54 protein-coding genes, 3 tRNA genes and 1 pseudogene (1 of these 58 cut by a window edge) are annotated in these 56,683 nt (G+C 59.5%); 28 read left to right on the forward strand and 30 right to left on the reverse strand.

Annotated features, from left to right (window positions below; translation table 11 throughout):
* Positions 1–231, forward strand: a pseudogene (locus tag O8B93_RS23230) (IS110 family transposase); the annotation flags it as partial.
* A gap of 33 nt (positions 232–264) precedes the next feature.
* On the opposite strand, the gene gndA reads toward O8B93_RS23230, so the two are convergent.
* The 5 genes from gndA to ccoG form a co-directional block, all read right to left on the reverse strand.
* The gene (gene gndA, locus O8B93_RS23235; protein ID WP_269712212.1) at positions 265–1,695 is read right to left on the reverse strand and encodes an NADP-dependent phosphogluconate dehydrogenase; all 1,431 of its coding nucleotides are present in this window, start codon (positions 1,693–1,695) and stop codon (positions 265–267) included.
* Positions 1,696–1,847: 152 nt separating this feature from the next.
* On the reverse strand, positions 1,848–2,009 hold the full coding sequence (gene ccoS / locus O8B93_RS23240) for a cbb3-type cytochrome oxidase assembly protein CcoS (RefSeq protein ID WP_269712213.1): 162 nt from the start codon (positions 2,007–2,009) through the stop codon (positions 1,848–1,850).
* The gene (locus O8B93_RS23245; protein ID WP_269712214.1) at positions 2,006–4,297 is read right to left on the reverse strand and encodes a cation-translocating P-type ATPase; all 2,292 of its coding nucleotides are present in this window, start codon (positions 4,295–4,297) and stop codon (positions 2,006–2,008) included. Before O8B93_RS23245 ends, ccoS begins: the two co-directional genes overlap by 4 nt.
* Positions 4,294–4,794 carry a FixH family protein gene (locus O8B93_RS23250; protein WP_269712215.1) on the reverse strand — a complete coding sequence of 167 codons (501 nt, stop codon included), beginning with the start codon at positions 4,792–4,794 and terminating at the stop codon, positions 4,294–4,296. The genes O8B93_RS23245 and O8B93_RS23250 overlap by 4 nt, the downstream gene beginning before the upstream one ends.
* Positions 4,791–6,374 (reverse strand): cytochrome c oxidase accessory protein CcoG, encoded by a 1,584-nt coding sequence (ccoG, locus tag O8B93_RS23255; RefSeq protein WP_269712216.1) that lies wholly within the window; start codon positions 6,372–6,374, stop codon positions 4,791–4,793. The genes O8B93_RS23250 and ccoG overlap by 4 nt, the downstream gene beginning before the upstream one ends.
* A 119-nt stretch (positions 6,375–6,493) precedes the next feature.
* Here ccoG and O8B93_RS23260 point away from each other — a divergent pair, with 119 nt between their 5' ends.
* Genes O8B93_RS23260 through O8B93_RS23270 form a run of 3 tightly spaced genes read left to right on the forward strand, consistent with a single transcriptional unit; the run spans position 6,494 to position 7,729 of the window.
* Entirely contained in the window at positions 6,494–6,898 is a 405-nt protein-coding gene (locus O8B93_RS23260) for an SRPBCC family protein (protein WP_269712217.1), read from the forward strand.
* Between the two features lie 11 nt (positions 6,899–6,909).
* Entirely contained in the window at positions 6,910–7,266 is a 357-nt protein-coding gene (locus O8B93_RS23265) for a VOC family protein (protein WP_269712218.1), read from the forward strand.
* Between the two features lie 16 nt (positions 7,267–7,282).
* Positions 7,283–7,729 carry a VOC family protein gene (locus tag O8B93_RS23270; protein WP_269712219.1) on the forward strand — a complete coding sequence of 149 codons (447 nt, stop codon included), beginning with the start codon at positions 7,283–7,285 and terminating at the stop codon, positions 7,727–7,729.
* A gap of 54 nt (positions 7,730–7,783) precedes the next feature.
* Here O8B93_RS23270 and ccoP read toward each other — a convergent pair whose 3' ends face one another.
* The 4 genes from ccoP to ccoN are packed head-to-tail and all read right to left on the reverse strand — an operon-like array spanning position 7,784 to position 11,180.
* Positions 7,784–8,647 carry a cytochrome-c oxidase, cbb3-type subunit III gene (gene ccoP, locus O8B93_RS23275; protein ID WP_269712220.1) on the reverse strand — a complete coding sequence of 288 codons (864 nt, stop codon included), beginning with the start codon at positions 8,645–8,647 and terminating at the stop codon, positions 7,784–7,786.
* A gap of 3 nt (positions 8,648–8,650) precedes the next feature.
* Entirely contained in the window at positions 8,651–8,803 is a 153-nt protein-coding gene (locus O8B93_RS23280; RefSeq protein WP_003525003.1) for a CcoQ/FixQ family Cbb3-type cytochrome c oxidase assembly chaperone, read from the reverse strand.
* 12 nt (positions 8,804–8,815) lie between these two features.
* Positions 8,816–9,547 carry a cytochrome-c oxidase, cbb3-type subunit II gene (gene ccoO / locus O8B93_RS23285; protein ID WP_137003548.1) on the reverse strand — a complete coding sequence of 244 codons (732 nt, stop codon included), beginning with the start codon at positions 9,545–9,547 and terminating at the stop codon, positions 8,816–8,818.
* A gap of 10 nt (positions 9,548–9,557) precedes the next feature.
* Positions 9,558–11,180, reverse strand: a complete 1,623-nt coding sequence (gene ccoN, locus O8B93_RS23290) for a cytochrome-c oxidase, cbb3-type subunit I (protein ID WP_269712221.1) — start codon at positions 11,178–11,180, stop codon at positions 9,558–9,560.
* 344 nt (positions 11,181–11,524) lie between these two features.
* Here ccoN and O8B93_RS23295 point away from each other — a divergent pair, with 344 nt between their 5' ends.
* Genes O8B93_RS23295 through O8B93_RS23305 form a run of 3 tightly spaced genes read left to right on the forward strand, consistent with a single transcriptional unit; the run spans position 11,525 to position 15,824 of the window.
* Positions 11,525–13,138 carry a SulP family inorganic anion transporter gene (locus O8B93_RS23295; protein ID WP_269712222.1) on the forward strand — a complete coding sequence of 538 codons (1,614 nt, stop codon included), beginning with the start codon at positions 11,525–11,527 and terminating at the stop codon, positions 13,136–13,138.
* Positions 13,135–13,752 (forward strand): ParB-like protein, encoded by a 618-nt coding sequence (locus tag O8B93_RS23300; RefSeq protein ID WP_269712223.1) that lies wholly within the window; start codon positions 13,135–13,137, stop codon positions 13,750–13,752. Before O8B93_RS23295 ends, O8B93_RS23300 begins: the two co-directional genes overlap by 4 nt.
* Positions 13,749–15,824, forward strand: a complete 2,076-nt coding sequence (locus O8B93_RS23305) for a mechanosensitive ion channel family protein (protein ID WP_269712224.1) — start codon at positions 13,749–13,751, stop codon at positions 15,822–15,824. Before O8B93_RS23300 ends, O8B93_RS23305 begins: the two co-directional genes overlap by 4 nt.
* A gap of 55 nt (positions 15,825–15,879) precedes the next feature.
* Here O8B93_RS23305 and cobU read toward each other — a convergent pair whose 3' ends face one another.
* Positions 15,880–16,401, reverse strand: coding sequence for a bifunctional adenosylcobinamide kinase/adenosylcobinamide-phosphate guanylyltransferase (gene cobU, locus O8B93_RS23310; protein WP_269712225.1), 522 nt, complete (start codon positions 16,399–16,401; stop codon positions 15,880–15,882).
* A gap of 502 nt (positions 16,402–16,903) precedes the next feature.
* Between cobU and O8B93_RS23315 the strand changes: the two genes are divergently transcribed.
* Both O8B93_RS23315 and O8B93_RS23320 read left to right on the forward strand, forming a co-directional pair.
* A complete protein-coding gene (locus O8B93_RS23315; protein ID WP_269712263.1) occupies positions 16,904–17,596 on the forward strand; it encodes a DUF599 domain-containing protein in 693 nt (230 codons plus the stop codon).
* Between the two features lie 91 nt (positions 17,597–17,687).
* On the forward strand, positions 17,688–18,653 hold the full coding sequence (locus O8B93_RS23320) for a heparan-alpha-glucosaminide N-acetyltransferase (RefSeq protein WP_269712226.1): 966 nt from the start codon (positions 17,688–17,690) through the stop codon (positions 18,651–18,653).
* 284 nt (positions 18,654–18,937) lie between these two features.
* On the opposite strand, the gene O8B93_RS23325 is transcribed toward O8B93_RS23320, so the two are convergent.
* Both O8B93_RS23325 and mgtE read right to left on the reverse strand, forming a co-directional pair.
* Entirely contained in the window at positions 18,938–19,324 is a 387-nt protein-coding gene (locus O8B93_RS23325; RefSeq protein ID WP_269712227.1) for a MerR family transcriptional regulator, read from the reverse strand.
* A 71-nt stretch (positions 19,325–19,395) separates the two neighbouring features.
* Complete coding sequence (mgtE, locus tag O8B93_RS23330; protein ID WP_080825069.1) at positions 19,396–20,823, reverse strand: magnesium transporter; 1,428 nt, start codon at positions 20,821–20,823, stop codon at positions 19,396–19,398.
* Between the two features lie 393 nt (positions 20,824–21,216).
* On the opposite strand from mgtE, the gene O8B93_RS23335 reads away from it, so the two are divergent.
* The 3 genes from O8B93_RS23335 to O8B93_RS23345 are packed head-to-tail and all read left to right on the forward strand — an operon-like array spanning position 21,217 to position 24,342.
* The gene (locus O8B93_RS23335; RefSeq protein WP_269712228.1) at positions 21,217–23,517 is read left to right on the forward strand and encodes an FdhF/YdeP family oxidoreductase; all 2,301 of its coding nucleotides are present in this window, start codon (positions 21,217–21,219) and stop codon (positions 23,515–23,517) included.
* A gap of 15 nt (positions 23,518–23,532) precedes the next feature.
* Positions 23,533–23,832, forward strand: coding sequence for a hypothetical protein (locus O8B93_RS23340; protein ID WP_269712229.1), 300 nt, complete (start codon positions 23,533–23,535; stop codon positions 23,830–23,832).
* Between the two features lie 15 nt (positions 23,833–23,847).
* Positions 23,848–24,342: a peptide deformylase gene (locus O8B93_RS23345; RefSeq protein WP_269712230.1), complete on the forward strand. Its 495-nt coding sequence runs from the start codon at positions 23,848–23,850 to the stop codon at positions 24,340–24,342.
* 3 nt (positions 24,343–24,345) lie between these two features.
* On the opposite strand, the gene O8B93_RS23350 is transcribed toward O8B93_RS23345, so the two are convergent.
* The gene (locus O8B93_RS23350) at positions 24,346–24,774 is read right to left on the reverse strand and encodes an OsmC family protein (protein WP_269712231.1); all 429 of its coding nucleotides are present in this window, start codon (positions 24,772–24,774) and stop codon (positions 24,346–24,348) included.
* Between the two features lie 121 nt (positions 24,775–24,895).
* Between O8B93_RS23350 and O8B93_RS23355 the strand changes: the two genes are divergently transcribed.
* Positions 24,896–25,063 (forward strand): Thivi_2564 family membrane protein, encoded by a 168-nt coding sequence (locus O8B93_RS23355; protein WP_003502827.1) that lies wholly within the window; start codon positions 24,896–24,898, stop codon positions 25,061–25,063.
* A gap of 71 nt (positions 25,064–25,134) precedes the next feature.
* On the opposite strand, the gene O8B93_RS23360 is transcribed toward O8B93_RS23355, so the two are convergent.
* On the reverse strand, positions 25,135–25,560 hold the full coding sequence (locus tag O8B93_RS23360) for a PAS domain-containing protein (RefSeq protein WP_269712232.1): 426 nt from the start codon (positions 25,558–25,560) through the stop codon (positions 25,135–25,137).
* 580 nt (positions 25,561–26,140) lie between these two features.
* A tRNA-Leu gene (locus tag O8B93_RS23365) sits at positions 26,141–26,225 on the reverse strand.
* 189 nt (positions 26,226–26,414) lie between these two features.
* Between O8B93_RS23365 and lipB the strand changes: the two genes are divergently transcribed.
* The 3 genes from lipB (at position 26,415) to O8B93_RS23380 (ending at position 29,289) form a co-directional block, all read left to right on the forward strand.
* The gene (gene lipB / locus O8B93_RS23370; RefSeq protein WP_269712233.1) at positions 26,415–27,146 is read left to right on the forward strand and encodes a lipoyl(octanoyl) transferase LipB; all 732 of its coding nucleotides are present in this window, start codon (positions 26,415–26,417) and stop codon (positions 27,144–27,146) included.
* Positions 27,147–27,212: 66 nt separating this feature from the next.
* Entirely contained in the window at positions 27,213–28,280 is a 1,068-nt protein-coding gene (locus O8B93_RS23375) for an NAD(P)-dependent alcohol dehydrogenase (RefSeq protein WP_174008456.1), read from the forward strand.
* Positions 28,281–28,353: 73 nt separating this feature from the next.
* Complete coding sequence (locus O8B93_RS23380; RefSeq protein ID WP_269712234.1) at positions 28,354–29,289, forward strand: DMT family transporter; 936 nt, start codon at positions 28,354–28,356, stop codon at positions 29,287–29,289.
* A gap of 12 nt (positions 29,290–29,301) precedes the next feature.
* Here the strand turns inward: O8B93_RS23380 and O8B93_RS23385 are convergent, their stop codons facing one another.
* The 5 genes from O8B93_RS23385 to yajC form a co-directional block, all read right to left on the reverse strand.
* Positions 29,302–29,760 carry a hypothetical protein gene (locus O8B93_RS23385; RefSeq protein ID WP_269712235.1) on the reverse strand — a complete coding sequence of 153 codons (459 nt, stop codon included), beginning with the start codon at positions 29,758–29,760 and terminating at the stop codon, positions 29,302–29,304.
* 123 nt (positions 29,761–29,883) lie between these two features.
* Positions 29,884–30,729: a phytoene/squalene synthase family protein gene (locus O8B93_RS23390; RefSeq protein ID WP_269712236.1), complete on the reverse strand. Its 846-nt coding sequence runs from the start codon at positions 30,727–30,729 to the stop codon at positions 29,884–29,886.
* 23 nt (positions 30,730–30,752) lie between these two features.
* Positions 30,753–31,145, reverse strand: coding sequence for an Mth938-like domain-containing protein (locus O8B93_RS23395; RefSeq protein ID WP_269712237.1), 393 nt, complete (start codon positions 31,143–31,145; stop codon positions 30,753–30,755).
* Positions 31,145–33,706, reverse strand: coding sequence for a protein translocase subunit SecDF (gene secDF, locus O8B93_RS23400; RefSeq protein ID WP_269712238.1), 2,562 nt, complete (start codon positions 33,704–33,706; stop codon positions 31,145–31,147). Before secDF ends, O8B93_RS23395 begins: the two co-directional genes overlap by 1 nt.
* Before the next feature lie 82 nt (positions 33,707–33,788).
* Positions 33,789–34,136, reverse strand: a complete 348-nt coding sequence (gene yajC, locus O8B93_RS23405) for a preprotein translocase subunit YajC (protein WP_003524964.1) — start codon at positions 34,134–34,136, stop codon at positions 33,789–33,791.
* Between the two features lie 207 nt (positions 34,137–34,343).
* Here yajC and O8B93_RS23410 point away from each other — a divergent pair, with 207 nt between their 5' ends.
* The gene (locus tag O8B93_RS23410) at positions 34,344–35,216 is read left to right on the forward strand and encodes an ATP-binding protein (RefSeq protein WP_269712239.1); all 873 of its coding nucleotides are present in this window, start codon (positions 34,344–34,346) and stop codon (positions 35,214–35,216) included.
* Positions 35,217–35,377: 161 nt separating this feature from the next.
* The gene (gene fdhA, locus O8B93_RS23415; protein WP_269712240.1) at positions 35,378–36,568 is read left to right on the forward strand and encodes a formaldehyde dehydrogenase, glutathione-independent; all 1,191 of its coding nucleotides are present in this window, start codon (positions 35,378–35,380) and stop codon (positions 36,566–36,568) included.
* Between the two features lie 89 nt (positions 36,569–36,657).
* Here the strand turns inward: fdhA and O8B93_RS23420 are convergent, their stop codons facing one another.
* A complete protein-coding gene (locus tag O8B93_RS23420) occupies positions 36,658–37,320 on the reverse strand; it encodes a TetR/AcrR family transcriptional regulator (RefSeq protein ID WP_269712241.1) in 663 nt (220 codons plus the stop codon).
* A gap of 115 nt (positions 37,321–37,435) precedes the next feature.
* On the opposite strand from O8B93_RS23420, the gene O8B93_RS23425 reads away from it, so the two are divergent.
* A complete protein-coding gene (locus O8B93_RS23425) occupies positions 37,436–38,830 on the forward strand; it encodes a cytochrome P450 (RefSeq protein ID WP_269712242.1) in 1,395 nt (464 codons plus the stop codon).
* Between the two features lie 59 nt (positions 38,831–38,889).
* On the opposite strand, the gene O8B93_RS23430 is transcribed toward O8B93_RS23425, so the two are convergent.
* From O8B93_RS23430 to O8B93_RS23440, 3 genes are all read right to left on the reverse strand, one after another.
* Positions 38,890–39,093 carry a DUF3126 family protein gene (locus tag O8B93_RS23430; RefSeq protein ID WP_080825055.1) on the reverse strand — a complete coding sequence of 68 codons (204 nt, stop codon included), beginning with the start codon at positions 39,091–39,093 and terminating at the stop codon, positions 38,890–38,892.
* A gap of 120 nt (positions 39,094–39,213) precedes the next feature.
* A complete protein-coding gene (gene cysE, locus O8B93_RS23435) occupies positions 39,214–40,038 on the reverse strand; it encodes a serine O-acetyltransferase (protein ID WP_269712243.1) in 825 nt (274 codons plus the stop codon).
* A gap of 201 nt (positions 40,039–40,239) precedes the next feature.
* Positions 40,240–41,016, reverse strand: a complete 777-nt coding sequence (locus tag O8B93_RS23440; RefSeq protein WP_269712244.1) for an alpha/beta fold hydrolase — start codon at positions 41,014–41,016, stop codon at positions 40,240–40,242.
* A gap of 170 nt (positions 41,017–41,186) precedes the next feature.
* Here O8B93_RS23440 and O8B93_RS23445 point away from each other — a divergent pair, with 170 nt between their 5' ends.
* Positions 41,187–41,432: a zinc-finger domain-containing protein gene (locus tag O8B93_RS23445; protein WP_035223329.1), complete on the forward strand. Its 246-nt coding sequence runs from the start codon at positions 41,187–41,189 to the stop codon at positions 41,430–41,432.
* Between the two features lie 28 nt (positions 41,433–41,460).
* Positions 41,461–42,642, forward strand: a complete 1,182-nt coding sequence (locus O8B93_RS23450; protein ID WP_269712245.1) for an FAD-dependent monooxygenase — start codon at positions 41,461–41,463, stop codon at positions 42,640–42,642.
* 9 nt (positions 42,643–42,651) lie between these two features.
* Here the strand turns inward: O8B93_RS23450 and O8B93_RS23455 are convergent, their stop codons facing one another.
* Complete coding sequence (locus tag O8B93_RS23455; RefSeq protein ID WP_269712246.1) at positions 42,652–43,839, reverse strand: cystathionine beta-lyase; 1,188 nt, start codon at positions 43,837–43,839, stop codon at positions 42,652–42,654.
* 376 nt (positions 43,840–44,215) lie between these two features.
* On the opposite strand from O8B93_RS23455, the gene O8B93_RS23460 reads away from it, so the two are divergent.
* From O8B93_RS23460 to O8B93_RS23485, 6 genes are all read left to right on the forward strand, one after another.
* The gene (locus O8B93_RS23460; protein ID WP_269712247.1) at positions 44,216–45,238 is read left to right on the forward strand and encodes an amino acid ABC transporter substrate-binding protein; all 1,023 of its coding nucleotides are present in this window, start codon (positions 44,216–44,218) and stop codon (positions 45,236–45,238) included.
* A gap of 109 nt (positions 45,239–45,347) precedes the next feature.
* The gene (locus O8B93_RS23465) at positions 45,348–46,544 is read left to right on the forward strand and encodes an amino acid ABC transporter permease (protein WP_269712248.1); all 1,197 of its coding nucleotides are present in this window, start codon (positions 45,348–45,350) and stop codon (positions 46,542–46,544) included.
* A gap of 3 nt (positions 46,545–46,547) precedes the next feature.
* Positions 46,548–47,705, forward strand: a complete 1,158-nt coding sequence (locus O8B93_RS23470) for an amino acid ABC transporter permease (RefSeq protein WP_269712249.1) — start codon at positions 46,548–46,550, stop codon at positions 47,703–47,705.
* A 12-nt stretch (positions 47,706–47,717) separates the two neighbouring features.
* The gene (locus O8B93_RS23475) at positions 47,718–48,491 is read left to right on the forward strand and encodes an amino acid ABC transporter ATP-binding protein (RefSeq protein WP_269712250.1); all 774 of its coding nucleotides are present in this window, start codon (positions 47,718–47,720) and stop codon (positions 48,489–48,491) included.
* 305 nt (positions 48,492–48,796) lie between these two features.
* Positions 48,797–48,871: transfer RNA gene (locus tag O8B93_RS23480), tRNA-Glu, on the forward strand.
* Between the two features lie 449 nt (positions 48,872–49,320).
* Positions 49,321–49,395, forward strand: a tRNA-Glu gene (locus tag O8B93_RS23485).
* A 131-nt stretch (positions 49,396–49,526) separates the two neighbouring features.
* Here O8B93_RS23485 and recJ read toward each other — a convergent pair.
* The 5 genes from recJ to O8B93_RS23510 form a co-directional block, all read right to left on the reverse strand.
* Positions 49,527–51,335, reverse strand: coding sequence for a single-stranded-DNA-specific exonuclease RecJ (recJ, locus tag O8B93_RS23490; RefSeq protein WP_405049086.1), 1,809 nt, complete (start codon positions 51,333–51,335; stop codon positions 49,527–49,529).
* Between the two features lie 97 nt (positions 51,336–51,432).
* Positions 51,433–51,657: a hypothetical protein gene (locus tag O8B93_RS23495; protein ID WP_309568516.1), complete on the reverse strand. Its 225-nt coding sequence runs from the start codon at positions 51,655–51,657 to the stop codon at positions 51,433–51,435.
* 212 nt (positions 51,658–51,869) lie between these two features.
* Complete coding sequence (locus tag O8B93_RS23500; RefSeq protein WP_006316330.1) at positions 51,870–53,180, reverse strand: homoserine dehydrogenase; 1,311 nt, start codon at positions 53,178–53,180, stop codon at positions 51,870–51,872.
* A 61-nt stretch (positions 53,181–53,241) separates the two neighbouring features.
* Positions 53,242–54,462, reverse strand: a complete 1,221-nt coding sequence (locus O8B93_RS23505) for an LL-diaminopimelate aminotransferase (protein WP_269712252.1) — start codon at positions 54,460–54,462, stop codon at positions 53,242–53,244.
* 301 nt (positions 54,463–54,763) lie between these two features.
* Positions 54,764–55,723 carry a nucleoside hydrolase gene (locus O8B93_RS23510; protein ID WP_269712253.1) on the reverse strand — a complete coding sequence of 320 codons (960 nt, stop codon included), beginning with the start codon at positions 55,721–55,723 and terminating at the stop codon, positions 54,764–54,766.
* Positions 55,724–55,905: 182 nt separating this feature from the next.
* On the opposite strand from O8B93_RS23510, the gene O8B93_RS23515 reads away from it, so the two are divergent.
* Positions 55,906–56,683 carry the 5' portion of a TSUP family transporter gene (locus O8B93_RS23515; RefSeq protein ID WP_269712254.1) on the forward strand. It continues 26 nt past the right edge of the window, so only the first 778 of its 804 coding nucleotides appear in the window; its start codon is at positions 55,906–55,908; its stop codon lies off the right edge, out of view.

Below are 56,683 nucleotides of genomic sequence, written 5' to 3' on the forward strand. Positions count from 1 at the left end.
CAGATGCGTGGCAAGCGAATGATATCAGGCGGACGAAAGCCGATCAGAGACGCTCTCTACGTCGCAGCCTTACCAGCCATTCGTTTTGATCCGAACATGAGAGCCGTCTTCCAGCGGTTGAAGGCAAAGGGCAAACCCGGAAAGGTCGCCCTCGTCGCCGTCATGCGCAAGATGATCATCATTCTCAATGCAAGAATGCGTGATCACAATGCAACGGTGCTTGACGCGTAACACCGTTGCTTTTGTTTTTATCGTTTCAACCGATCAGAAAATATCGGCGCCGCTGCCCCATGGGCCGTGCGGCTTGTCGACACCGTCGGTGCGTTCGAAACCATGCGCGCCGAAGAAGTCGCGCTGTGCCTGAATGAGGTTGGCGCTGCCGCGGCCACGGCGATAGGCATCGAAATAGCCTAGTGCCGAGGCCAGCGCCGAAACCGGCAGGCCGGAGAGCACGGCGTAGGAAACCACGCGGCGCAGCGGCGCATCGGTATCCTTGACGATGGCGGCGAAGGCAGGCGTTACGATGAGGTTGGCCACATGCGGATCCTTGGTGAAGGCCGAGGTGATCTCATCGAGGAATTCCGAACGGATGATGCAGCCGGCGCGCCAGATGCGGGCAATCGTCGGCATCGGCAGGTTCCAGTTGAACTCCTTCGATGCGGCCGACATGATGGCGAAGCCCTGCGCATAAGCGCCGACCTTCGCGGCCAGAAGCGCGCTTTCCAGATCGGCGATGAAGGCCTTTTTGTCAGCCGGTGCCGCCGCGAGGGTCGGCAGGCCGAAGATCTTCTCGGCAGCTTCGCGCTCATCCTTCTGCGAGGAGAGAATACGGGCAGCCACGGCCGCCTCGATGGCGGTTGCGGCGACGCCCATGTTCTGCGCCTCGATGACCGACCACTTGCCGGTGCCCTTCTGGCCGGCCTTGTCGAGGATCAGATCGACCATCGGCTTGCCGGTGATCGGATCGGCGGCGCGCAGAACCTTCTCGGTGATTTCGATCAGGTAGGAATTCAGACGGCCCTTGTTCCATTCGGCGAAGACATCGGCGATTTCGACGGCGCTCATGCCAAGGCCATCACGCAGGATGCCGTAGATTTCAGCGATCATCTGCATGTCGGCATATTCGATGCCGTTGTGGATGGTCTTGACGAAGTGGCCAGCGCCGTCATTGCCGAGCCATGCCACGCACGGATCGTCATTATACTTGGCGGAAATGGAGGTCAGCACCTTCTCGACACGCTTCCAGCTGTCCTCGGTGCCACCGACCATGATCGACGGTCCGTGACGCGCGCCTTCTTCACCGCCGGAAACGCCCATGCCGATAAAGGTGAGGCCGCTATCCTTCAGATTGTCGAAACGGCGGATCGTATCGCGGAAATTGGCATTGCCGGCATCGATCATGATGTCGCCATTGGCGAGATGGGGCTTCAGGATTTCCATCTGCTGGTCAACCGGATCGCCGGCCTTGATCATGATGATGATCGGGCGCGGAGGACGAATGGCGGCGACGAATTCCTCTATGGTTTCGCAGGGGATCAACTGTCCCTGCAACTCACCCGCCTCGGCGTAGAATTTTTTCGTCGCTTCAGGGGTTCGGTTGAATACGGCAATCTTGTTGCCCTTTTCCGCGATGTTCAACGCCAGGTTCGAGCCCATGACGCCGAGACCGATCAAACCGATTTCTGCCTGTTCCAAGGGATGTGCCTCCATCTTGCTTTTTGGTGGTCGTGTTGTGGCACTGTAATAGGCAAACGGCAAGGCTAGGGGCGACTGAAACGATTAAATTTTGATGACGCAAATCAGCTTTGCATATTTGCGACAGGTCGAAACAGCAACAGCACCTGCCCTCAAGATGATGGCCGGGGCCGGTCATCACCATCGTCTATCGCCCGCCAGGCCGCCCCGTCCATATCCTCATACTGCCCTGAGCGCACCGACCAGAGGAAGGCGAAAAGCCCAAGCGCGCCCAGAAACAGCGCGACGGGAATGAGATAGATCAGCATGTTCATGCCAGTTGCGCCCCCTCGCCTGCAAATCCGGTCTTCGCTTGGTTCTGAGGACGGACGGTTTCAGCCGTACCGGCAAGCCGCAGGGCATTGGCGACAACGATCAGCGAGGACGTCGACATGGCGATGGCCGCGATCATCGGCGTCGCATAACCGGCAATCGCAATCGGCACGGCGATGATGTTGTAGCCGATGGCAAGCGCGAAGTTCTGCCGGATCAGCCGTCCTGCCCGCTGCGATGTCTCGATCGCGAAAGGCACGGCATCGAGATCCTCCTGCATGAACACGAAATCGGCGGCCTGCCGGCCGATATCGGCGGCGGTGGCGGGCGCCATGGACACATGCGCAGCAGCAAGCGCCGGCGCGTCGTTGATACCGTCTCCCACCATCAGCACCTTGCGACCCTCGCCGGCAAGTTCGGCGCAGCGCGCCGCCTTGTCCTTCGGCGACAGGTCCGCACGCCAGTTGCCGATCCCCAGCCGCTGCGCCATGGCGCTGACGGCGGCGGCCCGGTCACCCGAAACGATTTCCTGCATCAGGCCCCGCGCTGAGAGATTACGCAAAGCCGCAACCGCACCCGCGCGCGGATTATCCTCGAAACCGAAGCTTGCCAGTTGATAGCCATCGAGCGACAGCACCACTTCCGACCGCGCATCGCCATTGTCGGTCGGTGTCTCGTCCGGGCAGGCGAAACGGCGATTGCCGAGCCGGTAGATGCCGGCTTCCGTCTCGGCCTCGACACCCGAGCCTGGAATTTCCCGCACCAACTCATAGGCCGGCAAGGCACCGTTATAGGCGGCATGCAGGGCTTTCGAGAGAGGATGACGCGAATGGGCAGCAAGTCCCGCCGCAATTGCCATGGTGGCCGACTTCACATCACCTGTCTCGACTAGTCTCGGTTTACCAACGGTCAGCGTGCCGGTCTTGTCGAACAGCACGGTGTCGATTTCGGCCAGCCGCTCCATGGCCGAGCCTTCCTTGACCATGATGCCGTGCCGGAAGAGCCGTCCAGCGGCCACCACCTGCACGACGGGAACGGCAAGGCCGAGCGAACAGGGGCAGGTAATGATGAGAACCGCAATGGCAATCAGCATCGCCTGTTTCCAGTCCCCGCCAAAAATGCCCCAGCCGAGAAACGTCACCAGCGCGAGAAGATGCACCACGGGTGAATAATAGCTTGCGGCGCGGTCGGCGATACGGCGGTAACGCGCCCGCCCGCCTTCGGCCGCCTCCATCAACCCGATCACTTCCGACAGGAAGGAGTCTCTGGCCGAGGCGGTCACCCGAGCGGTGAGCGAACCGGTGAGGTTGAGCGTGCCGGCCTGCAGGCTGTCGCCTGCCGCAACGCGACGCGATGCGCTTTCACCATTGACGATGGACATGTCGAGATCGCTGCTGCCAGAGACGACCACGGCATCCACCGCCACACGATCACCCGCCGCAATCGCAATCGACATTCCGGGTCGAACATCGGCAAGCTGGCGGTATTCCCGCGTTCCATCCTCCCCGATAACGGTCGCGCCGCGCGGCGACAGCCGGGCCAATCCGGCAATGGCCGAGCGCGCCTTGTCGCGCATGATATGGTCCAGCGTGCGGCCGATCAGCAGGAAGAACAGCAGCGATACGGTCGCGTCGAACCAGGCATGTTCACCGTGATGGATCGTTTCCCACAGCGAAACGGCATAAGAGAGCGTGATGGCAAGCGCGATCGGCACATCCATGTTGGTGCGGCCGTGTTTCAGCGCGTTCCAGGCAGATTGATAGAAGAAACGCCCGCCATAGATCAGCGCCGGCGCGGCAATCATCGCCGAAATCCAGTGGAACATGTCGCGCGTCGCCGCATCCGCCCCCGACCAGACGGAGACGGACAGAAGCATGATATTGGCGGAGGCAAAACCGCACAGCGCCACCGCCCTGATCAGCTGCGAGCGCAACGCGTCCGAAGCATCCTGCCCGCTGGCAAAAAGATGTGTGCGGTATCCCGTCGACAGGATTGCACGGGCAATCTCGGCGGGATCGGTCCTGACGCCATTGACCTCTTCCCTCCAGACAACCGCCACACGTTTGGACGACAGGTTCACCCGCGCCCGTTCCACCTGTGGCAAACGGTTAAGCGCAGTCTCGATGGTTGTGATGCAGGCGCCGCAATAAACATCCGGCACGCTGAGATCGGTCTGACGCAGCCCCTGCCCCAGATCGCGGCTCGCCAGCAGCAATTCCTCCGACGATGGTGGATTGACCGGCTCGCCGAGTTGAAGCGAACCTTCCGTTCCCGGTGCGCAGCAGCTCATTTGCGCCCCCTGATGACGGCGATCCGCGTGCCCTCATGCACGATGACACGACCGTCCTTGACGGCGGTGACCTCGACGATCCATTGCCCCGGTAGCATGTCATGTGCGCCGGTAAAGACGCCGGTGGTGGCCGGGGTGAGTTCCATGTCGAAATTCTGGCTTTCACCCACAGGCCGGCGAAAATGCGCCGTCACCGTGTCTGTATCGATCGGGCCTTTTTCCGGATGGAAAACCTCGTAACGCACGGTCTTCTCATTCACCACGAGCCTGCCCTTGATGCCGGTTGCGGCCCGTGCCTTGGCGGCTTCCGCCTTGGCATTGAACTGCTGGCTGACGACATAGGTGTTGGGCACGACGAGCCCGCTCCAGCTGTGGACCGCATTCCAGGCCATGATCATGTTGACGGTGATGATGGTGCCGAAGAACAGCACCATGACGCCGAGCATGTGCCAGCCGGTGAAAACGAAGCCGGATGTCTGGCGATTGTTGACTGTCATTTTTTCACTCCCGGAGCATTGAAGACCGCATCGTAACGGGCCGTTTCGTGGCCGGCCGTATCGCTGACGATGAATTCGAAGTTTTCCGCCGCCCGCGCGATATCCTTGCCCGGCAGGGTGACGAAGACCTTCAGCGTCGTCGCCTCATCCGGCTCCACCGTCACCTCGAAGGCGCGCGCAGCCGTATCCGGCATGCCGTTTATCTTCATCACCGCATTGGGAAGGCCTTCTATCGTCAGGCTCATTATGCGCGGCTGCGGCACCATGTTGAGAATGCGCACGGTATAGCCGTTACGGATCGACCCGTTTGATTCCAGCACATATTGCGGATTACGGTCGTGCAGGACATTGAGCGCCAGCCGCTCGCGCGTCACCAGCGCAAACAGCATGCCGATGCCAACGGCAGCCCAGATGGCGGTATAAAGCAGCGTGCGCGGCCGGAAGATGATGCGCCAGTTGAAGTGGCGGACACGCTTGCTGAAACTGCCGTCCTCCTCACGCACATTGGTGGGGCGGATGGTGTATTCGCCATTGCCGGTCGCCAGCGCCATGTTGGACTGATATTCGGACAGCGTCGCATAGGCAATCAGCCCGCGCGGCTTGCCGATCTTGTCCATCACCCCGTCACAGGCATCGATGCAGAGCGCACAGGTGATGCATTCCAGCTGCTGCCCGTCCCTGATGTCGATGCCCATGGGACAGACCGCAACACAGGCATTGCAATCGACGCAATCGCCGATGCTCTCCCCAGCTGCCGCAGCCTTCTTGGCGTGCCGCGAGCGCGGTTCACCGCGCCAGTCATTATAGGTAACGACAAGCGAATTCTCATCCAGCATCGCCGCCTGGATGCGCGGCCAGGGACACATGTAGGTGCACACCTGTTCCCGCATCAGCCCGCCGAAGACATAGGTGGTGGCGGTCAGCGTGGCGACGGTCGAGTAGGCAATCATCGGCGCCTGCCCGGTCATGAACTGCATCGCCAGCGTCGGCGCATCGGCAAAATAGAAAATCCAGGCGCCGCCGGTTAGAACGCCGATCACCAGCCAGATCGCATGTTTCAGCATCCGCTTGCGCAATTTGCCAAATGTGAAGGGCGCCGCATCCAGTTTCATGCGGGCGTTCCTGTCGCCCTCGATCGCCCGTTCGACCACCAGAAACAGGTCGACCCAGACGGTCTGCGGACAGGTGTAACCGCACCATGCACGCCCGACGGCTGATGTGACGAGAAACAGCCCCAGCCCCGCCATGACCAGCAGGCCGGCAACAAAAAAGAACTCCTGCGGCCAGATTTCGATGAAGAAGAAATAAAAGCGTCGGTTGGCGATATCGATCAATACCGCCTGATCGGGCGCATAGGGACCGCGGTCCCAGCGCAGGAAAGGCGTCAGATAATAGATGCCGAGCGTGACCAGCATCACCAGCCATTTGAACCGCCGGAACCGGCCCTCGGCGCGCTTCGGAAAAATCTTCTTGCGCGCTTCGTAAAGCGGTTTGCGCGTTTTTGCGGAATTGACGGCTTCCGCCTCCAGCCTTTCGACGGGCTGTTGCGGGCGATCCTGTCCGGCGCGATAGATGTTCATGATAGGAGTCCATTTTTATCTCCTTGCTTTCTCCCATCTCAGCGGGGAAACATCCTTGACTTACATCAAGTGACGACAAAGTGGCGCAGGGAGGGACCGCGCCGCAGAGGGAGGACGAGATGCCTGTCATGCAGTCGAGAATCATTCACCTGTCAGTCGAAAAGCCGTGGGCACAGGTCTATGGTTTCGCCTCCGACCCGCAGAACATGCCGCGCTGGGCGGCAGGTCTGGGCGGCGGGCTGAAGCCTGACGGCAACGACTGGATCGCCGATGGCGGGCCGCTTGGCGAGGTGCGTGTCAATTTCGCGCCGGCCAACGGATTCGGCGTCATAGATCATGTCGTCACATTGCCTGACGGCTTGAAGGTCTATAACGCGCTTCGGGTAACGCCGAATGGCAGCGGCGCGGAAGTGAGCTTCACGCTGCTTCGGCTTGACGGCATGACGGACGAGGAGTTCGAGCAGGATGCGAGCGCGATCATGGCCGATCTCGAAACGCTGAAATCGCTGCTTGAAGCGGATTGATGGAGTAAATGATGACAGAAAATGCCAATGACCGGCGCATCGACTATATCGAATTTAACGTCGCCGACATCGAACGAGCCAAGGAATTTTACGGCGGCGCGTTCGGCTGGACCTTCAAGGATTACGGTCCGCAATATTGCGAATTTTCCGACGGCCGCCTGACGGGCGGCTTCACCACCACCGCGCCGGTTTCGGCCAAGGGCGGACCGCTCGTTATTCTCTACGCCGCCGATATCGAGGATGTGCAGCGGCGTGTCGAGGCCGCCGGCGGCCAGATCAGCGTCGCGATCTTCGCCTTTCCCGGTGGCCGGCGTTTCCATTTCACCGATCCGGATGGATACGAACTGGCCGTCTGGTCGAAAAACTGATCGGCAGGAGCCCGCCATGACTTTGACAACACCGCCTTTTTCGTTGGTCGGTATCGATCATATCGTTTTCATCGTCGACGACATGACGCGGGCGCTCGATTTTTACCGAAACGTACTGGGGTGTAGGGATGGCTACTCTTACCCTGCTCTCGGGATGGAACAGGTCTGGTGCGGAAATGCCTTGATCGTGCTGTGGGATGTCACGCATCCCGGTGGCACAAAGGCTGCTCCGCCCGTCGCCGGAGGACGTAATGTCGATCACATCTGCATAGCGACCGGCCCTCTGAACCATGATGCGCTTCGCGCCCATCTGGCGAAATTTGACGTCACGATAGAACAGGAAGCCTTTCACGGCGGCGCGAGAGGGATGGGACATTCGTTTTATTTCCGTGATCCCTTCGGCAACAAGATCGAGTTGAAGGGACCAGCCGAATATGCGGATGGACGGGCGGAAAACGCCTGATCTGAACAATAAAAAAGGGCGCCTCCCGGCGCCCTTTTTTACATCCTACTTGCCTCATTCGCCCCCACCAAGCGAATGTACGAAGATCGCCAGCTGTTTGACAGTCGTATCGCCAAGACGCTCACCCCAGGCGGGCATGACCCCGTGCTTCGGCGAACGGATCTGCGCACCGATACCCTCTTCCCCATGCGCTTTGAGCCAGATCGCGTCGGCCAGATTGGGCGCGCCGAATTCGCGATTGCCCTTGGCGTCTTCCCCGTGGCACGAGGCGCAATTGTCGGCAAAGAGCTGCTTGCCGGGTTCCACCAGCGCCGGGTTGGAAGGCGTGCCGGTAAGGCTGACGACATAGGCGGCGACCTCGCGGATTTCGTCCGATTTCAGAATGTCGCCGAAAGCAGGCATTTCCGAAGCGCGCGTATCAGGATCATCGGCAAAACGAATGCCGTGTTTGACCGTCGTGTAGATATCATCGACGCTGCCGCCCCACATCCAGTCGTCGTCATTGAGGTTGGGATAACCCTGCCCACCTTCCGCGCCCGAACCGTGACACTGAATGCAATTGACCTTGAAAGCGGCTGCACCGCCGGAAAGGGCAAACTGCATCAGGGTCGGGTCCGCCTGAATTTCGGCAAGCGAGGAATTGGCGATTCTGTCGACATAGACGCTCTGCGCCTGTTTCGCATCGGCAATTTCGGCGGCGATTTCGCCGCGGCTGCTCCAGCCGAGCAACCCTTTTGTCGCGCCTGATATCAGCGGGTAAGCCGGATAGGCGATGGTGTAGCCGATGGCCCAGAGGATCGTGAAATAGAAGGTCCAGACCCACCAGCGCGGCATGGGATTGTTCAGCTCGCGGATGCCGTCCCATTCATGGCCGGTGGTTTCGACGCCGCTGATGTCATCAATGTGTTTTTCGGACATATCCTAGTCCTCCTTGAGCGGAATGCTGGCGGCATCGTCCGCGGCTTGTCTGGAGCCGGGGCGAAGGGTAAAAACGACGACGCCGGCAAAGAACAGGGTCATGGCAAGCAGGCCCCAGCTATCGGCGAAGTGGCGCATGGCAGTGTAGGTTTCCATCGTCTCGCCTCCTCACCGGTATCCGGCGGCATCGTCATAGGTCGAGAAATCGACCAGCGTGCCGAGCATCTGCAGATAGGCGACCAGAGCATCCATTTCGGTAAGCTTGGCCGGATCGCCGTCGAAATCGCCGACCTTCGCCTTCGGGTAACGCGCCAGAAGTTCCGACGAATCCGCATTCGGGTCGGCCTGAGCGACAAGATCGGCTGCGGACTTCTCGATCATCTCATCGCTATAGGGCACACCGACTGCGCGGTTGGCCTTCAGCTCCATCGAAATATCCGTGATCTTCAGCGGTGTCGTCTTGAGGAAAGCGTAAGACGGCATGATCGATTCCGGCACCACCGAGCGCGGATCGGCCAGATGCTGCACATGCCATTCATTCGAATAACGATCGCCGACGCGCGCGAGGTCTGGCCCCGTGCGCTTGGAACCCCACTGGAACGGATGGTCATACATGGATTCCGCCGCCAGGCTGTAATGCCCGTAACGCTCCACCTCGTCGCGGAATGGCCGGATCATCTGGCTATGGCAGACGTAACATCCCTCGCGGATGTAGATGTTGCGCCCGGCCAGTTCCAGCGGCGTGTAGGGCCGCATGCCCTCCACCTTCTCGATGGTGTTTTCGAGGTAGAAGAGTGGTGCGATTTCCACGATACCGCCGATGGAGACGACCAGCAGCGAGCCGACCAGAAGCAGCGTGGCATTGCGTTCGATGACGCCGTGTTTGTCAAGTATGGACATCGGCCTCTCCTTATTCAGCAGGCTGCAGCGAAGGAGCCGCGCCCTTGCTGGCGCCCTCTTCGCGTTGATGACCGAGGATGGTCATCGTGACGTTGTAGGCCATGATCAGCGCACCGCTGAGGAACATCAGGCCGCCCAGTGCACGCATCACATAATAGGGGAACAACGCTGCGACCGATTCCGCGAAGGAATAGACGAGGAAGCCCTGGCTATCATATTCGCGCCACATCAGAGCCTGCTGGATGCCGGCCACCCACATGACGGCGGCGTAAACGACGATGCCGAGCGTGGCGAGCCAGAAGTGCCAGTTGACCAGTTGCAGGCTGTAGAGACGGTCCCTGCCCCACACTTTCGGCGTCAGGTAATAGATCGCGCCGAAGGTGATCATGCCGTTCCAGCCGAGTGCGCCCGAATGCACGTGGCCGATGGTCCAGTCGGTATAATGGCTGAGCGAGTTGACGGCCTTGATCGACATCATCGGACCTTCGAAGGTCGCCATGCCGTAGAAGGCTACCGCCATCACCATCATGCGCACGACGGGATCGGTGCGGATCTTGTCCCATGCGCCCGAAAGCGTCATCAGGCCGTTGATCATGCCGCCCCATGAAGGCATCCACAGCATGACCGAGAACACCATGCCGAGCGTCTGCGCCCAGTCGGGCAGCGCGGTATAGTGCAGATGGTGCGGACCGGCCCAGATATACATGAAGATCAGCGCCCAGAAGTGGATGATCGACAGGCGGTAGGAATAGACCGGGCGGTTCACCTGCTTCGGAATGAAATAATACATCATGCCGAGGAAGCCGGCCGTCAGGAAGAAGCCGACGGCGTTATGGCCGTACCACCATTGCGTCAGCGCATCCTGCACGCCCGAGAACGCCGAATAGCTCTTGACGCCCAGGAACGACACGGGCACCGCCAGATTATTGACGATGTGCAACATGGCGATGGTGACGATGAAGCCGAGATAGAACCAGTTCGCCACATAGATATGTGGCTCCTTGCGCATGAAGATCGTGCCGAGGAAGGTCACGAGATAGGCGACCCAGACGATGGTCAGCCAGATATCGACATACCATTCCGGCTCCGCATATTCGCGACCCTGGGTGATGCCGAGCAGGTAACCGGTGGCGGCCATGATGATGAAGAGGTTGTAGCCCCAGAACACGAACCAGCCGAGATTGCCGCCGAACAGGCGCGCCCGACAGGTTCTCTGCACCACGTAAAAGGACGTGGCGATCAGCGCATTTCCACCGAAAGCGAAGATCACCGCCGAGGTGTGCAGCGGCCGCATGCGGCCGAAATTGAAATAGGGTGCGACATTGAGATCGGGAAAGGCAAGCTGAAGCGCCACCACGACCCCGACCAGAAAACCGACGACACCCCAGAACACGGTGGCGATGACGCCGTATTTCACCACCTCGTCGAAATATTCCGACTTGCGGCGGGCGAGCGCGGCCGGATCGACAGGCGCGAAGGAGACACGGCGCAACAGAAGCACCGTGCTGACCACAAGTGTAAAGAACAGCACCCACATATGGGCGGCGAAAAGACTGTCATGGGCAAAAGCTGCCCCAAGCAACGCGAGAAAGGCCCCGAGGGCCACGATCGCGGTTTCTAACGTGTAATTCATTGTTGGTTTCCCCCAACGTGCAAGCCGACCGACGAAAGGCAGGTTGTGCGCCTGGGAGAGCGGAAACGCGCCTTTGCGTCGGTTGGAGCATTGCCACCGGCAGGGCAACGCCACCTTGATCCAGATCAAGAAAGCAAAGCTGTCGCAGCCCCGATAAAACAGGGTTCGGTTTCGTGAAAGGAATTGCGGAAGAACAAAAAGCCGGGCCTTATCGAAGCGGTTTCGGTCATGCTCGAAATCCATCGATCCGCGCTGCCAAGCCACTGGATTTCCATCGAGACTTCACGCTAATCCTGATATTGTCGTGTTTGGCGCGAGAACTCCGGTGAGGATCACGGTGCGGCATGGGTAACAATGGGCGGGATATTCTCGCGGGGCTTTCCGTCGCCGGGCTGATGTTACCGGAGGCGATCGCTTATTCCGGCATAGCCGGCGTTCCGCCACAACATGCATTATATGCGGCCATGGCAGGCTGTCTTGTTTATGCCCTTCTTGGCCAGAGCCGTTTCGCCATCATCTCGCCCACCTCGTCATCTGCCGCGATCCTTGCGGCCATGCTGACGGCGCTCGTGCCTCAGCCCGGGCAGAAAATGCTGCTGGTCGCCGTCGCGGTGTTTCTTGTCGGGCTCCTGTTCCTTGCCGCCGGCACGTTGCGGCTGGGCGCCCTGTCGAGCATCATTTCAAGGCCCGTGCTGCGTGGCTTCGCCTTCGGGCTGGCGATCCTCATCTCGCTCAAACAGTTCCCCGTGATCTTCGGCATGCCGGAATCAGGGGCCAGCACATTCGAGGCGATCTGGCAGATATTGACCAATCCCGGCCAATGGAACGGTTTCAGCCTGTCGATCGGCATCGGCGCCCTTGTCCTGCTGCTTTTCGCACGACGGTATCCGCAGCTTCCGGGAAGCCTGATCATCATTGCGCTGGCGATCCCCATCTCGGTCCTGTTCGATTTGCAGCAACGCGGCGTCGATGTTGTCGGCACAATCGATCTGTCCGGTATCTGGGGAAATTTCACCGCGATCTCGTTCGACGAACTGGCGCATGTGGCGCGTTTCGCCCCGCCTCTGGTGCTGATCCTGTTTGCCGAATCCTGGGGAACAATACGCGGCCTGTCGTTACGGCACGGGGAAAACGTGGATGCCAATCGTGAGCTGAAAACGCTTGGTATTGCGAATATCGCGAGTGCCGCCTTGCAGGGAATGCCCGTCGGGGCCGGGTTTTCCGCCGGCGCCGCGAGCGAAGCAGCCAATCCGCGCACGGGAATGGCCTCGGCAATCGCGGCAATCGGGCTCGCCGGCTTCACTTTTGCGGCGGCCGACTGGTTTGCCTATATCCCGCATGCCGCCCTTTCCGCCATCATCATCGTGGCCTTGCTTCATGCGCTGGATCCATCTCCGTTTTTCAGGCTTTGGCGGCTGAGACAGGACCTCGTGCTTGCCCTGGCGGCAACCGCCGGCGTGCTTTTCCTTGGCGTGCTCAACGGGATGCTGGCAGCAATCGTGCTGTCTTTCGCCGTGTTCCTGCAAAGACTTTCCTCCCCGCGCATCGTGATGCTCGGCCGCCTCGGCGCGAGCCACGACTTCGTTGACGTGAAGCGGCATCCGGATGCCGCGGAGCCGGCCGGCATGCTCGTCCTGCGCCCGGCGCAACCGCTTTTCTTCGGAAATGCCGAGCCGACATTCGCGGAAATCACCCGCCGCATACTCGCGAGCCCTGACATCAACGCCGTCATCATCAGCCTCGAAGAGACATTTGAACTCGATACGACAGCCCTCGAGGCGTTGCTGGAATTCGACGCCAGCCTGCGCGGGCGCAACATTGGAATTCGCTACGCCCGAATGCATGACGCGGTGCGCGACGTTGTCGCCGCCGGTGGCGGAGACGATCTTTTGCGTCGGGCAAACTACAGCGTTGATGATGCCGTTGCCGCGATGGACGGCCTCAAGGAGGAAAAATGACGCATATTTATGAGCCCCGCCTGTCCCGTATTGCCATCGAAAAACTGCGACCGACGCAAATCGCCGTCGGCTTCCGCGAGGTCGAGCTGAAAAGAAAGGAGTGGCGTGAAACCAGGAAAAAAGACGGAGACGGGTTCCTGGGGAGCCACATCGTTCCGGTCGTGGCCGGTCCCAAGGACAGGATTTATCTCATCGACCATCATCACCTCGTTCTCGCACTGTCCAAGGAGGGCGTGGAACATGTGCTGACAAGCGTGGTCGCCAAGTTTTCCCACCTTGGCAAGGATGAGTTCTGGTCGGTGATGGACCATCGCAACCTGATCTATCCCTTTGATGCTCAGGGCCTGCGGCGGCAACCCGGCGACATCCCGAAAAACGTAAATGATCTCGAGGATGATCCTTTTCGATCGCTAGCCGGAGCCCTGCGCATGGCTGGCGGTTACGCAAAAGTCGTTATTCCCTTCTCCGAATTCGGCTGGGCCGATTTTCTGCGACGTCGAATTGATCCTGATCTCCTCGTCGACTCCTTCGACGAAGCACTGGCCGAAGCGATGAAACTGGCGAAATCAAGGGACGCCCGGCATCTTCCGGGCTGGTGTGGGGTTGAGGAATGAATGTTTTATCCCGCCTTTTGAGGTTCTGCGCCTGCCGGCCGGCTCTATATCTGGCGCTCTGCCTGTTTTCCTCCTCCACCGTCTTCGCCCAGACCGCAACGCCCGCAAATCCGACTAATCAGGCCACGGAACAGAAAGTCGATCAGCTCCTCAACCTCATGGGGCAGGATGATGTTCGCAGCCTGCTGGCGCAGCGGCTGTCAGATACGTCTGATGTGGCCGCACCTGATGACGGCAACATAAGCGTGCTCGACCAGTGGGCAAGCAAACGACGCGAACATCTGGCACGATTGGCGGATGATGCCCCGGCGATACCAGGTGAATTGTCGAAGGCGGGGGGAACGCTCGTCAATGAAATCGAGGCCTATGGCATTCTCCGTTTCCTCGCCCATGTCGCGCTGCTTTTCGGAGTGGGAATCGCGGCAGGGATCGCGACCTACTTGATAACCGCCGCCCGCACCGCGCGCGCCCTGCCCGGCAATGTCGCCGAATTTGCGCTGGCGACAGCCTCGAGACGCCTGCTGCCCGTGGTGGGATATGGCCTTTCGGCGACGATCATGTTTTTCACCATTCCGTGGCCACCACTCCTGAGTGCGGTGCTACTTCCCTGGCTTGCGGTCAGCATCGGCCTTCCGCTCGTTAAAGCGGTCGTCGACCTGTTGAAACGGGTCATCAATGACGGTCTGAATTCACGGCGCCAATTCTGGCTGACGCGCTCTTTCGATCTTCTGGCCGTGGCGATCGTCTGCTGGGCCGTGCTGCGCATGCTTGTCAGCCTCGGGGTAACGGCTGCCGCAGTCAAACTCATCTCCTATGCGATGATCGCGGCGCTCTTCGCCCTTGGTGTCTATTTTATCTGGCGCCAGCCGCAGGCGGACGCGAATACCGAACGCCGGCGGTCGCTGGATGTGGCCTTCACCTTTTACCTGCTCATCCTGTTTGCTGTCTGGATCGCAGGTGCCGGCGTATTTTTCTGGCTGGGATTTTTTGCGCTGGTTCTTCCCGGTGCCGTCGGCACGCTGGGAATAGCAGCGCGAAAAACCGCGACCGCGATGGGCGGTTATTCCGAAACGGACTTCCGCCCGGTTCTGGCGCAACGCAGTGTCCGGCTGCTGGTGCTGGGCGCCGCCGTCATATGGCTCCTGTTCCTCATCAGGAACCATCCGGGCGCGCTTCCGGGCGGATCGACCGTGAGCGCGATGTTCACGGGCCTCTTGCATGGTATTCTGGTCCTGCTCTTTGCGGATATCTTCTGGGTGGCGATCAAGACCGTGATTGCGCGGCGGTTGGAGATGAATGCACCGGCGACGAGCGAGCATGGCGTGCCTGCCTCGGACGACAGATTGCAGACAATCCTGCCGATCCTGCGCAACATGCTGGGAATTCTGATTGGCGCCGTCAGCGTCATGACGGTTCTGTCCGAACTTGGCGTCGACATAGGGCCCCTGCTCGCCTCCGCAGGAATTTTCGGGATCGCCATCGGTTTTGGTTCGCAGACACTGGTGAAGGACATCATCAGCGGCGTCTTCTACATGATCGACGACGCTTTCCGGGTGGGTGAATATATTCAGAGCGGTTCATACAAGGGAACCGTAGAATCTTTCAGCATTCGCTCGGTGAAACTGCGGCACCATCGCGGACCGATCTATACCGTGCCCTTCGGATCGCTCGGCGCTGTCGAAAATATGAGCCGCGACTGGTCGATCGACAAATTTCTTGTCACCGTTGCCTTTGATACGGACCTCACAAAAGTGAAATCGATTACCCGCGAGATCGGCAAGGCACTGAAGGATGACCCGGAATTCGGGCCGATGCTCATCGAGACGGTCAAGCTCAAGGGTGTCGAACAGTTCGGAGACTACGGCATGACGCTCGGCTTCGGCATGATGGTGAAACCAAACGGTCAGCAATCGATCATCCGCCGAAAAGCCTATTCGATGTTGAAGGATGCCTTTGAGAAGAACGGCATCGAATTCGCGACGATGAGCGGCACCTCTCCCGGAAAACCAAAGTCAGGTCCACAACCGCCCGAGGAGCCGCCATCGGAAATGACCGATAATTTCAGGCCCTAGTGGACAATAGACCGAACAGCTCCCGAAAACGTTAGGCTCGGGGCCGGCTCCCGTTTCAGCCCTTCATCTTCAGCGGCAGACCGGCGGCGACAAAATAGACCTCGCCGGCAATGGCCGCGATGCGCTGGTGCAGTCGGCCGGCGTGATCGCGGAATTCGCGCGCCATGCGGTTTTCCGGCACGATGCCGAGACCGACCTCGTTCGAGACGAGGATGATCTTTGCACGCGGCGATGCGATTGCCGATTCCAGCCCCGTGAAGGCCGTCTCCATATCGGCATTCTCCATCATCAGATTGGTGAGCCATAATGTCAGGCAGTCGATGAGGATGACATTTTCCGGGCTGTCGAGCCGCTGCAGCACGGTGGCAATATCGACCGGCGCTTCATGGGTGGTCCATTCCCCGCCGCGCCGTTCCTGATGATGGCTGATACGGTCCCGCATCTCGTCATCCCATGCCCGGCCAGTAGCAAGATAATGCAGGCGCCCACCGGCTTTTCCCGCAAGCTCTTCGGCAAAACGCGACTTGCCGGAGCGCGCGCCGCCAAGAATGAAAACGGAGCGGTTTTTATCTGTCATTGGAAACCTGAAAGGAAAGAATGAAGCGGACCGGCATCTTTGCGATGTCGCAAGCCAGAGACAGACGGTCATGAAGGGAACGATTCGTAGAAAAAGGCGTCCCCCGGTTGCTCATGCCGGACTGCCGCTGATACCGGATCGGAGAAACAAGACCCGCCCGCAGGATGCGGGACATCAAAAGCCCTGATGACCCCGGATGCCGGAAACACCGGTCCTGATGAAAGGCTAGGTGCGAAAGCCCGCCCTGTCAATCGGCGGCGGTCGTGCCGGGAAATCACACGGAACCGGTACGCAAAACCTGACCCGGAACCGGCAGACCTGTCGTCCGCGAAGTGATTGATAAAGCGACTTGGTTACCGGAACGTTAGCGAAAATCCGAATGGTACGGCGGCAACGCAGGAAGAGAATATCCGGTGACGGCAATCGCCGCCATTGCCTTGCCATGGCCTTCAAATCAATATGCTTTCGAAGATTCGTGAAACAGCAAGGTGGCCTGCCCGTGATGACCGTCATGGACTATATCTCGATCGTCGTTTTCATCCTGTTATGGGTTGGCTATACCCATGTCACGACGGGAACGCGGCTGTTTTCGCGCGCCAGCCTCAATCAGGCCATGGCCGAGCGCCGCCGCGACTGGATCATGAATTCGCTGAAGCGCGACCTGAAGATGATCGATACGCAGATCATGGCAGGCCTTCAGAATGGCACCGCTTTCTTCGCTTCCACCTCCATCTTCGCCATCGGCGGCTGTTTCGCCCTTCTGGGAGCCACGGAACAGGTCGAATCGGTGTTTCGCGACATGCCCTTCGTGCATTATGCCGGGCGCACGGCCTTTGAAATGAAGGTCATAGGGCTCACCTGCCTGTTCGGTTATTCCTTCTTCAAATTCGGCTGGTCCTATCGCCTGTTCAACTATTGCACCATCCTGTTTGGCGCCATTCCCATGGTCCATGACGTCAATACGGATCGCGAAGCGGCGGAGCGCGCGGCTGAAAACGTCATAAAGATGAACATCATCGCTGCTAAGAACTTCAATGACGGCCTGCGGACGATCTTCCTTTCCATCGGTTATCTCGGCTGGTTCATCAGCCCCTATGTCTTCATTGCCAGCACCGTCATCATCATCGTCGCGCTGTTGCGCCGCCAGTTCTTTTCAGAGGCCCGCCGCGCCATCATGGAAGAAACCCGGCCTTGAAATAGCCGCACTTAAAAGGCCAAGCCCACACGTCATTTCAAGCATATCCAAGTGAATGCCGGCCCCTCGAAAAGCTGAAAAAGCGGAAAACATGGACACAGACGCAGCCGCAAACGAAACCCGCCGCAAAGGCCGCATAGGCGGGCTGGATACGCTCAGAGGGATCGCCCTCCTCGCCATGGCGTCCTACCATTTCACATGGAATCTGGAATATTTCGGCTATCTCGAACCCGGCACGGCAACCACGGGTCTCTGGAAGCTTTATGCGCGCGGAATCGCCAGCTCTTTCCTGTTTCTGGCCGGCTTCAGCCTGTTTCTCGCCCATGGCAAGGGTCTGAACTGGCCGTCCTTCGGCAAACGTTTTGCGATGGTGGCCGGTTCGGCCCTGCTCATCACCGTAGCCACCTATTTCGCCTTCCCGGACAGCTTCATCTTCTTCGGCATATTGCACAATATCGCTGCCGCAAGCCTCGTGGGACTGCTGTTCCTGCGGGCACCCGCGCCCGTGACGCTGCTTTTCGCGATCATTGCGTTTATCCTGCCGCAATATCTGCAATCCGATCTTTTCAACGCAAAATGGCTGGCCTGGATCGGCTTTTCCACCATGCCGCCGCGCTCGAATGACTACGTGCCGCTGCTGCCCTGGCTTGCGCCTTTCCTCGGCGGCCTTGCGGTTTCTCAATTCGTCACGCCACGCGGTTGGCTTGATCGTTTTCGCAATCCAAGCTCGCCGCGCAATCTCATCGCCAGCGCCGGCCGCCACAGTCTCGCCTTCTACCTCATCCACCAGCCGGTGCTGATTGGCCTCGTTTATACACTCTCCCTCGTCGCCCCGCCTCCGCCGGTCGATCAGGTCGAGCTTTATAAATCGAGCTGCGAAAAAAGCTGCGTCGAGCAGGCAAACGGGGCGGAACTGTGCCAGCGTTTCTGTGGCTGCACGCTGGAAAAGCTGCAGGCAGAAAACCTGTTCGACTTGATGATGGATGGCAAGCTCAGCGCGGATCAGCAGACGAAGGTCAGCGAAGTAGCGCAACAGTGCACGGTTGAGGCGCAGTAGGGAGACGTCAGGGCTTGCCGCTTGTTTCTTCTCCCCGCCGGGGAGAAGGTGGCCCGAAGGGTCGGATGAGGGGGCAAGCGCAGAGACATACGGAGAGCTCGCCCCCTCATCCCGCTGCCGCGACCTTCTCCCCGGCGGGGAGAAGAAACAAGCGGCGTGCGCTCGCTCCAACGCGGCCCATCACCGCTCTAGCGATCGCCCCTCAAAGGAATGCGGTAAAGATAGAAGGCTTTAGCCCGTTTTCGGCGTTAAATCACTGAAGAACCAAGCAGCACGCGCTGCTTTCAAGTCCCCACGCCGATTTCGGCAAGCCGCGTCAGACAGGCTTCTTCGACATTGTCGAGCTCCGCCAGCGTCTCTTCGATGTCCTTGCGTTTCTGCCTGAGATCGGCGCGCTTTTCGTCGACCTTCTTCATCAGCATCACCAGCTGGCCCGATTCGCCTGGCGGTTCTTTGTAGACGTGAATGATTTCACGAATCTCGGAGATCGTAAAACCGATACGGCGACCACGCAGGATTTCCTGGATCAGGCGGCGGTCCGCAGCCCTGAACAGCCGGGTGCGCCCGCGACGCTCAGGGTGAATCAGCCCCTCGTCCTCGTAAAATCGCAAGGTGCGGGTGGAAACACCGAATTCGCGTGTCAGTTCGGTTATGCTATAATACTTGTCCAAAGGCCTATCCGATTCATGGTCGGAAGATATTATTTGACCTTCACGTAAAAGTCAATTTTTGCCCACCTCACCTATCCGGAAATACCGTACCACCAGGTCGCGATTCCCAGAAAGGCGAAAAAGCCGACAATGTCGGTCACCGCCGTCACGAAGACCGCGGAGGAAACGGCGGGGTCAGCGCCGAACTTGTCGAGAACCAGTGGTATGAGAATGCCTGCCAGCGCCGCCGCCAGCATGTTGAGACACATGGCCGTGGCGATGATGCCGCCAATATGGATATCCTGAAACCAGACCCCGGCGACGATGCCGATGGCGCAGCCGAACAGCATGCCGTTCAGGATGCCCACCCCCGCCTCACGCCGGATGATGCGTGCGGCATTGTGAATATCGAGGCTTTTGGTGGCGAGCGCCCGCACCGAGACGGTCATGGTCTGCGAGCCGGCATTGCCGCCCATGCCAGCCACCGCCGGCATCAGGATTGCGAGCGCAATGATCTGCTGGATCGTCGCATCGAACAGGCTTATGACGGAAGCGGAGAGAAAGGCCGTGAGCAGGTTGACCGCAAGCCAGGGCACGCGGGAGCGTGAGGTGCTGACGATACTGTCCGACAGTTCTTCGTCACCCACACCGCCGAGACGCAGCAAATCCTCCTCCGCCTCTTCCTGAATGACGTCGACCACGTCATCGATGGTGAGAACGCCGACCAATCGGCCGTTATTGTCGACCACGGCGGCGGAGAGAAGGTCATATTGCTCGAAAAGCTGCGCCGCCTCTTCCTGGTCCATCTCGGCCGGAATGGAGTGGTTGGTCTCGTGCATGATCGTTTCGATCTTCACCTGACGCTTGGCGCGCAGCACCCTGTCCAGATCAAGCGCGCCGACCAGTTTGAAGGTCGGGTCGATGACGAAGATCTGCGAGAAGGATTCGGGCAGTTCCTCTTCTTCGCGCAGGTAGTCGATGGTCTGCCCCACGGTCCAGAACGGCGGCACGGCGACAAATTCCGTCTGCATGCGGCGACCGGCCGAGCTTTCCGGATAATCCAGCGCCCGCATCAGCCGCACGCGTTCGGTAAACGGCAACTGCGAGAGAATATCCTCGCGGTCCTCGTCGTCGAGGTCTTCGAGAATGTAGACCGCGTCGTCCGAGTCGAGCTCGCCGATACCGGCGGCGATCTGCTCGTTCGACATCTGGTCGACGATATCGAGACGGATGCCCTCATCCACCTCGGTCAGCGCCGTCATGTCGAAATCGGAACCCAAAAGCCTGACCAGCGCGTGGCGCTGTTCCGGCAGGATGGATTCTAGCACGTCGCCGAGCTCGGACTCATGCAGCCGCGCAACATTCTTGCGCAGGAAAAGCAGGTCGCGATCGGCGATCGCAGCGCCCACCATCGCCAGAAAATCGGAGCGGACGGACCCATCTTCCGCGTAAATATCGGAGAGCGCTTCTGCCGGCTTTACGTCGTCGGGCGCGACAGGATCGTCGTCACGGTCTGTCATCTGGCGTCCCCTCGTATTCAAATGCCGCAGCGCACGGATGCGCAGGCAGAATGGCGTTAAAAAGCATATTGTCAACAACCGGATAGCTGCAGGTACGCAAGCTTCCCGACTGCGGCGAAAAATCCATTCAACATTCCTCTTCCTATCCGCCGGCGGGGTCCCAGCCAATGGCCCAAAGCATGTTTCGCCAATCTTTGCGGCTTGTTTTGCGACAACGTCCACCCCCTTTACGCCGTTCCCATTTCAATTGTCGAACGGGCGAATAAGGTTCTGCCGCGATGCACAATTAAGACATTGACAGCCGGCCCGGATCGGGGCTTCTGAAGATTATTTTGACGAATGATAAACCGCCGCCTGAGAGGCGCGGAAACACAGTTCCGGGATAGCAGAATCATGAGCAAGACGGATTTCTTGGGCAAGGCATCGTCGGCCGCGGGTGGTTGGGGCGCACTCAAAAGCGTTGGCAAACGCCTGCTGGAATCCGGTGCACCGATTTCCGGCGCCCGCACCCTTTTGAAGACCAATCAGCCGGACGGGTTCGACTGCCCAGGCTGCGCCTGGGGCGACCCCGAACACGGCTCGTCCTTCGAGTTCTGCGAAAACGGCGTCAAGGCCGTGTCATGGGAAGCGACGGAAGCGCGCGTCCCGCCGGATTTCTTTGCACGTAACACCGTCTCGGAACTGCGTAGCTGGTCAGATTACGAACTGGAAAAACAGGGCCGCCTCACCCATCCGATGCGCTATGATCGGGCGAGCGACACATATCTCCCCGTCTCCTGGGACGATGCCTTTGCCGAGATCGGCCGTATCCTCAAAAGCCTCGACAGCCCTGACCGGGCGGAATTCTACACATCCGGCCGCGCCTCCAACGAGGCGGCCTTCCTCTATCAGTTGATGGTGCGGCTTTACGGCACCAATAACTTCCCCGATTGCTCCAACATGTGCCACGAAGCGAGCGGCGTTGGCCTCAATGCGTCGATCGGCGTCGGCAAAGGCACGGTGCTGCTCGAGGATTTCGAGCATACCGACGCCATTTTTGTCATCGGGCAAAATCCCGGCACCAACCATCCCCGCATGCTCGGCGACCTGCGCCGCGCCGCCCTTCGCGGAGCCCGTATCGCCGTCTTTAATCCCATCCGGGAAAAGGGTCTGGAACGCTTCGCCGACCCGCAGGACAAGATCGAAATGATCACCGGCAGCAGCACGAAGATCGCCACCAACTATTATCAGCCGCGCCAGGGCGGCGACATGGCGGCGGTGCGCGGCATGAGCAAGGCGGTCTTCGCCGCCGACGCTGCCGCAAGGGCAGCGGGCGAGCCCGCCATTATCGACTACGACTTCATTGCCGAGCATGCCGCCGAATTCGAAGCCTATCGCGCCGCGGTCGATGCAACGAGCTGGGAAAACATCCTTGACCAGTCCGGCCTGACCCGCGCCGAGATCGAAGAAGCAGCCGGCATCTACATGAATGCCGGTTCCGTCATCGCCACCTGGGCCATGGGCGTCACCCAGCACCGGCATTCGGTCCTGATCGTTCGCGAGATCGCCAATTTCATGCTGCTGCGGGGCAATGTCGGCCGTCCTGGCGCCGGCCTTTGCCCGGTGCGCGGCCATTCCAACGTGCAGGGCGACCGCACCGTCGGCATCGACGAAAAAGCGCCGCCGGCACTTCTCGACGCACTGGAGAAAGAACTCGGCGTTCCCATGCCGCGCAAGCGCGGCCACAATACCGTTGAGGCCGTCGCCGCCATGCTGGATGGGAAGGCTCAGACCTTCATCGCACTCGGCGGCAATTTCATGCGCGCGACCCCCGACAGTCCGCTGATCGTTAAGGCCTTCGAAAAGCAGAAGCTCACCGTCAACATCGCCACCAAGCTCAACCACTCGCATCTGGTGCCGGGTGAAACTTCCTTCGTGCTGCCCTGCCTCGGCCGGACGGAAATCGACCGCAATTCGGCCGGCCGGTCGCAGATCGTCACCGTCGAGGATTCCATGAGCATGGTGCATGGCTCCGGCGGCATCAATCCGCCGGCCTCGGATGCACTTCGCTCGGAAGTCGCGATCATCGCCGGCATCGCCGAAGCCACGCTCGGCAATGTCAATGTGAACTGGAAAGCCCTCGCCGATGATTACGATCTCATCCGCGACATGATCGAGCGCGTCATTCCGGGTTTCGACAATTTCAACGAGCGTGTCCGCATTCCCCGCGGTTTTCATCTGCGCAACGCCGCCGCCGAACGGCAATGGAATACGCCTGCGAAAAAGGCCACCTTCTATAGCGGCCCGCTGCCCGAGAAGACCGAGCACCAGCAGGCGCTGACCCGCGACAATCTATTCGTGCTGCAGACCTTCCGCAGCCACGATCAATACAACACCACGATCTACGGCATGGATGACCGCTATCGTGGCGTCTATGGCGAGCGCCAGGTCATTTTCATGAACCCTGGGGATATGGAGGCGCTCGGCGCCCATTCCCGTCAGCGTGTCGATGTCATCGGCGAATATGGCGACGGGGTGGAGCGCATCGCCAGGAACTTCCGTCTGGTGCCCTATAATATCCCGCGAGGCAGCGTCGGCGGATATTATCCGGAACTGAACGTGCTGGTGCCGCTGTCGAGCTATGGCGAAGGCAGCTTCACGCCGACATCGAAATCGGTGCTGGTTTCCGTCCGCCTGCTTGCCGATGCCACATGAGCCGGATGCCGCCTGATGAATGAGGAACGATCCGCAGCAGCCTTTCTGGCCGCTGTGGGAAAACTCCAGCAATCGTCTCCAGCGCTGACGGCAACGGGAGCAGCAATCCTACTTGCGATCCATAAGGACATCGCCACCGATAGCCGCAGCATCGCCAACCGGCTGGGGCTTGCGCACGCCCTCGTTCTGCGCGAAATCACTAGCCTGTCGCCCCGCTTCCTGCGGGTGACGAAACGCGATGCCCGCACCCAGCGCAGCTTTCTGGAGGCAACCGGGGAAGGACAGGCGCTTGCCGCCTCATCCTCGCAGATTTGAACGAAGGAGCATTCCTTGGCAATCAGGCCGATCCTGCCCTACCCCCACGCCGGTCTTTCAGGGATCTGCGCGCCGGTTCTGGCTTTTGACGATCATCTGCGGGAACTGGTCACGGATCTGATCGACACGATGCGCGCCGCCCCCGGCGTCGGCATCACGGCGGCCCATATCGGCGTGATGCAGCGCGTCTTCGTGCTCGAATTGACGCCGGGAACCGTCCTGACCTACATCAATCCCGAAATCACCAGCCAATCTCCACAGACCATGCGGCATGTGGAAGGCAGCGTGTCGATGCCGGGCTTTACCGACGAGGTGGAGCGGCCTTCCACGGTGGAGGTGAGGTTTCAGGATATAACTGGCGCGGAACACGCCGAGACCACCGAAGGCTTCCACGCCATCTGCATCCAGCACGAGATCGACCAGCTTGACGGCATCTTTTGGCTGAAGCGCCTCTCCAAGCTGAAGCGCGACCGACTGGTGAAGAAATGGGAAAAATCCCGAAAGCCGTAACGGTCAGCCGGTTATCGACAGCGCAAATTCCGCATTGCCCTTCAGCGTATTGCTGACGGTACAGATATGCTCCGCCATGTGAGCGATTGCGGCACGGGTCGCTTCATCGAAACCGCCCGTAATCTCGATCCTGATCTCGAAACGAAGAATACGATACGGCTCGTCGGCGGATTTTTCCCCTGACACGTCAACGGCAACACCTTCGAAACCGTCAAGCACGCCCAACCGGCTTGCCGCAATCCGGGCGCTCAGCGCAAGGCAGGCGGCAAGCGACGAGTAAAGAAGATCGATCGGGTTGAAGCCCGGCTCCGAGACACCGGTCACGATCTCCAGAACACCGCCGGTCACCGTCGAGATCATCGGCCGGCCAAGCCGGCCGACTTTTGCCGTTGCGCCCACCGGTCTCAATTTCACTTTTGCACCATCCACCATCAAGAGAATCCAAATTTAATCGCGCGCAACCAACCGCATGGAACAAAAAACCGTCTGGCGCTTTTTATTCACACGACGGTGAACGACCGTTGAACCTTTATTTTACAGGGAGCTGGGACATATGGTTACATCTACGCTCGTCAGCATTCTCATCACCTTTCTGGTGATCGTGCTCGTCTTGTGGCTCATCGCGCGACTGCCGGTCGGCGGCGGCGCAAAACAGATCGCCCAGGTGATCGTCATCATCATCGGCATTATTTCGCTACTGAAATATCTCGCCGTATTCTGATGTCCCGGCGGAGCAAAACGCAAAAGGCGGCGAAAGCCGCCTTTTTTGCGCAGTTTTCACGGGCCTGATCGCTACTGGCGAGGTTCGAACTGAAAGGCTTTCTTGACGGTAATGTCCCGGACGCTGCCAATGCCGAGAAACGGCGTATTATCAGTATCGAAAATCGCCCTGCCCTTCGCCACGATCCACCGGCTCGAACCATCAGGCAGATGAACCTTGTAACGCTGGTCGAAAAATACCGCTGTCGTGATGCTCTCAAAAATTGCCTTCGCCACCTGATCGCGCATTTCGACATCGATTCTCTCGAGAATCTCCTCGATCGTCACCCCGCGTGACGCAACCTCTTGGGAGAAACCATGACATTCCGCGGTGACCGCATCCATGATCAGCCGGTTATCGGAAATGCTCCACATGTAATAGCCAAGCGCATTGTCTGAATCCGTCTTGTCCCCCAGCACGAAAACCTCCAGACATTTTTTCCTTACAAAAGCTAACATCAGACCTCTAATATTCCACCCCTTGTTTTTGTAGGGTCGAACGGCAAGCCACCAGAGCGTGCATTGATATCCACCGAAATTTATTGATGGTCTGATCCGGATGCCCGTCCGAAGGACCGATAAATTTCGAAGGCATATCGCAAAGTCAAAAGCCTGCTCCTACATAATCCAGCGACGAAATTTCAAAGGAGGCCAATATGCGACAAACCACTCTCGCTTTCGGATTGCTGATTGTGACTGTCGCTCTCACGGGATGCCAAACGTGGGAGAGCCCATATCGCGGAAGCGGATGGCGGATGGATCAGGTCATGGATGGCGACCCTTATCGCGTCGGCGACGGCAACCATCAGGAGAACGGAACGGCATCGAATATCATTCGGCGCTAAACCACAACCAATATGCCCGGGTGGCGGCAATCCATGATTTGCCGCCCCGAAACTCAATGACATAGTTGTGGAGAAAATCACGTCGGCATGGCCGGGGCTTGGTCCATTCCGGTCCAACGAGCCTGTCGGCTTGCAGGAAGCCAGGAGCTAACCGATTGGCTGAAAAAGAAAAAACCCGCCGAAGCGGGTTTCTTTGGTGCGGTCGAGAAGACTCGAACTTCCACGGGTTGCCCCACAGCGACCTCAACGCTGCGCGTCTACCAATTCCGCCACGACCGCATCGTGGTAGGCGTCGACTTGCGCCGACGGGGGTGCATGTAGCAAAAGGATTTTGGGTGCACAAGAGCGTCGTGACAGTTTTTTGAAATTAAAAATCGCACTGCACCATCCTATATGCAGGAAGCCCGGAAATGCTGGGGTTGCGGCCTTGTCGTCATTTTGCGAGAAGGCTGTGGAAAGGACTTTTTCATGCTCACACGCACGGATATCGAGACAAATATGTTCCCGGCCGCCGGATCAGCGCCCGTTCGCTGGCGAATCTCGGATGGTCTTGTTCCTTACGGGCAGGCTATCGAGGAGATGGAGCGTGAGGTTGCCGCTATCGCCGCCGGCGAGGCCGACGAACTCGTCTGGCTGCTGGAGCATCCTCCGCTTTATACCGCCGGCACCAGTGCCGATGTGGCCGACCTCATCGAGCCGGACCGTTTTCCCGTCTTCGCCACGGGTCGCGGCGGCGAATACACCTATCATGGCCCCGGCCAACGGGTTGTCTACGTCATGCTCGACCTGAAACGCCGCCGGCAGGATGTCCGCGCCTATGTGGCGGCGCTGGAGGATGTCATCATCCGCACGCTCGACAAGATGAATGTCCGCGGCGAGCGGCGCGAGGATCGCGTCGGTGTCTGGGTCAGACGGCCGGAAAAACCCCTTCTGCCGGATGGCGGCATGGCCGAGGACAAGATCGCAGCACTCGGCATCCGTCTGCGCAAATGGGTGAGCTTTCACGGGCTGTCGATCAATGTGGATCCCGACCTCTCGCATTTCTCCGGGATCGTTCCCTGCGGCATCAGCGCCTATGGCGTCACCAGCCTTGTCGATCTCGGATTGCCGGTTATGATCGGCGACGTCGACGTTCTGCTGCGTGAGGCCTTCGAGGAGGTTTTCGGCCCGGCAGTGCCCGAAACCGGCGCAGGCGGCTGATCCTACCGCAACCTTTGTCGCAGGCCGGTGTTTGATGCATCGATCACCACAACAGGAGGAACGACCATGTTCACAACCTCCGCCTATGCCTGCGATGACGGTTCTTCGCCGATGAAGCTCGCGACCATCAAGCGCCGCGATCCCGGTCCGCGCGATGTCGAAATCGAGATCGAATTCTGTGGCGTCTGCCACTCGGATATCCACACGGCCCGCAGCGAATGGCCTGGCTCCCTGTACCCCTGCGTTCCCGGCCATGAAATCGTCGGCCGCGTCGGTCGGGTGGGATCGCAGGTCACCCGGTTCAAGACGGGTGAACGCGTCGGTGTCGGCTGTATCGTCGATAGCTGCCGCGAATGCGCAAGCTGCGCCGAAGGGCTGGAGCAATATTGCGAAAACGGCATGACCGGCACCTATAACTCCCCGGACAAGGCGATGGGCGGCGGCGCGCATACGCTTGGCGGCTATTCCGCCCATGTGGTCGTGGATGACCGCTATGTGCTCAATATTCCCGAAGGGCTCGATCCGGCAGCCGCAGCACCGCTGCTCTGCGCGGGTATCACCACCTATTCGCCGCTGCGCCACTGGAATGCTGGTCCCGGCAAGCGGGTCGGTGTGGTCGGTCTGGGCGGCCTCGGCCATATGGCCGTCAAGCTTGCCAATGCCATGGGTGCAACCGTCGTCATGATCACCACCTCGCCCGGCAAGGCGGAAGACGCGAAAAAGCTCGGCGCGCATGAGGTGATCGTTTCCCGCGATGCGGAGCAGATGAAGAAGGCTGCTTCCAGCCTCGATCTCATCATCGATGCTGTCGCCGCCGACCACGACATCGACGCCTATCTGGCGCTACTGAAACGCGATGGCGCGCTGGTGCAGGTGGGGGCGCCGGAAAAGCCGCTCTCGGTGATGGCTTTCAGCCTCATCCCCGGCCGCAAGACCTTTGCCGGCTCGATGATCGGCGGCATTCCCGAGACCCAGGAAATGCTGGATTTCTGCGCCGAAAAAGGCATCGCCGCCGAAATCGAGATGATCGATATCGATCAGATCAACGACGCTTATGAACGCATGATAAAAAGCGATGTGCGTTATCGTTTCGTCATTGATATGAAGAGCCTGCCGCGCCAGAAGGCCGCCTGACCTCTGGAAGGGGGCGACCTTGCAGGCGTCCCCTCTCCCGTTAGACCTACTGGTCGAAAGCGTAGCCTGACCCATGACCAGCCAGACCGGTTTCAACGACATCGCCAAGGGCATGACCATCATGGCGGGTTGCATGCTTGTGCTGCCGGTCATGGACGCGATCGCCAAATACATGGCGGTCAGCGGCGGCATGTCGCCGGCGCAGGTGACCTTCTACCGATTCTTTTTTCAGGTCCTGTGCACCCTGCCGCTGCTGCTGGTGGTGTCACCCGGGGCCCTGTTCAGAGCCAAACGGCCATGGATGAACTGCCTGCGCGGCGTGCTGCACGCCTCCGCCAGCCTGATGTTCTTCGCCGCCGTCAAATACATGCCGCTTGCCGATGTCTTCGCGATCTATTTCGTCGAGCCTTTCATGCTGACAATGATGTCGGCTCTCTTTCTCGGCGACAAGGTGGGCTGGAAGCGCTGGACGGCGATCGTGGTGGGTTTCGGCGGCGCGCTGATCGTCATCCAGCCGAGTTTCGAAATCTTCGGCTGGACCTCGCTTCTGCCGGTCGCCTGCGCGTTTTTCTATACGCTTTATCTGTTCCTGAACCGCGCCATCGGTGATGCCGACAGCCCGCTTGTGATGCAGACCATGTCCGGCATCGCCGGCACGCTGTTCATGGCCGCTGCACTTTTTATCGGCGATGCTCTTGGAGACAAGGACTTTGTCGTCTCGCTTCCGCAATCCTCCTTCGCGCTTGTCCTGCTGGTTCTGCTGGGATCGATATCCGGCTACATGCACCTGCTGATCGTCAGGGCCTTCCGGCTGGCGCCGCTGTCTTTGCTGGCGCCATTCCAGTATTTCGAGATCATCTCGGCGACGATTCTCGGTTATGCGCTGTTTTCGGATTTTCCCACCCCATCGAAATGGCTCGGCATCCTCATCATCGTCGCATCCGGCCTCTTCATCATCTGGCGCGAGCGCCAGCAGCCCGCCTCCACCCCGCCGCTCGACGGACAATGACAGGGACGCGCTTCAGGTACCTGATGGCAGCGGCCCTTCATCGTGATGATCCTGCGCCTCCACGAGGCTGCCAAGCAGCCACAGCGAAACCTCGGCGGCCTCTCCGGCAGATTTGAAGCGGTATGAGCCGCTATATTTGGGCATATCGAAGAAGGTGACGACAAAACCGTCGCCGGTTTCCAGGCTCTCAACCCGGATGCGCTCGGGATCGATCATCACACAGACATAGTGGGACCCCATATTGCGCATGAAACCGGCCTTGTTGTCATGCAGCCGCACGAAAGCCGCGGCGCCATCGGCCGTCATATGCAGGCTTCTGATCGCCTCATTGGGAAAAGCACGGGCGAAATCCATGATCGCCTGCCCAACATCGTGGCTGCTATCCTCTTCGGTCGCCCGCGACATGCGCCAGGCATAAACGGCAAAGACCGAAAGCAGCACGAAAACGATAATCCAGATCGCCAAATTCATCCGGGACGCTCCCTCAGTACCGAAACCCCTCGATTCGCGACTCGAAACGACACGAACCCGATCTGGGTTCATAAAGATCGAGGCTTGCGTGAAGTGTGGCTCCCGGTGACAGGCGCCCTGTGATCAGAAACGCTTGAGGAAAGAGGCCTTCGCAAGCAGCCATTGCCGGCGAAGCTGCGACAATTGCAGATCGCCGTCGAATACCCCTGCGCCCGCCTTTCTGGCGGCAGAGATGACCGGGCCGGACAGAGCGACGGGCAGATAGGCGGCAAAGAGATTTTTCGAGATCGTCGCGCGTCTTGCCTTCTCGATATGATCGAGCGCATGGGCAGCAAAAATTTCCACCGCGATGCCGATACGCTGCCTGTCCCGACCCGCAAGAAAAGTTTCACGATCGAGACCAGCCGCCGCCAGCATGTCGGCGGGAATATAGACCTGTCCGCGACGCCGATGGAGCGGCATGAGCAGCAGCATGCCGGCCATGGCCTGGGCCACGCCCGCATGTCCCGCCGCTTCCGCGCTTTGAGCGGCATCCTCAGCCGAATGCACGAGGCTTGCGAGCTGGATCAGCGCCGAGGCGGTTTCGCCGGCATAGCCCTCAAGCGCATTACGATCCTCGAAGAGATCGTCATAAAGATCGAAGATACGTGCCTCGATCATATTGCCAAGCACCGGGCGCGGCAGGCGATATTGCTCGATCGTGGTCATAAGCGCTGCGGCCACCGGATGAGACTGGCTGTCACCGTGCGGATTGCCGTCAATAAGGTCACGCCACCATTGCATGCGCACCTCACCCGGCAGCGCCTCGCGCACGGAATCGCGGATGCGGGCGATTTCGGCATTGAATGCATAGAGCGCCGCCAGGGCATTGCGCTTGTCGGCAGGCGACAGAAGGCAGGCGAGATAGCGGTCACGATCAGTGTCGCGCAGCGTCGCGAGGCAGACATCGAGATTTTCTGTGGGTTCCATGGTTCCCCGCGCGCGAAACGCCCTCAGCCTTCGACGGCAATCAGCGCCGCGGCGACGGCACGCGATTCCGAAAGCATGATATTATAGGTACGGACGGCAGCACCCGTGCTCATCGGGTCAACCGAAATACCCGCCTCCTTAAAGGCCGTACGCAATTCTTTCGGCAGGACCCGCATGCCGTCACCCGTGCCGATCAGCAGCACTTCGATATCCTGCGCTTCCGCCAGAACCTTTTCGAAATGCCCGATGGTCAATTCTTTCGGATCAACGGGCTCCCACCCGTAAATGCCCGAAGGCAAAAGCAGAAGAGAGCCACGATGTGACATGTCGGCAAAGCGGAAGCCGCCATTGCCATAGGCATCGAGGGGCGCCCGGCCGGGAAAATGGGCCGGGCGTATTTCGATCCCGCCGGCCATCAGACGGCAGGCTTGCCGCCGATGGCATTGGTTTTGTCGTTCTTCTCGTCTTCCGCATCCTTGCTGTCAGGACGCAGCTTGAAGGCGATCAGCACCGGAGCGGCAATGTAAAGCGACGAGAACACGCCGATACCGACACCGAACAGCATGGCGAAGGTGAAGGAACGGATGACTTCGCCACCGAAGAGATACAGCGACAGAAGGGCCAGAAGGACCGTCAGACCGGTGAGGATCGTACGCGAAAGCGTCTGGTTCAGCGACGCGTCGATAATCATCGGGAGCGGCATCTTTTTATAACGCCTGAGGTTTTCGCGGATACGGTCATAGATGACGACGGTGTCGTTCAGCGAATAACCGATGATCGTCAGGATCGCCGCGATACTGGTGAGGTTGAACTCTATCCCCAGGAACACGAACAGGCCGATGGTGAAGACCACGTCATGCACCATCGAGATGACCGCGCCGAGCGCAAACTGCCACTCGAAACGCACCCAGATGTAAACCATGATCGCGCTCATCGCGAGCAGGATGCCGATCGTGGAGGTGAAGGTCAGGTCACCCGACACGGCCGGGCCGACAACTTCAACGCGGCGGAAATCGTAGTTGGCTTCAAGTTCGCCGCGTACCAGGGTGATGGCCGACTGCTCGGCATTTTCGCCGCCGTCCTGCGCCTGGATGCGGATGAGAACATCCTGCGGCGTGCCGAAGTTCTGCGCCTGGATTTCACCGAGGTTCAGCTGGTTCAGGCGATCACGAATATCGGCGAGATCGGCGTCACCCTGCTTGGCGCGCACTTCGATGACCGAGCCACCCTGGAAATCGATGCCGAGGTTCAGACCCTTTGTCACGAAACCGCCGATGCAGGCGAGCATGATCGCACCAGTGATCATGAACACAACGCGGCGATAGCGCATGAAGGGAATATCGCGTCCGTCGAACATGGCGGTGCGAACACCCTTCGGCAGGTGCTTCGGACGGCTGCGGCGAACCCAGTAGCCGAACATCCATGCCGTCAGCGTATAGGCGGTGAAGACGGTGGTGATGATACCGACCGCAAGCGTAACGGCGAAGCCCTTGACCGGACCGGTGCCCATGTAGAACAGCACGCTCGCCACGATCAGCGTCGTCAGGTTGGCGTCGATAATCGTCGCAAAGGCGCGTGTGAAGCCGTTATCCAGCGACTGGATCAGCGGCTTTCCGCTCTTCACCTCTTCGCGTATGCGCTCGTAGATCAGAACGTTGGAGTCCACCGCCATGCCGATGGTCAGAACGATACCGGCAATACCTGGTAGCGTAAGCGTCGATCCGATCACACTGAGGACAGCGAGCAGCATGACGATGTTGACGATGAGCGCGATATTCGCCAGCAGGCCGAAAAAGCCATAGAAAACGAACATGAAGATAAGGACGCCGACCGCGCCGATGGCGCTTGCCACCAGACCGGCGGTGATGGAGTCGTTACCAAGGCTCGGGCCGACGGTGCGTTCCTCAACCACGGTCAGCGTGGCAGGCAGTGCGCCTGCGCGCAGGAGAACGGCGAGGTCGTTGGCGCCCTGCACCGAGAAACTTCCGGAGATCTGTCCGGAACCGCCGATGATCGGCTCACGGATCACAGGCGCGGAAATCACCTGATTGTCGAGCACGATGGCGAAAGGCTTGCCGACATTCTGCTGTGTCGCCTGCGCGAAGCGCTGTGCGCCACGGCTGTCGAAGCGGAAGGTGACGACGGGTTCGTTAGTCTGCTGGTTGAAGCTTGCCTGCGCATCGACGAGATTGTCGCCGGATACGAGCGCGCGACGCTCCACCAGATAGGGAACCGGCGGATCGTCCTGCGAATAAAGAACTTCCGAGGTCGCGGGCGGACGGCCGTTCATCGCCTCCTGCACCGGCATTGTCGTGTCGACCATGCGGAAGGAAAGCTTTGCCGTCTGGTTGAGAAGCGATTTCAGGCGCTGCGGATCCTGAAGACCCGGCACCTGCACGATGATGCGGTCGGAACCCTGACGCTGGATGAGCGGCTCGGTGGTGCCGACTTCGTCAACGCGGCGGCGCACGACTTCGATGGACTGCGATACGGCCGAGGACAGGCGGTAATCGATGCCCGCATCCGAAAGGTTGAGACGCAGCAGGTTGTCGCCGCCGTCGCTCATCGTCACTTCCGTAATGGAACCACCGACCAGCGTGCCGGCGGACACCGGTAACGTCAGATCGCGAAGCGCGGTCTTGGCCGCTTCCATCTGGGCGGGATCGCTGATGCGGACCTGGACCTGCTGGCCGTTGCCGGTCAGGCCAGAATAGCGGATATTGGCGTCGCGAAGCTGCGTGCGCACATCGCCCACGATCGTTTCAAGCCGTTCCTTGACGATGTCGGAACGCTCGATCTTGAGCATGATGTGCGAGCCGCCCTGAAGGTCGAGACCGAGCGTTACCTTGTTGTCCTTGTACCAGGCAGGCATGCCCTCCAGCTGTTTGTCCGTAAACAGGTTGGGAGAGGCGATGAAGACGCTTGCCAGCACAAGCAGCCAGATGAAGACTGTTTTCCAACGGGAAAAATGAAGCATTTCGATCTCGGTCAAGGTTGGGGGTCGCGCGGATAGCGCAACCCGTCAAAATTCGGAAGCAGGCATCGGTTATCCGGCAGGATCAGGAAGCGGCTTCCGTCTTGACCACTTCGCCCTTCACGCGCACTTCGGCGATATAAGCGCGAGCGGCACGGATTTTCACGCCTTCGGCGATTTCGACTTCGAGTTCATTGTCGTCGATGACCTTGGTCACCTTGCCAACGATGCCGCCGCCGAGAACGACCTGATCGCCACGGCGAATATTGGTCAGCGTTTCCTGGCGCTTCTTCATCTGTGCGCGCTGCGGACGGATGAGGAAAAAGTACCAGACGACCATAAGCGGCGCAAACAGGAAAAGCATTTCCAGGCCGGAACCGAAGGCCGATGCGCCGCCCGCTGCGTCCTGGGCAAAAGCTTGACTAATGAACATATAAAACTCCTCAACGATTACGGCACGACCTCGTATGCCGCCCCAGCTTTCAAGCCGCCGGAATATAGTGGGGAACGCCGGGATTGCAACAGATGCAGGGCCCTCGCCGTACCGATTCCGGACCTCTTAACCTTTATGGTGCGGAAACACCATGCTAGGCCGGGCGCAAAACAGAGTTTTGAACACCAGACAAGCGGAAGAAACACCATGATTCGAGAAGAAACGGCCTCCCTGCTTCTTTCAGAACTGCGCCGGCTCACCAACGCCGTTGAACGGCTGGCCGGACCGGCGCCCGCCGTAAACGACTGGAATGCGGCGGATTGTTTCGTCTGGACCCCGGTGAATTCTTTCCTTCAGCCGGTTGCCCGCCCCAACCGCATCGCGTTGAAACTCATTCGCGGCGTCGATCATGTGCGTGATATCCTGCACGAAAACACGCTGCGTTTCGCGGAAGGTTTCGCCGCCAACAATGTGCTCCTGTGGGGCGCACGTGGCATGGGAAAATCCTCGCTGGTCAAGGCCGTTCACGAAGATGTGCGCGCCGCGAGCGGCGTTTCCCTGAAGCTGGTGGAAGTGCACCGCGAGGACATCCACACCCTGCCCGCTTTGCTGGATATATTGAAGGCCTCCGCCCAACTCGTCATCGTTTTCTGCGACGACCTCTCCTTCGACCATGACGACACGGCCTATAAGTCGCTGAAGGCGGCACTCGACGGCGGCATCGAAGGGCGGCCGGACAACGTGCTGTTTTACGCCACCTCCAATCGCCGCCACCTTCTGCCGCGCCACATGATGGAGAACGAGCAGTCGACCGCCATCAATCCTTCGGAAGCGGTCGAGGAAAAGGTATCGCTGTCAGACCGTTTCGGCCTGTGGCTCGGCTTCCACAAATGCGGTCAGGAAGACTATCTGACGATGATCGACAGCTATGCCGAGCATTTCGATCTGGGTCTCGACCGCGAGACCCTGCATCACGAAGCGCTGGAATGGGCGACGACCCGTGGCGGCCGCTCGGGCCGCGTGGCCTGGCAATATATTCAGGATGCCGCCGGCCGCCTCAGAAAACCGCTCGACAGATAACGCCACCGTGACATCAGGCGAAACGCGGTGTCGTTACGACCACACCGCGTGTCGTATTCCCGAACGCCCCATCTCCCGCCACATGATTTGCTGCATCCATGGAGTCACCTGCCCGCGGAGGAGCCGGCAGGCACAATGTTCAAACCATGGAGGAGATGGATATGAGCAGAAACAGAGGCGTCGTCTATATGCGGCCTGGCCAGGTCGAAGTCCGCGACATCGACGACCCGAAGCTTGAGGCGCCGGATGGTCGCCGCATCGAGCACGGCGTCATTCTCAAGGTGATTTCCACGAATATCTGCGGCTCCGACCAGCACATGGTGCGCGGCCGCACCACCGCGATGCCGGGCCTTGTCCTTGGCCATGAAATCACCGGTGAAGTCATCGAAAAAGGCATCGACGTCGAGATGCTGCAGGTCGGCGACATCGTCTCCGTGCCGTTCAACGTCGCCTGCGGCCGTTGCCGCTGCTGCAAATCGCAGGACACAGGCGTCTGCCTCACGGTAAATCCTGCCCGCGCCGGCGGCGCTTATGGTTATGTCGATATGGGCGGCTGGATCGGCGGGCAGGCCCGTTATGTCACGATCCCCTATGCCGATTTCAACCTTCTGAAATTCCCTGACCGCGATAAGGCGATGTCGAAGATCCGTGACCTCACCATGCTATCAGACATTCTGCCGACCGGCTTTCATGGAGCGGTCAAGGCGGGCGTCGGCGTCGGTTCCACGGTTTACGTCGCAGGCGCCGGCCCGGTCGGTCTTGCCGCTGCCGCCTCAGCCCGTATTCTGGGTGCGGCCGTCGTCATGGTCGGCGATTTCAACAAGGATCGCCTCGCCCACGCGGCAAGAGTAGGCTTTGAACCCGTCGATCTTTCCAAGGGCGACCGGCTGGGCGACATGATCGCCGAGATCGTCGGCACCAACGAGGTAGACAGCGCCATCGACGCCGTCGGCTTTGAAGCCCGCGGCCATTCCGGCGGCGAACAGCCGGCCATCGTTCTCAACCAGATGATGGAAATCACCCGCGCCGCCGGCTCCATCGGCATTCCCGGCCTTTACGTCACCGAAGACCCCGGCGCGGTCGATAATGCTGCCAAGCAGGGCGCCCTGTCGCTGCGCTTCGGCCTTGGCTGGGCGAAGGCTCAATCCTTCCACACCGGCCAGACACCGGTGCTGAAATATAACCGCCAGCTCATGCAGGCCATCCTGCACGACCGCCTGCCGATTGCTGATATCGTCAACGCCAAGATCATCGCGCTCGACGATGCCGTGCAGGGATATGAAAGCTTCGACCAGGGCGCGGCCACCAAGTTCGTGCTTGATCCGCATGGCGATCTCCTGAAGGCAGCCTAATTAACCGATAATTCCTCCAGGGAATGAAAGCGCGCCCGCGGCAACCTCGTCGCGGGCGTTTTTTGTCTCCATGTCTCCCACTGGAGATATTACGCTTCGCTTGTGGCAAGCGCTTCGAGCGCGGCGATGGCGTCCGCCGAGAGATAAGGCCTGAACAGGCTGGAGACCTGCTGCAGCCCCCATTCCAGTTGCTGCGGTCCAAATTCGCTGACACCTTCCTGCAGAGCGAGATAGGCGGCCCAATAGGTCGAGACGATCCACAGATTGGTCAAAACCGCATCGCGCTCGCTTTCGGGAATAGTCACCAGCCCCGCTTTCTGCATGCGCCCGATAATGTCTCCGACGGCAAGCCGCATCGCGGCGCTTATCGTCCTCACCGGCTCCACCAGCCCCGGCGCGAGCGCAAGCAGACCGACGAGATCGCGAAACAGAAAGCGGTAGTTCCACACCAGCGAGAACCATTGCCGCAGGAAACCGGCATAGGTTTCCGCCGCTCCCTTATCCGCCCCGTCGACGGTTGCGACCAATGCCACCGCATCGGCCTCGAAGCGCGCAAACAGGGCAAGAACCAGCAATTCCTTGGTACGGAAATGGTAATAGAGATTGCCTTCGTTGATCTTCACGGCTTCGGCAATCTCCGCCGTCGTCGCACGGTCCGGCCCCCGCCCGTTGAAGAGATCGAGAGCGACGTCCAGAATCCTGTCGCGCGTCAAAGTTCGAGCGCGCGCCGGTCGTTTCGCATCATTGCTCATTATCGAAATCGCATCCCGCTATTGAAATTTGAGGTATTCACCTTAACTTACCCAAAATAAGGTACACACCTTAACAGCAAGTTGTCATTGTTCAACGGGCATAAAGGACCAGCAGATGACCGAAACCGGCCTTCGCACCCCGTCCACCGATACGACCGGGCCGCAACGCGTATCGAAACTCGCCACGGCGCGTCTCGCCCTTTCCCTTATCCGCAATCCGTTGAAGGCATTGCCGCCAGAGATTTTCAGCGAACCGGTGGTCTTTAATCGCCTCGGCGGAATCATGCGTGTCCATCTGGCAGATCCCGTGCTGATCCACGAGGCTCTGGTGAAGAATGCCGCTCTGCTCGGCAAGGGGGAAGATGTACGCCGGGCACTAGGCCCCGCGCTTGGCCAGGGCCTTCTGACGGCCGACGGCGATCACTGGAAATGGCAAAGGCAATCCGTCGCGGCCGCCTTCCGCCATGAAAAGTTGCTGGAGTTGCTGCCCGTCATGATCGAGACGGCGCGACGTACGGAAACACGCTGGCGTTCGTCTTCCATCGCCGACGTCGATATCGGCCATGAAATGATGCGGACCACCTTCGACATCATCGTCGAAACCATGATGTCCGGCGGACATGGCATCGATACGGGCCGCGTGGAGCAGAGCATTACCGATTATCTGAAGCCGACCGGCTGGACCTTCGCGCTTGCCATGCTGGGTGCGCCGGAATGGTTGCCGCATCCGGGCAGGCGCAAGGCGCGCGCCGCGGTCGGTTACCTGCGCACCAGCCTTGCCACAGTGATTGCCGAACGAAGGCAGAACCCCACCGACAGGGCCGATCTCGTCTCCATGCTGCTGGAAGCCAGAGACCCGGAAACCGGCCGGATGATGAACGACACCGATATCGTCGACAATCTGCTGACCTTCATAACAGCTGGCCATGAAACGACCGCGCTCGGCCTTGCGTGGACATTTAACCTCCTGTCGCAAAACCCGGACGTGGAACGGAAAATCATCGAGGAAATCGAAACCGTTACCGCCGGCAAGCCGGTAACGGCGGAACATATCGCCAGCCTCGGCTACGTCAGGCAGGTGTTTTCTGAAGCAATGCGGCTTTACCCGCCTGCCCCCGTCATCACCCGCACCGCGCTGCAGGACTTCAGGCTCGGCGAACACGATATCCCGGCCGGAACCGTTCTTTATGTACCGATTTATGCCGTGCACCGGCACAAGACGCTGTGGGATGAGCCCGAACGCTTCGATCCGTCACGCTTCGAACCCGAGAAGGTGAAAGCACGCCATCGTTACGCCTATATGCCGTTTGGCGCCGGGCCGCGCGTCTGCATCGGCAATGCTTTCGCTGTTATGGAGGCTGTCGCGATCCTTGCCGTCATCCTGCAGACAAACCGTCTCGAAAACAAAACCATGGCATCGCCGGAGCCGCTGATGCGAGTGACATTGCGGCCGCAGGAGCGGCTGATGATGCAGATCACCCGGCGTCAAAACAAATCGCCCGCGGTGTAACCACCACGGGCGACTGTTTTATTGAATGCGAAAACCCATCCGTCACCGGATGGTGACGATCAGAGATCGACGTCGAGGATCGCCATGGAGAAGTTGTACGAGCGGTCGCCGTCTTCGTCATCGATGTAGACGACGCCGAGAAACTCTTCGCCCATATATACTTCGGCGGAATCATCCTTGCGCGGACGCGCCTTGACGATCATCTTCTCGTTGAAGGTGCGCTTGAAATAGGCGTCGAGTTTTTTGATTTCGTCGGCTTTCACCACTATTCTCCTGTGCGGTTCGGGTTGGGCCGCTTTTGGCATGGGACAAAGGCGAAAGTAAAGTGAAAGCGGCACATCGCCCATGTCTTTCCCATGGACGAGTGCAATATTCACGGCCTCTCAGATATCGGCCCCGATGAGCTGGTCCATCAGACGCGAGGGTTCGGAACACCCTGCTTCTCCCACCACCCGCGCCGGAACACCGGCCACCGTGGTCTTGGGCGGAACGGGTTTCAGCACCACCGAACCGGCGGCAATGCGCGAGCAACTGCCGATCTCGATATTGCCGAGAATTTTCGCACCTGCCCCGATCATCACGCCATTGGCGATCTTCGGATGGCGGTCTGCTCCCTCCTTGCCGGTGCCACCAAGCGTCACGCCATGCAGGATGGAAACGTTGTCGCCGATAACGGCGGTCTCACCAACCACCAGACCCGTGGCATGATCAAGGAAGATGCCCTTGCCGATGCGCGCGGCCGGATTGATATCCGTCTGGAAGATGCTCGATGAGCGGCTCTGCAGATAAAGCGCCAAATCCTTGCGGCCCTTCTGCAGCAGCCAATGGGCGAGTCTGTGGGTCTGGATCGCCTGGAACCCCTTGAAATAAAGCAGCGGCTCCATGAAGCGCGTGCAGGCGGGATCGCGGTCGTAAACGGCCTGGATATCGACGCGCAGCACACTTCCCCATTCCGGCCAGTCCTCCAGCATGTCCTGGAAGGTCTGGCGCAGAAGCACGGCCTGCATGTCGGGATGATCGAGGAGCTCGCAGATACGGTAGATCACACAGTCTTCGAGGGAGCGGTGATTGAGGATAGTCGAATAGAGAAAGGCTGAGAGCAGCGGGTCCTGAGCGGCAGCGCTACGCGCCTCATTCAGCAGGCTGCCCCAGATCGGATCGACGATCGCCAGCTGTTCCGGCTGACGGGCCTCAGTACGTGCGACCATGAATGGTCTCCTCGTTTGCAGTGGTCGTTCTTTATACAAAAAAAGACGCGCATTAGAAATGGGATTCGAATGACGACTTTAAAGACGGCAATGCTTCAGTTTTTCTTCATGCAGCATAAAAAACCGTTTCTTGCCGTCCCCGAGCGTTGCTGCATCTCCAGACGGAAAACCGGGTTCCTTTTTTCCTGGAAATGCTTGAGATCAAAGAGAGCGGTAAAATTCCAGAACCGCCGCTTTAAACACCCGGTCGCCAACGGCCAGCATATGGTCGCGGCCGGGAATGTCGATTGCCCGCGCATGCGGCATGATCGCGGCCAGTTCCGCGCCCGATCCGGCGATGTCGTCCTTCGTTCCAACCGCGATCAGTGTCGGCGCGTCGATCTTTTGTGCCTGTTCGCGCGTGACGAGAACCCGCGATGTCTCGATGCAGGCGGCAAGCGCCAGCCGGTCGCTTTTGGTCTGGTCGGCGAAGGCCCGGAACATGCGGCCACGCTCATGGGTGACCACATCGAGCGAAGGGGCAAGCAGCGCCTCGGCGATCGGATCCCAGTCGCCCACGCCTTCCACCATGCCTATGCCGAGCCCGCCGAAGACCAGCGACCGCACGCGCTCCGGATGGGCCATGGCCAAAAAGGCGGAAATCCGCGCGCCCATGGAATAGCCCATCACATGCGCTTCCGCGATGCCGAGATGATTGAGCAGCGCCACGGCATCCCCTGCCATGACCGGTGGATAATAGGCTTCCGGATCATGCGGCTTGTCGCTTGCGCCATGGCCGCGATTATCGATGGCGATCACCCGGTAACCCGCATCGCCCAGCGTCTTCACCCAGCCGGGATGCACCCAGTTGACATTGGCGCTGGAGGCAAAGCCGTGGATCAGCAAAACCGGATCGCCCGCCGGATCGCCCTCGTCGAAATAGGCAAGGCGAAGGCCGTCATGGGAAAAATCGGAAAATTGCGGCAGGTTGAGATTCATCAAGGACATCCTTTTTGCCGGACCATATGGCAGGAAAGCGCAAGATTGAACATGTTTTGCTGACGATTGTTATGGAGATGCAATGCGTTTGAGGCTACATATCCGCAACGACGGGCCGATGCGAGAAGACGGATTGCGGCTCGATAACGATATTGCATTTGGAGACGAACATGGCCGGGCATTCCATTCCCCACTTTCAGAACGATGGCGGACACAGCGTAATCGAGATCGGCGTCAAGGAATTCATGTGCACCGGCGCTTCCGTGCCTTACGATCATCCGCATATTTTCATCGATATGGGCGACGACAACGAGAAGGTCTGTTCCTACTGCTCCACCCTTTATCGCTACAATCCGTCGCTGAAGGCCGAGCAGACCAATCCTCCGGGCTGCGTCTTCCATGTGAAGGCCGCCTGACCTCCACTTTTGCTAATCGGGGCGCATCATGCCCATAAAATCCGTAGCCATTGTCGGTGCCGGCATTGCCGGTCTCACCGCTGCCCTTGCTTTTGCCCGGCACGGTATCGATTGCGACATCATCGAACAGGCCGGCGAACTGACCGAAGTCGGCGCCGGCCTGCAGCTTTCCCCCAATGCCGCCCGCATTCTGGCCACGCTCGGCGTCCTGCCTGATATAGAGGCCCGCTGGACCGAACCGGTCAGCGTCGATCTCGCCTCTGGAAAATCGCTGACCACGCTGCTCTCCCTGCCGATGGGCGCGGTCGCCCGCACACGCTGGGGCGCACCCTATGGAGTGTTGCACCGCTCGACGCTGCAAAGCGCGCTTCTCCAGGCGGTGACACGCAATTCGCTCTGCCGGTTGCATCTCGGCAAGCGCATCGAAAACGCGACGGTGGATGTCATTGCCGCAACCACATTCCGTGACCATGATCTGGTCGTCGGCGCCGACGGCGTCTGGTCGGCGGCCCGCTTTTCGGTCCCTTCCGCCCCCACCGCCACCTTCTCGGGCAATGTCGCCTGGCGCTTCACCGTCGCCGGAGACAAGGTGCCGTCCGCCTTCAACAAAACCGCCGTCACGGCCTATCTCGGCGCCCGCGGCCATATCGTTGCCTATCCGCTGAAGGAAGTCGGGGGCTTCAACATCGTCGCCATCGCGCTCGGCGCCGATCCCGGCGCGACGTGGCGGGCGGAATCGAGCGGGCGGCAGAAAGCCCTCCTGCTGGAGCAATTTCGCGGCTTCAGCCCTGACATCGTCCGATTGCTCGATTCGTCTGACAATCCGACCTTCTGGCCGCTCTATCAGGCCAGCCCCGGCCACTGGCACAATGGCCGCGACACGGTGCTGATCGGCGATGCGGCACACGCCATGATGCCTTTCGCCGCGCAGGGTGCGGCCATGGCAATAGAGGATGCGTTCGAACTTGCTGGAACGATGGCGGGCAGTAACGGCGAAAAGCCCCTGCCCGTGCCACAGGCCCTCGCGGCCTTCGAGGCGCTGCGCCTGCCGCGCATAGAAAAGGCCCGCAAGCGGGCCTCTCTCAATCGTTTTGCCTATCATGCCAGAGGCCCGGTCCGTATTGCACGGGACCTGGTATTTTCCACACGTCCCCCGGAAGCTTTCCTGAAGGACTTCGACTGGCTCTACGGCTATCACGCCAACGGCTGAAGGCTGGGCTCAGACCCCGGCCGCGGCTGCAAAACCGGCCTCGAGATCTTTCTTGAGATCGGCGACATCCTCGAGCCCGATCTGCAGACGGATGACCGGTCCTTCCGACGGGCCCTTCACAATCGTCCTGTCGATGAGCGATACCGATACGGCAAGCGATTCGTATCCGCCCCAGGAATAGCCGAGCCCGAAGAAGGTCAGCGCGTTAAGGAAGGCAGACGCCGCCTGCTTGTATTTGCCCTCCTCCGCCTTCAATACGAAGGAGAAGACACCGCTCGCGCCCTTGAAATCGCGCTTCCAGAGTTCATGCCCCGCAAAGCTCGGCAAGGCCGGATGCAGCACGCGCACGACGTCGTCGCGGCCTTCCAGCCATTGAGCGATATCAAGCGCGCTCTTCTGATGGTGTTCCAGCCTGATGCCCATGGTGCGCATGCCGCGCAGGATCTGGTAGGCATCGTCAGAGGTAACGCAGATGCCGAGATTGGTATTGGCCTGATAAAGCGCCTTCCAGTGCTTTTCATTGGCTGAGACGAAGCCCATCAGAACATCGGAATGCCCGGAGGGGTACTTGGTCGCGGCGTGAATGGAGACGTCGACGCCGAAATCGAGCGGCTTGAAATAGAGCGGCGTCGCCCAGGTGTTGTCCATGGTCACGACGCAATCGTGCCTGTGGGCGATCTGGGTAATCAGCGCCACGTCCTGAATCTCGAACGTATTGGAACCCGGCGCTTCCAGATGCACCAGCCTGGTGTTCGGCCGGATGAGCGCCTCGATTCCAGCCCCGATCGCCGGGTCGTAATACTCCACATCCACGCCGAGCTTCTTCAGCATCGTGTTGCAGAAACGGCGTGTGGGACCATACACCGAATCGACCATCAGCGCATGATCGCCCGCACTCAGATATGCAAGGAAAGGCACAGTGATCGCCGCAAGGCCCGACGGCACGAGAATGGTTCCGAAAGACCCTTCCAGCTCGTTGACCAGATTGCAGAGCGCATCGGTCGTCGGCGTACCATGGGTGCCATAGGTGTATTTCTGGTTTTCCGTCGAAAGCGTTTCTGCATCGGGAAACAGCACGGTAGAGCCGCGCACGATGGGAGGATTGACGAAACCGAAACAGTCCGCGGGATCGTTGCCGCCATGGGTCAGGCGCGTATTCACACCTGCGGCGGAAAGCAGGTCATTGGTCTTGGTCATTTCAGATCAGCTTTCGAAGGAACATTGACGCGTGCGACAATGCTGAGAGCGCAGCGCAAGGTCAAGTCCCGCAACGAGCCCCGAAGCGGGCCAATTGATCCATCACGACGCAGCATACAAGAAGTATACAAAATTCGTGCAAGTGCAATTTCTCGCAAAAATATGCTTATATTTTCACCCTTTGCACACTTCCCGACCAAAATTTGGAAAATTCCGTTTTATAGGCACAATTATTGTCCCCACGTCTTGACCCCGCTGCCAATTGCGATTGTGATAGAAAAAGCGGATCGAAAAGGTCTTGCTGAAGGGGGAGCTGGGGTAAAACAAAACATGCCGGTCCTCTTCCATCGACGATAACAAACAAAGGTTGGGAAAAATGAAAAAGGCAATTCTGTCGGCCGTCATCGGCGCAGCAGTTTTGGGAGGAGCCTCGGTCGCTTCGGCTGCGACGCTTCAGGATGTGAAGGGCAAAGGTTTCGTCACCTGCGGCGTCAGCGCCGGCATTCCGGGATTTTCCAATCCCGATGACAAGGGCGAATGGTCCGGTATCGACGTGGACTATTGCCGTGGTATTGCCACTGCGGTTTTCGGCGACCCTTCCAAGGCGAAGTTCGTCGCACTTTCGAGCAAGGACCGATTCCCGGCTCTCCAGTCCGGTGAAGTCGACGTTCTGACGCGTAACACCACCTGGACGATCAGCCGCGACACGTCGCTGGGTTTCAACTTCCGTACCGTCAACTATTATGACGGCCAGGGCTTCATCGCCAAGAAGGGCCTCAACGTGAAGTCCGCGCTTGAGCTTTCCGGCGCCGCCGTCTGCGTTCAGACCGGCACGACCACCGAGCTCAATCTCGCCGACTATTTCAAGACCAATAATCTCCAGTACAACCCGGTCGTCTTCGAAAAGGAAGCCGACGCAACCTCCGCTTATGATGCCGGCCGTTGCGACGTCTACACCACCGACCAGTCGGGCCTTTATGCAATCCGCCTGAAGCTGAAGAACCCGGACGACAACATCGTTCTTCCGGAAGTAATCTCCAAGGAACCGCTCGGACCGGCCGTTCGCCAGGGTGACGACCAGTGGTTCGACATCGTCAGCTGGGTTCACTACGCCATGGTCAACGCCGAAGAACTTGGCGTCACATCCAAGAACGTCGACGAGCAGAAGAACAGCGCCAACCCGGACGTGAAGCGTCTGCTCGGCACGGAAGAAGGCACCAAGATCGGTACCGATCTCGGCGTGACCAACGACTGGGCCTACAACATCGTCAAGCTGGTGGGCAATTACGGCGAAGTCTTCGACCGCAACGTCGGCGCAGGCTCTCCGCTGAAGATCGAGCGTGGCCAGAACGCGCTGTGGACCAAGGGCGGCCTGCAATACGCACCGCCGGTCCGTTGATCCGCCCCATCATCGGCTAGATCACGACAGGAGGCTGGGCAACACCCGGCCTCCATTTTAAAATTATATAAATAAGCTCGCAAAGAGCATATAAAAGGGAAAGGTGCCTATGGCAGGCAACGCGGTCAGTTCGCAACGATCGCGCGCGCAAAGCGCGTCGTCACTTATCAACGATCCACGCATACGCGGCATTTTCTATCAGGTTCTGACAGTCGTCATCCTGGCCGCCTTCGTCTGGGTCATCGTGACGAATACGATCACCAATCTTCAACGGTCAAACATCTCGTCCGGCTTCGGCTTCCTGAACGGAAGAGCCGGATTCGACATCGGCCAGTCGCTGATCGCTTATACCAGCGATGCGACCTATGGCCGGGCTCTGCTCGTTGGCATTCTCAACACGATCCAGGTCGCATTTTTCGGCATCATCGCCGCCTCGATCATCGGTTTCATCGTCGGTATCGCCCGGCTGTCCAATAACTGGCTGATCTCAAAGCTCGCGCAGGCCTATGTGGAAATCTTCCGCAACATCCCGCCGCTGCTCGTCATCTTCTTTTGGTACAAGGGCGTCATCTCGGTTCTGCCGCAGGCGCGTGAGTCGCTTGAGCTTCCGCTTGGAAGTTATCTCAACAATCGCGGCTTCTTCTTTCCCAAGCCACTCTGGGGAGAAGGCACCTGGCTGATACCGCTCGCCTTTCTGGTCGCAATCGTCATCAGCTATTTCGTTTATCGCTGGGCAAAGGCGAGACAGGAACAAACCGGCCAGCAGTTCCGAACCGGCATCACGGCCACACTTCTCATCATCGGCCTTCCGGCCGCGACATTTCTGGCGCTTGGCTCACCGCTGACATTCGACTTCCCGATTGCCGGGCGGTTCAACCTGTCGGGCGGCGCGGTCGTCGCACCTGAATTCATGTCGCTGTTCCTGGCGCTGTCCTTCTACACCGCCTCCTTCATCGCCGAGATCGTTCGCGGCGGCATCAAGGCTGTGGCGAAGGGCCAGACGGAGGCTGCGGAAGCACTGGGGCTTCGCTCCAGCACGACGACACGTCTGATCATCGTGCCGCAGGCGATGCGCATCATCATCCCGCCGCTGACAAGCCAATATCTCAACCTGACCAAGAACTCCTCGCTTGCGGTCGCTGTCGGTTTCGCCGACATCGTCTCCGTCGGCGGGACCATCCTGAACCAGACGGGACAGGCGGTTGAAGTTGTTGCAGTCTGGTTGGTTCTCTACCTCTCGCTGTCCCTGCTCACGGCCGTGGTCATGAACTGGTTAAACGCGAAAATGGCCCTGGTGGAGAGATAATCGATGACATTAAGCAATCATGCTTTCGTGCGTCATACCATTGAGGAAGCAAAACCCGCACCTTCGAGTGCGGTGGGCCTCTCCCATTGGCTGCGCACCAAACTCTTCGCCACGCCAAAAGATACCGTCCTTACGGTTCTGGCCATCGCTTTATTGGCCTATCTTCTGCCGCCGCTTTTCAAGTGGCTGTTCGTAGATGCGGTGTGGACCGGTACAGATCGCTTGGCCTGCCTGACATCCTCTCAGGGTGGTGCATTGCCAGATGGCGAAGCCGGGGCATGCTGGGCCTTCGTCTCCGCGAAATTCGGTCAGATCATGTTCGGTCGCTATCCGATCGACGAGCGCTGGCGTCCCATCCTGGTGATGGTGACGTTTGCCATTCTGCTGATACCGATGCTCATCCCGAAAGCACCGTTCAAGCGCCTCAACGCGCTGGTGCTTTTCATCATCCTGCCCTTTATTGCGTTTTTTCTGCTCATCGGCGGCGTCTTCGGCCTACCAAAGGTGGAAACGCAGCTCTGGGGCGGGCTGATGATCACCCTGATCCTGTCGTTCTTCGGAATAACGGTATCCCTGCCCTTTGGCATTCTTCTCGCCCTCGGGCGGCGGTCGAACCTGCCTGTCATCAAGATGCTCTGCGTGCTCTTCATCGAAGTCATCAGAGGCATCCCGCTGATCACCGTCCTGTTCTTCGCCAGCATCATGCTGCCGTTGTTCCTGCCCGACGGCTGGACCTTCGACAAGTTCCTGCGCGCGCTTGTCGGTGTGTCGCTGTTCTCGTCCGCCTATATGGCGGAGGTGATCCGCGGCGGCCTGCAGGCTATTCCCAAGGGACAATATGAAGGTGCTGACTCGCTCGGCCTGAACTACTGGCAGAAGACGAGGCTGATTGTGCTGCCGCAGGCGCTGAAGCTCGTCATTCCGGGCATCGTCAACACCTTCATCGGGCTGTTCAAGGACACGTCGCTGGTCTCGATCATCGGCATGTTCGACCTGCTCGGCATCGTTACACTCAACCAAGCGGATGCGAACTGGGCGACGCCTGTCACCGCCATGACTGGCTATATTTTCGCGGGCTTCGTATTCTGGATATTCTGCTTCGGCATGTCGCGTTATTCGCTGTTCATGGAACGGCACCTCGACACCGGGCATAAACGATAAGGGACGCTCAAAATGGCAGAAAACCAAGCAAAAAAACTGGCCGTCTCGACAACGGACGTGGCAATCGAACTCACCGGCATGAACAAGTGGTATGGCGATTTCCACGTATTGCGCGACATCAACCTGAAGGTCATGAAGGGCGAGCGCATCGTTATCGCCGGTCCTTCCGGGTCGGGCAAGTCGACCATGATCCGCTGCATCAACCGGCTGGAAGAACACCAGTCGGGTTCGATCCAGGTCGACGGTATTGAGCTTACCAACGACCTGAAAAAGATCGACGAAGTGCGTCGCGAAGTTGGCATGGTGTTCCAGCACTTCAACCTCTTCCCGCATCTGACGATCCTCGAAAACTGCACGCTGGCGCCGATCTGGGTTCGCAAGATGCCCAAGAAGGAAGCCGAAGAAGTGGCGATGCACTATCTGAAGCGCGTCAAGATCCCCGAGCAGGCGCACAAGTACCCCGGCCAGCTCTCCGGCGGTCAGCAGCAGCGTGTGGCGATCGCCCGTTCGCTCTGCATGAAGCCGAAGATCATGCTGTTCGACGAACCGACCTCGGCGCTTGATCCGGAAATGGTCAAGGAAGTGCTCGACACCATGGTCAGCCTTGCCGAAGACGGCATGACCATGCTGTGCGTGACTCACGAAATGGGCTTTGCCCGCCAGGTCGCAAACCGCGTCATCTTCATGGATCAGGGCCAGATCGTCGAACAGAATTCGCCCGCCGAATTCTTCGACAATCCGCAGCACGAGCGCACCCGGCTGTTCCTCAGCCAGATTCTGCACTAAGACTGCAGTCATCATCAAATTATCCAGCGGGGCCGTTTCGGCCCCGTTTTCATTTCTGGAGACCTGCTGAAATGACTATTTCGACACACGAGCGCAACGATTTCGATTCCGTGATTCCACCGCTCTCGAAGCGTCAAAGGCACAAAAATGGCCGCGGCGCCGCAGTTTAACCATTTGTTACGAAACAAGAATCCTTGTTTTTCAGGGCTTCTGGCCACCCATGTCATTTTTTTGTCAAATCATGCATTTTTCCGCTTGCAGACCTTCGGGAGCCTGACTATAAGGGCGCCACACCACAAGCGCACGCGCCCTTCGTCTATCGGTTAGGACGTCAGATTTTCATTCTGAAAAGAGGGGTTCGACTCCCCTAGGGCGTGCCACTTGCCTTCGTGTTCTCCCCTCCGAAAATCTCGATCCCGCCTCCAACGTCGCGAATTTGTCGCCCGTCATCATTGCTGCGGAACCGATTCCCGCGCGGCACGTTAGAATGGCGTCCCCCCGATGGAAGGCAAGCCGGATGAAATGCCATCGGCCAGATCAACCGGCTTGCCTTTCCCATCCCCCGACCACAGCGCCTCTTCGTCCCAGACCGCAGCTTGATGCCAGCTAAGGGTTGGAATCCGCTTCCCCGGTCTCGCACGAGACACGAGCACGTTTGCGCCCACACGGCGATAGGGGCGATATTTCAAGGTCTTGACCGGATCCGCCGTAGTTTTCCACAGCGCTTTCAGCGTCCATAAAAAAACTCGTCTCGAAGCGCAAAAAATCAATTTTTCCGCTTGCAGACCTTCGGGAGCCTGACTATAAGGGCGCCACACCACAAGCGCACGCGCCCTTCGTCTATCGGTTAGGACGTCAGATTTTCATTCTGAAAAGAGGGGTTCGACTCCCCTAGGGCGTGCCACTTGCTTCTCCAGAAAAATCAAACACCTGCATTAAGATGTTAAAGCATCGCGTAAACACGACGGCCCGCATCTGATGCGCCTGTCCCAGGCACTTGTTTCCGTAAAATTCAGGATTATTCGGCAGCCCCTGTCAGGGCGCGAAAGCCGCGTCCAGCACGCGTAGTTGAACACGCCTCTGGCCCTGCCAGAGATCGGCACCCACTGTTCCAGCCACGTGAATATTCCTGCCACGCGCATTCAGCAGCATCTGCCCCAGAGGCGCTTCGGCAGCGCGGAAGGCGATACCGTCCAGCCGCGATCCATCCATGGCCTCCAGCGTGATCTTGACGTGGGCTGTGCCCACAAGCCGCACATCGCGCAGGCGGTGCGCCGGCACGGCAAAGATCGGCTGCGAATGGCCAGAACCATAAGGACCAGCCTGCTCCAGCTGATCGACAAGCTGCAAAGTCGCGCCTGACGCGCCAATGGCGCCGTCGATCTTCAGGACGCTGCTTTCCACCAGCTCGTTCACCGTCTTTGCGGCAGCTTCTTCAAAGAAAGTCCTGAGCTTGCCTAGATTGGCTCGTTCCACCGTCAGGCCGGCCGCCATGGCATGGCCACCGCCCTTGACCAGCAACCCCGCCTCCACGGCGGCGCGCACCATGCGGCCCATATCGAAGCCGTTGATCGAGCGGCCTGAGCCGGTGCCCTTACCGGAAGGATCAAAGGCAATGGCGAAAGCCGGACGGCGGAAACGGTCCTTCAGGCGTGAGGCAAGCAGACCGACAATGCCCGGATGCCAGTTCTCGCGCGCCGTGACGATGACGCCCGCACCCGAGCCGTCGCCATATTCATACAGTGCCTCGGCTTCGGCCTCCGCCAGCATCGCCGCTTCCATGGCCTGCCGTTCGCGGTTCAGTTCATCCAGCCGCTCGGCAATCACCTCGGCTTGCGAAGAATCATCGATGGTCAACAAACGACTGCCCAGCGCGGCATCGCCAATGCGGCCGCCGGCATTGATGCGCGGCCCGATCAGGAAGCCGAAATGATAGGGTGTAACAGGCCCACCGAGACCCGCCTTCTTGAACAGCGCCGCAAGCCCGGCATTGTTCATGTGGCGCGCGGCAATCAGCCCCTTCACCACATAAGCGCGGTTCAGCCCTTTCAGTGGCACCACATCGCAGACTGTCGCAAGCGCGACGATATCAAGCAGTGACAGCAGATCGAGCGTGAAGGCCTGCCGGTTACGCTTGTCCTTCAGCAGCCGCAACGTGGCCACCAGCACCAGAAACACCACGCCCGCGGCACAGAGATGCCCCTGCCCCGAAAGATCGTCCTCCCGGTTGGGATTGACCAGCGCCACGGCCGGCGGCAGTTCCGTGCCGACCTGATGGTGATCGATCACCACCACATCCGTTCCGGCGTCCTTCGCGGCCTGAAGCGATTCATGACTGGTGGAGCCGCAGTCGACGGTCACGATCAGCGTCGCGCCATTGGCGGCAAGCTGCTGCATCGCCGCCGGGTTCGGCCCGTAGCCCTCGAAAATGCGGTCAGGAATATAGATTTCCGGCGTCAGGCCGAAATGCGCCAGAAAGCGATACATCAGCGCCGAAGAGGCAGCGCCATCAACATCGTAATCACCGAAGATCGCCACCTTCTCGCCGGTCTCGATGGCGCGCACCAGCCGCTCGGCGGCCTTTTCGCAATCGGTCAGCACATGCGGATCGGGCATCAGGGAACGTATGGTGGGATCAAGGAACGGCAGGGCGTCATCGACACCGACGCCGCGCCCGGCCAGCACCCGCGCGATCAATTCGGGAATGGCGTGGACCTGGGACATCGCGAGTGCACGGTTTTGCCCGGCCTGATCCAGCCGCGACACCCAGCGCTGTTCTGTCGCCGACCGCTCCACGCTTAAAAACGCGCGGGCCACAGTATCGGCCGGCTCCAACATTGCCATCCTGTCCCTTCATCCTGTCATGCGCGTTCAGCGCCTTGGTTAGAACGGGCTAAATGGCGAAGGCGCGTTTTTCAAGCAAAAACGCGCCTTGATGGAGTCACACCGAAAAAATCGAGAAAAACGGGCTGACGATCGACACTGCGCCGACCAGCAGCAGCAACGAGAAAACGGCGAGCGAGCACCAGTTGCGCTCATGCTCGGCAATGTCGAATTCCATGCTGCGAATATTGTCGTTAGCAGTGTGCGGACGCGCCCGGTGATGGGTAGCCAGCACGCCTGCGCGCTTATTGTCCTTGAACAGGATGATCGATGTCACGGCCACGCCTCCCTCGCTTGGTGAACATGATTAACCATAGGGCCGAATCGTGTCGTATTCCAGCGGTTCCGAGACCATTTCCTCAAATTTTGTGACAGCTGAAAGCTGGTAGTTTCGGGGGCGTTTTTTACACCCTCACCAAGCTCTCCCCATGACAAAAAAGACCGCGCTTCGATGTGGAAGCGCGGCCCTAAACTTCAGAAAAATCGTGACGCGTCTCAGGTCCGCTCGATGCGGATGACCTGCGGTTCGCTGACGAGATATTTCTCGTTCTTGATCGCCTTCACCGCCTTGCGGATCGCATCTTCCATCGTCGCATGGGTGACGAGGATGATGGTCTGCGGCGCGCCTTCCACATGCACGCGCTGGCGCTGCACGATGGATTCCAGCGAGATGTTATTGTCCGCCATGCGGGTGGCGATCGAGGCGAAAACACCCGCCTGATCCTTCACCGTCAGACGGATGAAATAACCGCCCTCATGGCTCTTCATCTTGGCGCGGCGGTATTCCGTCAGCGACTTGGCCGGACGGCCGAGCACAGGCACCTGCTGGGCGCCCGGACGGCTCTTGGCGATATCGGCGATGTCGCCAAGAACGGCAGACGCCGTGGCATTGCCGCCCGCACCCGGGCCGACCATCAGCAATTCGCCGAGAATGTCGGATTCGATTGCCACCGCATTGGTCACGCCATCCACCTGGGCGATGACGGAATCGAGCGGCACCATAGTCGGATGCACGCGCTGCTCGATGCCGGAGTCGGTCACCTGCGCCACACCGAGAAGCTTGATGCGGTAACCAAGCTCGGCCGCCGCCTGAATATCCTCGATGGAGATATTGGTGATGCCTTCGAGATAGATGTCATCGGCAGCGATTTTGTTGCCGAAGGCAAGCGTGGTCAGGATCGAAAGCTTGTGCGCGGTGTCATTGCCCTCGATATCGAAGGCCGGATCCGCTTCGGCATAACCGAGCCGCTGCGCCTCCTTCAGGCACGCCTCGAAGGACAGGCCTTCCTTCTCCATTTTGGTGAGGATGTAGTTGCAGGTGCCGTTCATGATGCCGTAAATGCGCGACACATGGTTGCCGGTGAGCGATTCACGCAGCGCCTTGATGACCGGGATACCGCCAGCCACCGCCGCCTCGAAATTGAGAAGCGCGCCCTTGTCTTCGGCAATGGTCGCCAGTTCGACGCCGTGCTTGGCAAGCAGCGCCTTGTTGGCTGTCACCACATGGAGACCGCGTGACAGCGCTGCCCGCACCGCATTTTCCGCCTGACCGGAAGCACCGCCGACCAGTTCGACGAACACGTCGATATCGGCTTCGCTCGCCATCTGCTCGGGCGTATCGAACCAGGTAATACCCTTGAGATCGATGCCGCGGTCGCGCGAACGATCGCGCGCGCTCACCGCAATAATCTCAATCGCGCGTCCGCAGGTAATCGCAAGTTCGTTGCTTCTCTGCTGGAGGATGCGCACGAGCGAAGCGCCGACAGTGCCGAGCCCCGCTATGCCGATTCTCAATGAATCTGCCATGGGTATGTTCCTGATTTGCTGATGATGGTGGCGGCCGAGGCCCGGCCGCCTTCGGTTGCCCTTATCTGTGGGCGTTAAGCGAAACGACATTGTGCATCGTTTCGTCTGCGCTCGACAGGAAACGCTTCAGATTGCGCGCTGCCTGACGAATTCGATGCTCGTTTTCCACGAGCGCAAGGCGGACGTAATCATCGCCCATCTCGCCAAAGCCGATGCCGGGAGCAACGGCGATATCAGCCTTCTCGACCAGAAGCTTGGAGAATTCCAGGCTGCCGAGATGGCGGAACTTTTCCGGGATTTTCGCCCAGGCGAACATCGTCGCCGCCGGTGGCGGAACCTCGAAACCGGCCTTGCCGAACGTATCGACCATGACATCGCGGCGGCGGCGATAGACGCTGCGCACTTCGGCGATGTCGGAACCGTCACCGTTGAGCGCATGCGTCGCCGCAACCTGGATCGGCGTAAAGGCGCCGTAATCGAGATAGGACTTCACGCGGGTCAGCGCCGCGATCAGCCGCTCGTTACCGACGGCAAAGCCCATGCGCCAGCCGGGCATGGAGAAGGTCTTCGACATGGAGGTGAACTCCACCGCAACGTCCATTGCGCCGGGAACTTCCAGAACTGAAGGCGGCGGATTGTTGTCGTCGAAATAAATTTCCGAATAGGCAAGGTCGGACAGCACGATGATCTCATGCTTCTTCGCGAAGGCGATCACGTCCTTGTAGAAATCGAGCGACGCGACATGCGCCGTCGGGTTCGACGGGTAATTGACGATCAGTGCCAGGGGCTTCGGGATGGAGTGGCGCACGGCGCGCTCCAGCGGCCCGAAGAAGCTTTCATCCGGCTCGACATTCATCGAGCGGATAACACCGCCTGCCATCAGGAAGCCGAAGGCATGGATCGGATAGGTCGGGTTCGGGCACAGGATCACGTCACCGGGTGCCGTGATGGCCTGCGCCATATTGGCGAAACCTTCCTTGGAGCCGAGCGTGGCGACGACCTGCGTATCGGGGTTGAGCTTCACGCCAAAACGACGGGCATAATAGGCGGCCTGCGCGCGGCGAAGACCGGGAATACCCTTGGACGAGGAATAACGATGGGTGCGTGGGTCCTGAACGACTTCGCAAAGCTTGTCGACGATCGCCTTGGGGGTCGGAAGGTCGGGATTGCCCATGCCGAGATCGATGATATCGGCCCCGGCCGCTCGCGCGCTCGCTTTCAAACGGTTGACCTGTTCGAAGACGTATTGCGGCAGACGCCGGACCTTGTGAAACTCTTCCATCACTTTCCTCATGGGAATGGACCGGTTCTGCCGGCCCATAACGAAGGTTCGTTTTTTGTTTTTAAACGCCGCCGACACGAACCGATCCGGCAGGCGTTATTCATTGTAGCGCAAAGCACGGGAAAACCTACAAGGCTTTTCTCGGCTCACACGCCATCGCGATCATCCGCCTGTGATTCGGCACAGCCTTTTCGGCCCCTTTGGCAAGGCGGATCGCGCAATAGGATCAAGGAACTTGCATAACGCCAGATTCTTGGAAAATGCAAGGCAAGCCATGCTCGAGAACGGCCATTCCTGTCGTTCAGCCGCGCTCACCCATCACAATTGCCGCACGGATGACCGAAAGCACGCGCTCCGGCTTGATATCCGTGCACACAAGCTGGCTCGGATGCCCGTCCCAGTCGCCCGGCGGGAAGGCACGTCCGTCAGGCTTCTGAATGGTCTGGCCGTCGGCAAGACCACCACAGACGACGCGCACAGGGCCGCTGCGGGTCTCGAACAGCTCTGGCGCGACGAGATAGACGCAGGCGCAGCTGTCATGCACCACCATGCCGTCGCCGGTGCGGGTCTTGTAGAAATCGATGTAGAATTGCGACAGGTCAGAGAGAAGCTGCACGGGCTTGCCGCCGGCCGCCGCCATCTCCGCCATGAAGGCGCTGGTCATCACGGTCTTTGTCGTGACGTCGAGGCCGACGACCACCACGCGCCAGGGCGCGGTGAAGACGAGATCGGCCGCTTCCGGGTCGCCATGAATATTGGCCTCGGCCGCCGGCGACACATTGCCGTTGATATCGAAAGCGCCGCCCATGACGATCACTTCCTTCACCAGCGCGGCGAAATCCGGTTCCTCACGCAGCGCCAGCGCCAGATTGGTCATGCGGCCGACGGCGATCAGCGTCACCTCGCCGGGATTGGCTTTCACCGTCTCGATGATGAAGCGATGCGCGGGGCGGGGATCGAGCGGCAGGTCGATGGTCTCGGGAATATCGATATCGCCGAGGCCGTTTTCGCCATGGATGAAGGTCGGCCAGTGGCCTTCCTTGCGGGCGGGATCGAAGGTCACGCCGGCGCCTTTCGCAACAGGCGCGGTCATCTGCCATTCCCGCTTCAGGAAAAGCGCATTGCGTGTGGTGATATCGATGGGCGCATTGCCGAAAACCGTGGTGACGCCGATCAGATCGATATCGGGGTGCCGGTGCAGGAAAAGAAGCGCCATGGCGTCATCCACACCGGGATCCGTATCGAATATCACTTTATGCATAATGCCCTCATCCATATGTCTCGAGCGCCATCGGTCCTTCCAGCGGCGCGCCACGGAAACATAACGATAAGCGGCCACACCGCAATCCCCCTGCCCGTAACCCAACACCCAGAAAGAGATTGCGCGGTCACCGTTTCGGTGAAAGAAGAAGCCCTCTCCTTCCGCCCGCCCGGACATATCAAGTGCAAGACATCGCCCTCAACGTTTTTATCATCCTCTTCTGCGTCGCCATCTTCGCCGGATTTATCGATTCCATCGCCGGCGGCGGTGGGCTCATAGTCATTCCGGCAATGATGATCATGGGCATTGCGCCGCTCGATACGCTGGGCACCAACAAGCTTCAGGCGCAGTTCGGTTCCGCTTCCGCGACGCTGGCCTATGCAAGACGCGGCCACGTAAACCTCCGGGAGCAAATGCCGATGGCTTTGATGGCCATGGCTGGCGGCATGCTCGGCGCGCTGACGGCCGCCTTCGTGCCGGCCGATCTCATGCGCGCCATCATGCCTTTTCTGCTGATCGCGATTGCGCTTTATTTCGCCTTCAAGCCGCAGCTCAGTGATATCGACAGCCACCGTCGCATCACGCCCTTCGTGTTTGGTCTGGTGGTCGCGCCGCTGATCGGTTTTTATGACGGCGTTTTCGGCCCCGGCGCGGGTTCCTTCTACATGCTCGCCTTCGTGGCGCTGGCGGGTTTCGGCATGCTGAAGGCAACCGCCCATACCAAGCTGCTGAACCTCGGCTCGAACTTCGGCGGTTTCGTTGTGTTTGCGATGGGCGGAGCGGTTTTGTGGAAGCTCGGCCTCGCCATGGGCCTTGGCCAGTTCATCGGGGCGCAGGTCGGATCACGCTTTGCGATGAAAAACGGCGCGAAGATCATCCGCCCGCTTCTTGTCCTGTCATGCCTCGCCATGGCGACGAAGCTTCTTATCGACGCATCGTCCGCCTGGTCGATCGCTACGA

The sequence above is a fragment of the Martinezella rhizogenes genome (genome assembly GCF_027460065.1).
GTDB lineage: Bacteria > Pseudomonadota > Alphaproteobacteria > Rhizobiales > Rhizobiaceae > Agrobacterium > Agrobacterium rhizogenes_C.

Bases quoted from the DNA above. Each gene is read 5' to 3' on its own strand.
- O8B93_RS23465 (WP_269712248.1), top strand. From the start codon at position 45,348: ATGGCAGGCAACGCGGTCAGTTCGCAACGATCGCGCGCGCAAAGCGCG.
- O8B93_RS23270 (WP_269712219.1), top strand. From the start codon at position 7,283: ATGACTTTGACAACACCGCCTTTTTCGTTGGTCGGTATCGATCATATC.
- O8B93_RS23395 (WP_269712237.1), bottom strand. From the start codon at position 31,145: ATGGCCGGCGGGATCGAAATACGCCCGGCCCATTTTCCCGGCCGGGCG.
- O8B93_RS23360 (WP_269712232.1), bottom strand. From the start codon at position 25,560: ATGTTAGCTTTTGTAAGGAAAAAATGTCTGGAGGTTTTCGTGCTGGGG.
- cobU (WP_269712225.1), bottom strand. From the start codon at position 16,401: ATGACAGATAAAAACCGCTCCGTTTTCATTCTTGGCGGCGCGCGCTCC.
- O8B93_RS23385 (WP_269712235.1), bottom strand. From the start codon at position 29,760: ATGAATTTGGCGATCTGGATTATCGTTTTCGTGCTGCTTTCGGTCTTT.
- mgtE (WP_080825069.1), bottom strand. From the start codon at position 20,823: ATGACAGACCGTGACGACGATCCTGTCGCGCCCGACGACGTAAAGCCG.
- O8B93_RS23305 (WP_269712224.1), top strand. From the start codon at position 13,749: ATGAATGTTTTATCCCGCCTTTTGAGGTTCTGCGCCTGCCGGCCGGCT.
- ccoN (WP_269712221.1), bottom strand. From the start codon at position 11,180: ATGAATTACACGTTAGAAACCGCGATCGTGGCCCTCGGGGCCTTTCTC.
- ccoS (WP_269712213.1), bottom strand. From the start codon at position 2,009: ATGAACATGCTGATCTATCTCATTCCCGTCGCGCTGTTTCTGGGCGCG.
- O8B93_RS23500 (WP_006316330.1), bottom strand. From the start codon at position 53,180: ATGGCAGATTCATTGAGAATCGGCATAGCGGGGCTCGGCACTGTCGGC.
- O8B93_RS23355 (WP_003502827.1), top strand. From the start codon at position 24,896: ATGGTTACATCTACGCTCGTCAGCATTCTCATCACCTTTCTGGTGATC.
- ccoO (WP_137003548.1), bottom strand. From the start codon at position 9,547: ATGTCCATACTTGACAAACACGGCGTCATCGAACGCAATGCCACGCTG.
- O8B93_RS23410 (WP_269712239.1), top strand. From the start codon at position 34,344: ATGATTCGAGAAGAAACGGCCTCCCTGCTTCTTTCAGAACTGCGCCGG.
- cysE (WP_269712243.1), bottom strand. From the start codon at position 40,038: ATGGTCGCACGTACTGAGGCCCGTCAGCCGGAACAGCTGGCGATCGTC.
- fdhA (WP_269712240.1), top strand. From the start codon at position 35,378: ATGAGCAGAAACAGAGGCGTCGTCTATATGCGGCCTGGCCAGGTCGAA.
- secDF (WP_269712238.1), bottom strand. From the start codon at position 33,706: ATGCTTCATTTTTCCCGTTGGAAAACAGTCTTCATCTGGCTGCTTGTG.
- lipB (WP_269712233.1), top strand. From the start codon at position 26,415: ATGCTCACACGCACGGATATCGAGACAAATATGTTCCCGGCCGCCGGA.
- O8B93_RS23265 (WP_269712218.1), top strand. From the start codon at position 6,910: ATGACAGAAAATGCCAATGACCGGCGCATCGACTATATCGAATTTAAC.
- O8B93_RS23390 (WP_269712236.1), bottom strand. From the start codon at position 30,729: ATGGAACCCACAGAAAATCTCGATGTCTGCCTCGCGACGCTGCGCGAC.
- O8B93_RS23470 (WP_269712249.1), top strand. From the start codon at position 46,548: ATGACATTAAGCAATCATGCTTTCGTGCGTCATACCATTGAGGAAGCA.
- O8B93_RS23320 (WP_269712226.1), top strand. From the start codon at position 17,688: ATGGACACAGACGCAGCCGCAAACGAAACCCGCCGCAAAGGCCGCATA.
- O8B93_RS23420 (WP_269712241.1), bottom strand. From the start codon at position 37,320: ATGAGCAATGATGCGAAACGACCGGCGCGCGCTCGAACTTTGACGCGC.
- O8B93_RS23335 (WP_269712228.1), top strand. From the start codon at position 21,217: ATGAGCAAGACGGATTTCTTGGGCAAGGCATCGTCGGCCGCGGGTGGT.
- O8B93_RS23340 (WP_269712229.1), top strand. From the start codon at position 23,533: ATGAATGAGGAACGATCCGCAGCAGCCTTTCTGGCCGCTGTGGGAAAA.
- O8B93_RS23315 (WP_269712263.1), top strand. From the start codon at position 16,904: ATGACCGTCATGGACTATATCTCGATCGTCGTTTTCATCCTGTTATGG.
- ccoP (WP_269712220.1), bottom strand. From the start codon at position 8,647: ATGTCCGAAAAACACATTGATGACATCAGCGGCGTCGAAACCACCGGC.
- O8B93_RS23295 (WP_269712222.1), top strand. From the start codon at position 11,525: ATGGGTAACAATGGGCGGGATATTCTCGCGGGGCTTTCCGTCGCCGGG.
- yajC (WP_003524964.1), bottom strand. From the start codon at position 34,136: ATGTTCATTAGTCAAGCTTTTGCCCAGGACGCAGCGGGCGGCGCATCG.
- O8B93_RS23510 (WP_269712253.1), bottom strand. From the start codon at position 55,723: ATGCATAAAGTGATATTCGATACGGATCCCGGTGTGGATGACGCCATG.
- O8B93_RS23375 (WP_174008456.1), top strand. From the start codon at position 27,213: ATGTTCACAACCTCCGCCTATGCCTGCGATGACGGTTCTTCGCCGATG.
- O8B93_RS23425 (WP_269712242.1), top strand. From the start codon at position 37,436: ATGACCGAAACCGGCCTTCGCACCCCGTCCACCGATACGACCGGGCCG.
- O8B93_RS23380 (WP_269712234.1), top strand. From the start codon at position 28,354: ATGACCAGCCAGACCGGTTTCAACGACATCGCCAAGGGCATGACCATC.
- O8B93_RS23450 (WP_269712245.1), top strand. From the start codon at position 41,461: ATGCCCATAAAATCCGTAGCCATTGTCGGTGCCGGCATTGCCGGTCTC.
- O8B93_RS23300 (WP_269712223.1), top strand. From the start codon at position 13,135: ATGACGCATATTTATGAGCCCCGCCTGTCCCGTATTGCCATCGAAAAA.
- O8B93_RS23440 (WP_269712244.1), bottom strand. From the start codon at position 41,016: ATGAATCTCAACCTGCCGCAATTTTCCGATTTTTCCCATGACGGCCTT.
- O8B93_RS23455 (WP_269712246.1), bottom strand. From the start codon at position 43,839: ATGACCAAGACCAATGACCTGCTTTCCGCCGCAGGTGTGAATACGCGC.
- O8B93_RS23460 (WP_269712247.1), top strand. From the start codon at position 44,216: ATGAAAAAGGCAATTCTGTCGGCCGTCATCGGCGCAGCAGTTTTGGGA.
- O8B93_RS23475 (WP_269712250.1), top strand. From the start codon at position 47,718: ATGGCAGAAAACCAAGCAAAAAAACTGGCCGTCTCGACAACGGACGTG.
- O8B93_RS23445 (WP_035223329.1), top strand. From the start codon at position 41,187: ATGGCCGGGCATTCCATTCCCCACTTTCAGAACGATGGCGGACACAGC.
- O8B93_RS23350 (WP_269712231.1), bottom strand. From the start codon at position 24,774: ATGGTGGATGGTGCAAAAGTGAAATTGAGACCGGTGGGCGCAACGGCA.
- O8B93_RS23280 (WP_003525003.1), bottom strand. From the start codon at position 8,803: ATGGAAACCTACACTGCCATGCGCCACTTCGCCGATAGCTGGGGCCTG.
- O8B93_RS23245 (WP_269712214.1), bottom strand. From the start codon at position 4,297: ATGAGCTGCTGCGCACCGGGAACGGAAGGTTCGCTTCAACTCGGCGAG.
- O8B93_RS23250 (WP_269712215.1), bottom strand. From the start codon at position 4,794: ATGACAGTCAACAATCGCCAGACATCCGGCTTCGTTTTCACCGGCTGG.
- ccoG (WP_269712216.1), bottom strand. From the start codon at position 6,374: ATGAACATCTATCGCGCCGGACAGGATCGCCCGCAACAGCCCGTCGAA.
- recJ (WP_405049086.1), bottom strand. From the start codon at position 51,335: ATGGCAATGTTGGAGCCGGCCGATACTGTGGCCCGCGCGTTTTTAAGC.
- O8B93_RS23505 (WP_269712252.1), bottom strand. From the start codon at position 54,462: ATGGAAGAGTTTCACAAGGTCCGGCGTCTGCCGCAATACGTCTTCGAA.
- O8B93_RS23260 (WP_269712217.1), top strand. From the start codon at position 6,494: ATGCCTGTCATGCAGTCGAGAATCATTCACCTGTCAGTCGAAAAGCCG.